Annotated in this window: 36 protein-coding genes and 2 tRNA genes (1 of these 38 only partly in view); 4 read left to right on the plus strand and 34 right to left on the minus strand. The window is 70.7% G+C overall.

Annotation, left to right across the window (positions count from 1 at the left end; all coding sequences use genetic code 11):
• From ACFXOA_RS02415 to ACFXOA_RS02480, 14 genes are all read right to left on the minus strand, one after another.
• On the minus strand, window positions 1-28 hold the 5' end (the start) of the coding sequence (locus ACFXOA_RS02415; protein ID WP_385021236.1) for a ComEC/Rec2 family competence protein. 2,516 nt of this gene lie to the left of the window's left edge; only the first 28 of its 2,544 coding nucleotides appear in the window; it begins with the start codon at window positions 26-28; its stop codon lies off the left edge, out of view.
• Window positions 25-837: a helix-hairpin-helix domain-containing protein gene (locus ACFXOA_RS02420; protein WP_385021239.1), complete on the minus strand. Its 813-nt coding sequence runs from the start codon at window positions 835-837 to the stop codon at window positions 25-27. Before ACFXOA_RS02420 ends, ACFXOA_RS02415 begins: the two co-directional genes overlap by 4 nt.
• 823 nt (window positions 838-1,660) lie before the next feature.
• Window positions 1,661-2,506: a DegV family protein gene (locus ACFXOA_RS02425; protein WP_385021242.1), complete on the minus strand. Its 846-nt coding sequence runs from the start codon at window positions 2,504-2,506 to the stop codon at window positions 1,661-1,663.
• A gap of 255 nt (window positions 2,507-2,761) precedes the next feature.
• On the minus strand, window positions 2,762-3,490 hold the full coding sequence (locus ACFXOA_RS02430; RefSeq protein ID WP_385021245.1) for a hypothetical protein: 729 nt from the start codon (window positions 3,488-3,490) through the stop codon (window positions 2,762-2,764).
• A gap of 188 nt (window positions 3,491-3,678) precedes the next feature.
• Window positions 3,679-6,552 carry a leucine--tRNA ligase gene (gene leuS, locus ACFXOA_RS02435; RefSeq protein ID WP_385021248.1) on the minus strand — a complete coding sequence of 958 codons (2,874 nt, stop codon included), beginning with the start codon at window positions 6,550-6,552 and terminating at the stop codon, window positions 3,679-3,681.
• 487 nt (window positions 6,553-7,039) lie between these two features.
• Window positions 7,040-7,112: transfer RNA gene (locus tag ACFXOA_RS02440), tRNA-Ala, on the minus strand.
• 147 nt (window positions 7,113-7,259) lie between these two features.
• Window positions 7,260-7,493: a hypothetical protein gene (locus ACFXOA_RS02445; protein ID WP_033305681.1), complete on the minus strand. Its 234-nt coding sequence runs from the start codon at window positions 7,491-7,493 to the stop codon at window positions 7,260-7,262.
• 415 nt (window positions 7,494-7,908) lie between these two features.
• A tRNA-Ala gene (locus ACFXOA_RS02450) sits at window positions 7,909-7,981 on the minus strand.
• 259 nt (window positions 7,982-8,240) lie between these two features.
• Window positions 8,241-8,894 (minus strand): histidine phosphatase family protein, encoded by a 654-nt coding sequence (locus tag ACFXOA_RS02455; protein WP_385021425.1) that lies wholly within the window; start codon window positions 8,892-8,894, stop codon window positions 8,241-8,243.
• Complete coding sequence (rsfS, locus tag ACFXOA_RS02460) at window positions 8,891-9,322, minus strand: ribosome silencing factor (protein WP_385021252.1); 432 nt, start codon at window positions 9,320-9,322, stop codon at window positions 8,891-8,893. Before rsfS ends, ACFXOA_RS02455 begins: the two co-directional genes overlap by 4 nt.
• A 61-nt stretch (window positions 9,323-9,383) precedes the next feature.
• Window positions 9,384-11,111 (minus strand): LCP family protein, encoded by a 1,728-nt coding sequence (locus ACFXOA_RS02465; RefSeq protein WP_385021255.1) that lies wholly within the window; start codon window positions 11,109-11,111, stop codon window positions 9,384-9,386.
• 19 nt (window positions 11,112-11,130) lie between these two features.
• Complete coding sequence (gene nadD, locus ACFXOA_RS02470) at window positions 11,131-11,748, minus strand: nicotinate-nucleotide adenylyltransferase (protein ID WP_385021258.1); 618 nt, start codon at window positions 11,746-11,748, stop codon at window positions 11,131-11,133.
• Window positions 11,749-11,786: 38 nt separating this feature from the next.
• Window positions 11,787-11,948, minus strand: coding sequence for a hypothetical protein (locus ACFXOA_RS02475; RefSeq protein WP_362549304.1), 162 nt, complete (start codon window positions 11,946-11,948; stop codon window positions 11,787-11,789).
• Window positions 11,949-12,033: 85 nt separating this feature from the next.
• Entirely contained in the window at window positions 12,034-12,186 is a 153-nt protein-coding gene (locus ACFXOA_RS02480) for a hypothetical protein (RefSeq protein ID WP_385021261.1), read from the minus strand.
• Between the two features lie 111 nt (window positions 12,187-12,297).
• On the opposite strand from ACFXOA_RS02480, the gene ACFXOA_RS02485 reads away from it, so the two are divergent.
• A complete protein-coding gene (locus ACFXOA_RS02485) occupies window positions 12,298-13,434 on the plus strand; it encodes a M48 family metallopeptidase (protein ID WP_385021264.1) in 1,137 nt (378 codons plus the stop codon).
• On the opposite strand, the gene ACFXOA_RS02490 is transcribed toward ACFXOA_RS02485, so the two are convergent.
• The 5 genes from ACFXOA_RS02490 to proB form a co-directional block, all read right to left on the minus strand.
• A complete protein-coding gene (locus tag ACFXOA_RS02490; protein WP_385021267.1) occupies window positions 13,370-14,491 on the minus strand; it encodes a hypothetical protein in 1,122 nt (373 codons plus the stop codon). The genes ACFXOA_RS02485 and ACFXOA_RS02490 overlap by 65 nt on opposite strands.
• Before the next feature lie 795 nt (window positions 14,492-15,286).
• The gene (locus ACFXOA_RS02495; RefSeq protein ID WP_385021270.1) at window positions 15,287-15,865 is read right to left on the minus strand and encodes a hypothetical protein; all 579 of its coding nucleotides are present in this window, start codon (window positions 15,863-15,865) and stop codon (window positions 15,287-15,289) included.
• 72 nt (window positions 15,866-15,937) lie between these two features.
• Window positions 15,938-17,221, minus strand: coding sequence for a glutamate-5-semialdehyde dehydrogenase (locus ACFXOA_RS02500; RefSeq protein ID WP_385021273.1), 1,284 nt, complete (start codon window positions 17,219-17,221; stop codon window positions 15,938-15,940).
• A gap of 322 nt (window positions 17,222-17,543) precedes the next feature.
• Window positions 17,544-18,029, minus strand: a complete 486-nt coding sequence (locus ACFXOA_RS02505; RefSeq protein ID WP_385021276.1) for a hypothetical protein — start codon at window positions 18,027-18,029, stop codon at window positions 17,544-17,546.
• 130 nt (window positions 18,030-18,159) lie between these two features.
• Entirely contained in the window at window positions 18,160-19,278 is a 1,119-nt protein-coding gene (proB, locus tag ACFXOA_RS02510) for a glutamate 5-kinase (protein ID WP_385021279.1), read from the minus strand.
• A gap of 292 nt (window positions 19,279-19,570) precedes the next feature.
• Here proB and ACFXOA_RS02515 point away from each other — a divergent pair, with 292 nt between their 5' ends.
• On the plus strand, window positions 19,571-20,998 hold the full coding sequence (locus ACFXOA_RS02515; RefSeq protein ID WP_385021282.1) for a polysaccharide pyruvyl transferase family protein: 1,428 nt from the start codon (window positions 19,571-19,573) through the stop codon (window positions 20,996-20,998).
• Window positions 20,999-21,092: 94 nt separating this feature from the next.
• Here the strand turns inward: ACFXOA_RS02515 and ACFXOA_RS02520 are convergent, their stop codons facing one another.
• From ACFXOA_RS02520 to rplU, 6 genes are all read right to left on the minus strand, one after another.
• Window positions 21,093-22,322, minus strand: a complete 1,230-nt coding sequence (locus ACFXOA_RS02520; RefSeq protein WP_385021285.1) for a glycosyltransferase family 2 protein — start codon at window positions 22,320-22,322, stop codon at window positions 21,093-21,095.
• Window positions 22,323-22,577: 255 nt separating this feature from the next.
• Entirely contained in the window at window positions 22,578-24,773 is a 2,196-nt protein-coding gene (locus ACFXOA_RS02525; protein ID WP_385021288.1) for a hypothetical protein, read from the minus strand.
• A gap of 137 nt (window positions 24,774-24,910) precedes the next feature.
• Window positions 24,911-26,410 (minus strand): SDR family NAD(P)-dependent oxidoreductase, encoded by a 1,500-nt coding sequence (locus ACFXOA_RS02530; RefSeq protein ID WP_385021291.1) that lies wholly within the window; start codon window positions 26,408-26,410, stop codon window positions 24,911-24,913.
• A gap of 304 nt (window positions 26,411-26,714) precedes the next feature.
• Window positions 26,715-28,151: a GTPase ObgE gene (gene obgE, locus ACFXOA_RS02535; protein WP_385021294.1), complete on the minus strand. Its 1,437-nt coding sequence runs from the start codon at window positions 28,149-28,151 to the stop codon at window positions 26,715-26,717.
• 141 nt (window positions 28,152-28,292) lie between these two features.
• Complete coding sequence (rpmA, locus tag ACFXOA_RS02540) at window positions 28,293-28,550, minus strand: 50S ribosomal protein L27 (RefSeq protein ID WP_014045902.1); 258 nt, start codon at window positions 28,548-28,550, stop codon at window positions 28,293-28,295.
• A gap of 14 nt (window positions 28,551-28,564) precedes the next feature.
• Window positions 28,565-28,885, minus strand: a complete 321-nt coding sequence (gene rplU / locus ACFXOA_RS02545; RefSeq protein ID WP_014045903.1) for a 50S ribosomal protein L21 — start codon at window positions 28,883-28,885, stop codon at window positions 28,565-28,567.
• 462 nt (window positions 28,886-29,347) lie between these two features.
• On the opposite strand from rplU, the gene ACFXOA_RS02550 reads away from it, so the two are divergent.
• Together ACFXOA_RS02550 and ACFXOA_RS02555 are read left to right on the plus strand one after the other, a co-directional pair.
• A complete protein-coding gene (locus ACFXOA_RS02550) occupies window positions 29,348-30,532 on the plus strand; it encodes an acyltransferase family protein (protein ID WP_385021299.1) in 1,185 nt (394 codons plus the stop codon).
• A 233-nt stretch (window positions 30,533-30,765) separates the two neighbouring features.
• Window positions 30,766-31,368, plus strand: coding sequence for an acyltransferase (locus tag ACFXOA_RS02555; protein ID WP_385021302.1), 603 nt, complete (start codon window positions 30,766-30,768; stop codon window positions 31,366-31,368).
• A 78-nt stretch (window positions 31,369-31,446) separates the two neighbouring features.
• On the opposite strand, the gene ACFXOA_RS02560 is transcribed toward ACFXOA_RS02555, so the two are convergent.
• The 9 genes from ACFXOA_RS02560 to ACFXOA_RS02600 form a co-directional block, all read right to left on the minus strand.
• Window positions 31,447-33,561: a glycosyltransferase family 1 protein gene (locus tag ACFXOA_RS02560; RefSeq protein ID WP_385021305.1), complete on the minus strand. Its 2,115-nt coding sequence runs from the start codon at window positions 33,559-33,561 to the stop codon at window positions 31,447-31,449.
• Window positions 33,558-34,937 (minus strand): glycosyltransferase, encoded by a 1,380-nt coding sequence (locus ACFXOA_RS02565; protein ID WP_385021307.1) that lies wholly within the window; start codon window positions 34,935-34,937, stop codon window positions 33,558-33,560. Before ACFXOA_RS02565 ends, ACFXOA_RS02560 begins: the two co-directional genes overlap by 4 nt.
• Before the next feature lie 67 nt (window positions 34,938-35,004).
• Window positions 35,005-35,985, minus strand: a complete 981-nt coding sequence (galE, locus tag ACFXOA_RS02570) for a UDP-glucose 4-epimerase GalE (protein WP_385021310.1) — start codon at window positions 35,983-35,985, stop codon at window positions 35,005-35,007.
• Between the two features lie 6 nt (window positions 35,986-35,991).
• Window positions 35,992-37,275: a nucleotide sugar dehydrogenase gene (locus tag ACFXOA_RS02575; RefSeq protein WP_385021313.1), complete on the minus strand. Its 1,284-nt coding sequence runs from the start codon at window positions 37,273-37,275 to the stop codon at window positions 35,992-35,994.
• A complete protein-coding gene (locus ACFXOA_RS02580) occupies window positions 37,272-38,897 on the minus strand; it encodes a glycosyltransferase family 2 protein (RefSeq protein ID WP_385021316.1) in 1,626 nt (541 codons plus the stop codon). Before ACFXOA_RS02580 ends, ACFXOA_RS02575 begins: the two co-directional genes overlap by 4 nt.
• The gene (locus ACFXOA_RS02585; RefSeq protein WP_385021320.1) at window positions 38,894-40,477 is read right to left on the minus strand and encodes a glycosyltransferase family 4 protein; all 1,584 of its coding nucleotides are present in this window, start codon (window positions 40,475-40,477) and stop codon (window positions 38,894-38,896) included. The genes ACFXOA_RS02580 and ACFXOA_RS02585 overlap by 4 nt, the downstream gene beginning before the upstream one ends.
• Window positions 40,467-41,489, minus strand: a complete 1,023-nt coding sequence (locus ACFXOA_RS02590) for a Gfo/Idh/MocA family protein (RefSeq protein WP_385021323.1) — start codon at window positions 41,487-41,489, stop codon at window positions 40,467-40,469. The genes ACFXOA_RS02585 and ACFXOA_RS02590 overlap by 11 nt, the downstream gene beginning before the upstream one ends.
• Window positions 41,486-42,604, minus strand: a complete 1,119-nt coding sequence (locus ACFXOA_RS02595; RefSeq protein ID WP_362668114.1) for a DegT/DnrJ/EryC1/StrS family aminotransferase — start codon at window positions 42,602-42,604, stop codon at window positions 41,486-41,488. Before ACFXOA_RS02595 ends, ACFXOA_RS02590 begins: the two co-directional genes overlap by 4 nt.
• 331 nt (window positions 42,605-42,935) lie before the next feature.
• A partial coding sequence (locus ACFXOA_RS02600) for a ribonuclease E/G (RefSeq protein WP_385021327.1) occupies window positions 42,936-46,884 on the minus strand: 3,949 nt, incomplete at its 5' end.

Below are 46,884 nucleotides of genomic sequence, written 5' to 3' on the forward strand. Positions count from 1 at the left end.
AATCCGCGTGTACATCAGGGGTGTTCATGGCCGGACCAGTGGCCTCAGGTCGGCGAACCTGCGGTCACCGATCCCGTCGACCTCGCGGAGCTCGTCGACCGATCGATAACCGCCGTGCTCCACGCGGTAGTCGATGATGTGCTGGGCGAGCACCGGACCCACTCCCGGCAGGGTCTCGAGCTGCTCCGCCGTCGCCGTACCCAGGCTGAGCGGCACCGTGGGCCCGGCCGCCGCTCCCGCCGGGGAACCACCGGACGCCGGCTGCCCGCCGCCCCCGGGGGACGCGGCGGCGGGCACGCCCACCGCGACCTGCTCGCCGTCCGTCAGCACACGCGCACGGTTGAGCATGCTGACGTCCGCACCCGCGCGGACCCCGCCCGCGGCCCGCAACGCGTCGGCGACCCGGGACCCGGCCGGAAGACGGCGCACACCCGGCCGACGCACCTTTCCGCTGACGTCCACGACGATCTGCCCGCCAGGGGGCGCAGCATTCCCCTGCCCCGCCACCGGCCCGGCCGGAAGTCCGTACTGCTGGGCGTTCGGGGCCCCTGGGCCACTCGGCTGGACCACCGCGGCCTCGGTGACCCGGTCCGGGGCACGGACGGCTTCGGGGCGGCCCGCCCAGAAATGGCTCGCCGCGAGCACCGCGGCTCCCACCAGGACCACGCCGAGGGCCGCGAGCGTCCGTGGTTCGAGACCGCACCGCAGCCGCACCCACGACGGCAGCCGGTCCCCCAAGGCCGAGATGGCCTCGTGCCACCACCGCGTACGCCAGGCACCGCCGTCGGGCTCACCGTCTCGCGGTGGGTGCCCCGGTCCGTCCGCCGGAGTGGCCACACCACCGGTCCCGATCCGAGCCCCGGTCCCGGTCTCAGGCCCGGTCCCTGTTCCGGTTTCGCTTCCGGCAGCAGCCTCAGTCGCGGTACCGCGATGCGTACGAGTGGTCTGCGCCCCTGCCGGAACCGCCGTGGACGCAGCCCATGCAGGCGCCGGACGGGCCGTCCGGGCCTCGATCGCCGGACTCGCGGGAACGCCCGTCCCGGTACCGGGCGCCGCCCCGGCCGTCGTGGCAGCGGTACCGACGCCCGCCGGCCGGTCACCGGCCATCAGCGCCTCCGCCCGGAGCCGCTGAGCCGCCGCGATCCCGGCAGTCGTGCCGCGCCCCTTCTCTCTCCCGCGCCTGTGCCGTGCGCGGGAGACCGCGCCCGGCGCGCTCCCGGCTGCGCCCAGCGGCCTGGCACCCGGCCCCCGGCGGGATCGGGCAGCACAGCCTGGGCTGCGCCGGGGCGCGCGATGCGAGACACCGTTCGCAGGCCCCGGTGGGGGTGGGTCCATGGCTGCGTGCGCGGGCGGCCCCGAAGGTCCGGCTCCGGGTGCGCCGGTCGGCCCGTAGCCGGGGGTACCGGCCGGCCGATGGGTCCGCGGGGGCGCGGCACCGCCTGTCGCACGCTGCAGGTCAGCCGGAGTTCCGCCCCGCCCGGCGACCACGAAGCCCGATGTGAAGGGTGTTCGGAAGGTCATGCCTCAGGACGCTAGACACATCCGCGTAAAGTTGTTGATCAGCGCCAATTTCTGTGGACAACGGGCCAGTTGTGGACAACCGCGCCACCCTGGGGAGTGAATTCCAGCATGGATCTCAACGTGAATCTCAGCGTGGATCTCAGCGCGGCGAGACAACCGCTCCCAGCAAGCCCGGCCCGGTGTGCGCCCCGATGACCGCGCCCACTTCGCTCACATGAAGCTCACCCAGTCCCGGGACTCTCCCCCGCAGTCGCTCGGCCAGCCTCTCGGCCCCGTCGGGGGCGGCCAGGTGATGGACCGCGATGTCCACCGCTCCGGTGCCCGCACGAGCGGCCGCGATCTCCTCTAGACGGGCGATCGCCTTGGAGGCCGTGCGCACCTTCTCCAGCATCTCGATCCGGCCGCCCTCGAGTTGGAGCAGCGGCTTCACCGCGAGAGCCGAACCCAGCAGTGCCTGAGCGGCACCGATGCGCCCTCCCCGGCGCAGGTAGTCCAGCGTGTCGACGTAGAAGAAGGCCGCGGTGCCCTTCGCGCGCGCCTCCGCAGCCGCGACCGCGTCGTCCAGGCCGCCGCCCGCCTCGGCGGCCTCGGCGGCCGAGAGCGCGCAGAAGCCCAGGGCCATGGCGACCATTCCCGTGTCGACCACCCGCACGGGGACGGGTGCGTCCTTCGCGGCGAGTGCCGCGGCGTCATAGGTGCCGGAGATCTCCGCCGACAGGTGGAGCGACACGATGGCGTCGGCACCTCCCTCGGCCACTGCCCTGTAGGCGGCCGCGAAGGCCTCCAGGCTGGGCCGTGAGGTGGTCACGGAACGGCGCTTCTGCAGGGCCAGCGCCAGCGACCGGGCCGAGATCTCCGTGCCCTCCTCCAGCGCCTGATCTCCCAGGACCACTGTCAGCGGCACCGCGGTGATGCCGTGCCGTTCCATCATCTGAGGCGGCAGGTAGGCCGTTGAATCGGTGACGATCGCGACATGGCGGGACATGAGCCGGAGGTTACCTGCCGGAGCGGGGGCACGGCAGCCCGGGATCGATCTTCTGATCATTTCCGGTCCATCAGGCGGCGCGAGCCGACCCACATCGACATACCCGCAGCATGTCCGGACATCCACGATCACATGCCCGCGCTGTCCCACCTGCCGGATCCGCCCGCGCCCGCCGCGCCACCGGCCCCGCCGAGCACACCCGCACAGGCCGAACCGAGGCTTAGTCCAGCCGGGCGGGGCGCCCCGCCGGTGCGGTCAGTTCGTCGTCTCCGGTCTGGCCGACTTCTGCCACGGATAGGGCGAGCGCAGTCGCGGGTCAGGAGAGGTCAGCGACGGCGGCTGCTCGGCGTCAGCGCCACTCCGGTCGTGTCCGGTCCGTCCGGTCTCTCCGGTCTGCCCACCGGGAGACGACGTCTCGCCACCGGGAGACGACGTCTCGTCGGTGGTCCAGTGGCGCAGGGCCCCCGCCTCCACGTCGATCTGCGCGTTGAGCGCTGCCAGATCGTCGTCGGCGAACTGCCTCGCACGGTCCCGCGCCGCCCAGCGCAGTGATTCCGCGGAGTGCGTGATCCGCTCCGTGCGCTCCTTGAGACCCGGCAGCAGAGTCGCCACCGTCGCCCGGTCCGGTTCGCGCTCCAGCCGCTTCAGATCGCTGTCGAGTTCGCGGGCGTGCGCGCTCAGCCGCTGGAAGAGACCCAGCGACTCCGAGAGTGAGGCGTCTTCCGCGGCTCCGGCGTCCAAGGCGTCCTGGGTGGCGCGCATCGAGGTGCGCAGTGCGAGCCTCAGCTGTGCGAGCTCCCCCGGAACGCCTGGCTGGCCGTAGCTCTTCGCCCGCAGAGTGGTGTCCTCCACCGACCGGCGGGCCTGCGTGATCGTCCGGTCCACGCCTCGCTTGGCCGCGCGCACCGTCTTCACCCCCGCGTACACCCCGAGTGCGATGAACGCGAGGAACAGCAGCGTCAGGATCAGGATCACGGCTTCCACGAACGCCCCTCGGTCGTCGGATCGGCGGCCGGTGTGCAGCCGCCCCTACTACCGTAAACGGAACGGGCAGGTTGGGGGTTCCGATGGAACCCCCAACCTGCCCGTAGGGGAAAGCCCTGGTTCAGGGGAGAGCCCTGGGCCGGTGGCAGGTCCCTGGGGCGCCTGCTCGGGACGCCCCGGGAGCCGCGTCAGGCCGGGACGATGTTGACGAGCTTCGGTGCCCGCACGATCACCTTGCGGATTCCGGCCCCGCCCAGCGAGGCGATGACGTTCTCGTCGGCCAGTGCCAGTGCCTCCAGCTCCTCGTCCGAGATCGACGGGGAGATCTCCAGACGCGCCCGGACCTTGCCCTTGACCTGAACCACGCAGGTCACGGTCTCGTCCACGACATAGGCCGGGTCGGCGACCGGGAAGTCCTGGTGGACCACGGACTCGGTGTGGCCCAGCCGGCGCCACAGCTCCTCCGCCACGTGCGGTGCCAGCGGCGCGATCAGCAGCACCAGCCGCTCGGCCACGGAACGCGGCAGCGGGCCGCCGGCCTTGGTCAGGTGGTTGTTCAGCTCGGTGACCTTGGCGATGGCAGTGTTGAAGCGCATGCCCGCCATGTCCTGGCCGACTCCTTCGATGGCCTTGTGCAGGGCCCTCAGGGTGTCCTCGCCCGGCTCGGCGTCCACGACGGTGACCTCACCGGTCTCCTCGTCGACGATGTTGCGCCACAGTCTCTGCAGCAGCCGGAACTGGCCGACCACCGCGCGGGTGTCCCAGGGGCGGGACACGTCCAGCGGCCCCATGGCCATCTCGTACAGGCGAAGGGTGTCCGCGCCGTACTCGCCGCAGATCTCGTCGGGCGTCACGGCGTTCTTGAGTGACTTGCCCATCTTGCCCAGGACCCGGCTTACCTTCTCGTCGCCGTGGTAGTACGCGCCGTCGCGCTCCTCGACCTCGGCCGCCGGGACCGCAATCCCGCGGCTGTCACGGTAGACGAAGGCCTGGATCATGCCCTGGTTGTACAGCTTGTGGAACGGCTCCGACGACGAGATGTGCCCCAGGTCGTGCAGCACCTTCGACCAGAAGCGGGCGTACAGCAGGTGCAGCACCGCGTGCTCGGCGCCTCCGACGTACAGGTCGACACCACCGGTGGGCTGACCCTCGCGCGGCCCCATCCAGTACTGCTCGATCGCCGGGTCGACCAGCTGCCGGTCGTTGCGCGGGTCCAGGTAACGCAGCTCGTACCAGCAGGAACCGGCCCAGTTGGGCATGGTGTTGGTCTCGCGGCGGTACTTCCGCGGGCCGGCGCCGTCCCCCAGGTCCAGGGTGACGTTCACCCAGTCGGCGTTCCGGGACAGCGGGGTCTCCGGCTGGGTGTCGGCGTCCTCCGGGTCGAAGGTGCGCGGCGAGTAGTCGTCGACCTCCGGCAGTTCCAGCGGCAGCATCGACTCGGGCAGCGCGTGGGCGATGCCCTCCTCGTCGTACACGATGGGGAAGGGCTCGCCCCAGTACCGCTGGCGGCTGAACAGCCAGTCACGCAGCCGGAAGTTGACGGTGCCCTCGCCGACGCCGCGCTCCTGCAGCCACTCGGTGATCCGCGCCTTGGCCTCGACGACGCCCAGGCCGTCCAGCGAGATCGCGTCGTTGGCGGAGTTGACCAGCTTCGCCTCGTACGAGGCGAACGCGTCCTCCCACTCCGACGGGTCCAGGCCGCGGCCGTCCGAGGGTTCGACGACGCAGCGCATCGGCAGCTCGAAGGCGCGCGCGAAGGCGAAGTCGCGCGCGTCGTGCGCCGGAACGGCCATGATCGCGCCGGTGCCGTAGCCCATCAGGACGTAGTCGGCGATGAAGACGGGGACCTTCTCCCCGCTGACGGGGTTGGTCGCGTAGGCGCCGGTGAAGACGCCGGTCTTGTCCTTGGCCTCCGCCTGGCGCTCCACGTCGGACTTGGCGGCTGCCTGCTTGCGGTACGCGGTGACCGCCTCGGCCGGGTTCGGGTGGCCACCGGTCCACACCGGGTGGGTACCCTCCGGCCAGGCGGCGGGAATGATCCGCTCGACCAGTTCGTGTTCGGGTGCCAGCACCATGTAGGTGGCCCCGAACAGCGTGTCCTGGCGGGTGGTGAAGACGGTGATGTCCCCGGCCCCGTCGACGGGGAAGTCGACGCGCGCACCCTCGGAACGGCCGATCCAGTTGCGCTGCTGCAGCTTGATCGCCTCGGGCCAGTCCAGCCCGTCCAGATCGTCCAGCAGCCGGTCCGCGTAAGCGGTGATACGCATGTTCCACTGGCGCAGCTTGGCCTTGAAGACGGGGAAGTTGCCGCGCTCTGAGCGACCGTCGGCCGTGACCTCCTCGTTGGCCAGCACGGTGCCCAGTCCGGGCGACCAGTTGACGGGGGCGTCCGAGGCGTACGCCAGGCGGTACTCCCCGAGCACGTCGGCGCGGTCCGCAGCGCTCAGGCCGCTCCACTCACGTCCGCCGGGCAGAGGACGCTCACCGCTCTCGAACTGGGCCACCAGCTCGGCGATCGGACGGGCACGGTCGGCTTCGGTGTCGTACCAGGAGTTGAAGATCTGCAGGAAGATCCACTGGGTCCACCGGTAGTAGTCCGAGTCGATCGTCGCGAAGGAGCGGCGCTTGTCGTGGCCCAGGCCCAGACGGCGCAGCTGGGCCTTCATGTTCTCCATGTTCGCCTCGGTGGAGGCGCGCGGGTGGGTGCCCGTCTGCACGGCGTACTGCTCGGCCGGCAGGCCGAAGGCGTCGAAGCCCAGGGTGTGCAGGACGTTGTGCCCGGTCATCCGCTGGTGGCGGGCGTAGACGTCGGTGGCGATGTAGCCCAGCGGGTGCCCGACGTGCAGACCCGCACCCGAGGGGTACGGGAACATGTCCATGATGAACCTCTTGGGGCGGGCGGCCGATTCGGTGCCGTCCGCCAGGTCACCGCTCGGGTTCGGGGCCTCGTAGGTCCCCTCGGCGTCCCAGAAGTCCTGCCAGCGTGCCTCGATGTCGGCGGCCATCGCTGCCGTGTAGCGGTGCGGCGCGGCCACCTCGGCCGCGGTGTTCGTCTCGCTCATGATCCTCAAAGCTCCATCGATCGTCATCTGCCGGCACCCACGTCCACGGACACACGTCCACGGAAACGAAAAATCCCCTCGCACAGGAGGGGACGCCGCGCCGAGTCCGACCAGGCATTCTCACCGGCCGGGAATGATCAGCGCGGCTCGCTAAGCAGAAGGCGTACGGCACGCATGGCGTCAGGGTACCGCACGGGCCCGGCGCACCGCCCGGCAGATGCGCCGCCAGAAACTCCCACAGCTCCCGCCGCCATGAGGCGCGGGGCGGGCCGCCCGCCACTCGCACCGCCCCGGCGGCCCGTTCGCTCGACCGCGCCCAGCGGGGGCCCGCCCGCACCCCGCGGATCCGGCAGGCCCCGCCGCACACCCGCCGGAAGCCGGTTCCGAGGGCCGGCAACGGCCGCGGCCGACCTCGTCGACGACCAGGGCCGGGTACGGGCACACGAAGAAGCGGGCCATCCGATCCGGATGACCCGCTTTCCCACTGTGGAGCTAAGGAGAATTGAACTCCTGACCTCCTGCATGCCATGCAGGCGCTCTACCAACTGAGCTATAGCCCCGTGCTGTTCGCCGCCCGGTTTCCCTGGCGACATCGAGAACATTACACGGTCTCCCCGGCCCATCAAAAATCGTTTCCAGCTCGAACCGTTTTGTCCGTTTCTCGCCGCCCTGACCAGCGGTTGCGGGTTGTGGACGACGACGCGGCGTCAGGCGGTGGCGAACGAGTAGAACCTCTTGAGGGTGCAGTGCTCCTCCAGGAGCCGGCCGTAGATCGGCTCCCCCTCGAGTTCCCGGTACGTCTCGATGGGATCGCCTTTTATGATCAGCGCCCGCGCGCATTCCTCGCACCAGTACTGGAACTCGGCGTTGACCGGATCCATGTCCCTGACGATGGGCGTACCGCTGCCGCACCAGTCGCACTTCCGCCTGTGTGCACCCATCCGGTCAGCTCCGCGGGTGGCCGCAGCCCACGCCGCAGGGGCGGGTTCCGGCGATGGGGCGGGCGCTGCGGGGGCGAGGAGATACGTCGGCACCAAGGGGCGGGCCCGGGGCCCTTACGCGGCTCGCAGGCATCGCGTTCCCTCCCGATCGGTCCGTCGCCCCCTCCGGCGCTCCGATTCTGCCATGAGCCCGCAAGAGGGTCAGCCCGATCAGCGCCCCACCACTGCCCGTCGTCCTGAACGGAGCGGGCGGGAAAGACCGGCGCACCTGCGAAGACGTCCCTGGTGGGCCTTGTCCGCCCTTGTTCCTGGCGGCCTGGGGCAGTTGGAGCGCGGACGGCGCGAGTCGGCGCGCAGGTGCAGCGCAGTGGCCGAAAAAAGATCCCGCCCCCTACTGGGGACGGGATCTTGACTGTGGAGCTAAGGAGAATTGAACTCCTGACCTCCTGCATGCCATGCAGGCGCTCTACCAACTGAGCTATAGCCCCGCTGTCCGCTTTTCCCGCGTTTCCGCGCTGCGAACAAGAAGAACTTTAGCCTGCGACGAGCCGGAAAGTGAAATCCGGCCCCTCAGCCGCCTTCCGAGCGGACCGCCGGGCGCGAGGAGCAGCCCGTCACACGCGACTCCCGGGCCGCCCGGTTCACCCCTCCCGCAGGAGTGCCGCCCGTGCGAGTCCGGTCCTCGGCCGTCACGATCGGACGCGAGCCCCAGGATCCGGACCCGGCGGCCTCGGTACGGGGCATCCCTCAGTCGTCGTCCCCGAGAACGGGTTCGGGGAGCGTCCCGGCGTTGTGTTCGAGGAGGCGCCAGCCGCGCGCTCCCTCGCCCAGCACGGACCAGCAGCAGTTGGAGAGGCCGCCGAGGCCTTCCCAGTGATGCGCCTCCAGTCCGAGCAGACGGCCGATGGTCGTACGGATGGTGCCACCGTGGCTCACGACGACGAGCGTGCCCGCGTCGGGCAGCTTGCCGGCGTGCTCCAGTACGACAGGGGCGGCGCGGTCCGCGACCTCGGTCTCCAGCTCGCCGCCTCCCCTGCGTACGGGCTCACCGCGTTTCCACGCGGCGTACTGCTCGCCGTACTGCCCGACGATCTCCTCGTGCGTGAGGCCCTGCCAGGCACCCGCGTACGTCTCGCGCAGCGCGGAGTCGTGGGAGACGGCGAGCCCGGTGACCGAGGCGAGCTCGGCGGCCGTGGCCGCTGCCCTCCGCAGGTCGGACGCCACGATGGCGTCCGGCTGCAGCGAGGCGAGCAGCCGGGCCGCGCGGCGAGCCTGGCCGACACCGGTCTCCGTGAGCTCGATGTCCGTGGAGCCCTGGAAGCGGCGCTCGAGATTCCACGCCGTCTGGCCGTGCCGCCAGAGGACGATCCTGCGGCCCCTGCCGCTGCTGCTGCCGTTCAGCTCAGGTCCCCTTCCGTGCCGCCGTTGAGCTGGGCGTGCTCCTCGGCCTTGCCCCGCGTCCTGACCGCGTCCTCGGGGAGGGCGATCTCGGGGCAGTCCTTCCACAGGCGCTCGAGCGCGTAGAACACGCGCTCCTCGCTGTGCTGGACGTGGATCACGATGTCGACGTAGTCGAGGAGGATCCAGCGGGCGTCCCGGTCGCCCTCACGGCGCACCGGCTTGGCGCCGAGCTCCTTCAGCAGCCGCTCCTCGATCTCGTCGACGATCGACTTGACCTGGCGGTCGTTGGGAGCCGAGGCCAGCAGGAAGGCGTCGGTGATCGACAGCACATCACTGACGTCGTAGGCGATGATGTCGTGCGCGAGCCGGTCGGCCGCCGCCTGGGCGGCGGTGCTGATGAGCTCGATGGAGCGGTCCGTGGCGGTCACATGCAGGCTTTCGTCGGCGGTCGGATTCGACCTCTAGGGTCTCACGGACCGCCGACAGCCCTTACGACGTCTGCTCGGGGATCTTGTAGTCCTGCCCGAGCGCGACGGAGATGTCGGCGTTCGCGGCCGGATCTCCCTTCCTGACGGCGCTCTCCGGCAGGCCGAGTGTCTTGGCGACCTCGACCGCCTTCGCCTTGTCCTCCGCGGTCGCGTAGACCACCTGGGACGAGGCTGCGGTCTCCGCCTTGCCGCTGTCGACGAAGGCGTAGCCGCCGTTGACGAGCTGGACCCTGGCGTACTCCGTGCCCTTGGTGTTCCCGGTCGCGTTCCTGATGCCGACGCGCACCGCCGCGCCCTGGTCGGGGGCCTTGACCCTGCCTCCCAGCACGTCCTTCACGACGTCCTCGGTGGCCTGGTCGGTGAGCGTCCCGTCGCTCTGCACCGGGAGCAGCTCCGTCTTGTAGTCCCCCACCTTGGCGTGCCCGGCGAGTTTCGCCAGCGAGGCGCCCAGGTCCTGCTCCGGGAGGGACGGGTCCAGGATCTGGGCGAGTGTCTCGATGGTGACGGTGGCGGCCTTCGGGTCCTCCGAGAGCTTGCGCAGCACGCCCCGCATGACCTGGCCGAAGCGCATCAGCTGCTTGGTCTGCGGTTCGCCGGTGGCCTGGTAGGTGGCGTAGGCGACGGCCATCGGGCCGCTCAGCGTCTGCGCCTCCCCCTTGTTCACGAGAGGCTCGGCACCCTTCTTGGTGTCGGGCACGGCCGTGTCCGTGTCGACTTCGATGTTCCCGACGAGCTCGACGAGGTTCTCGAGGTAGGGCGTGTCCAGCCGCCAGGTGCCGCTGATGCTGGTGCCGAGCAGCGCGTCGATCGACTCGCGCGTGCCGGCGGAGCCGTCGTCGTCGACCGACTTGCCGAGTGTGGTGGTGGATCCGTCGTCCGCGGCCACCGCCAGCGAGTTCGGCAGCAGGACGGTGGTGCCCTGCTTGGTGGTGACGTTGTCGACGAGCAGCGCCGTGGAGGTGCCGCCCTTCTTGGTGTCGTGCAGGTGGACGACGATCACGTCCCGCTTCTGTGCGCCCGCCGCGACGTCGCTCTGCCCGTCCTGGCCGGCGACCCCGGGGATCTTCCCGGCGAACCAGAGGTATCCCGCGCCGCCCACGACCACGAGAACCACGACGACTATGAGCGCGACCATCCGGTTGCGCCCGCGTCGGCGCGCCTCCTCGCGGCGCTCGCTGCGGCTCTCGGTGAACTTCAGCCAGTCGATGACATCTTCGGAGTCCTCGTCGGGCTCCTCGATGAACGAGAACTGCTCGGTGCGGTAGTCGCGGTCGGCACGCCGCTGACCGGGGACGGCCGGCTCCGCAGGAGGCTCGGTGTCGCGTCGCTGCTCAGGCACCGGAGGCGGTGGCGCGGCGGCGGGAGCGGCGGGGGCCTGGGGGGCGTTCCACTGCTGGGTGGAGCCGTCCGCCGGGGGCACTGCTCCCGTGTCCTGGCCGTAGGGGTCGTAGGCGCCGTGACCAGCGTCGTACCCGTACCCCTGTCGCTGGTCCTGCTGCGACTGGTAAGGGTCGTACTGCTGCTGCCCGTCGGCGTACGGGTCGTAGCCGTAACCCTGCTGGGCCTGGCGGGACTCGTAGGGCGTGTAGGACTGCTGGGGCTGCTGGGGCTCCTGCGCGTACGGGTCGTACTGCTGGCCCTGCTGCTGGTAGACCGGCTGCCCGTATGCGTCGTAGCCGATGATCTGAGGCTGCTGATACGGGTCGTACGGGTTCTGTCGGTCGTTCACAGGTGCCCCTTTCCGTGGCTCACTCGCCGCGGTACAGCTGGCGCTTGTCGATGTAGCGGACCACGCCGTCGGGCACGAGGTACCAGACGGGCTCGCCCTCGGCGACCCTGGCGCGGCAGTCCGTCGACGAGATCGCCAGGGCCGGCACCTCGACGAGGGAGACCCCGCCCTCGGGCAGCCCGTCGTCCGTCAGCACGTGGCCGGGCCGTGTCACACCGATGAAGTGGGAGAGCGAGAAGAGCTCCTCGGCGTCGCGCCACGTCAGGATCTGGGCCAGGGCGTCGGCGCCGGTGATGAAGAAGAGGTCCGCGTCACCGTGGGCCGCCCGAAGATCCCGCAGCGTGTCGATCGTGTACGTGGGACCGCCCCGGTCGATGTCACTGCGGCTGACCGAGAACTGCGGGTTGGACGCCGTGGCGATGACGGTCATCAGGTAGCGGTCCTCGGCAGGGGACACCTGCTTGTGGCTCTTCTGCCAGGGCTGCCCGGTCGGGACGAAGACGACCTCGTCGAGGTGGAAGTGAGCGGCCACCTCGCTGGCCGCCACCAGATGTCCGTGATGGATCGGGTCGAACGTCCCGCCCATCACGCCGAGTCGGCGCTTGGCGCGGCCGGTAGGCACTTCCTGCTCTCCCATGCGTGCAGACCCTACTGGTACAGCTGTTCGCCTCGGCCTCAGCGGTCCCTGTTGAACCGGGTGGTGATCCAGAGCAGGAGCAGCAGCGCGATGAACGCGCCACCACCGGTGACGTACGGGCTGAGGCTTTCGTGGTTACCACCCTGCTCGCCTTCGGAGGCGAGGGTGACCAGCTGGTGTGCGGTGCTCGAGAGGCTCATCTTCTGAGGGACCTATCCATCGGGAGTCGAAGAGGGAGACGTCGCGCACATCGTATGCGGGCGCCCTGGGCACGCTCACGCCGACTCAGTCGTTGTCGTCGTCGTTGCGGTATCCGCGCAGCAGGAACCAGGCGAGCAGGGCCGCTCCGACGAGGGAGACGAGCAGGACGATACGCAGGGTGTCGCCCGGCCCCTGGTCCTCGGACACGGTGGCGAGCAGGACGGCGGTGTGCGGCATTCAGGGCGCTCCTCAAAGTTATCCACAGCCCCCCGCATACCGTAGCGCCAGCACATACGCTGGCTTTTGCCAGGGGGACGAGCGACGTCTCGTACGAACAGGGGGCCATCCATGACCGATGCCGGCCACGAGAGCGTGCCGAGCAGACAGCGCAGGCGATTTCCCGGGATCTCCTCGCGTGCTTACGAGCATCCGGCGGACCGCTCGGCCTTGGTGGCCCTGCGGAGGCTGAGCGGCTTCGACACGGTGTTCAAGGCTCTGAGCGGCCTGCTGCCCGAGCGCAGCCTGCGTCTGCTCTTCCTGTCGGACTCCGTCCGGGTGAGCGATGCCCAGTTCACACATCTCAACGACATGCTGAGGGATGCCTGCTACATCCTGGACCTGCGGAAGGTCCCTCCGATGTACGTGAACCAGGATCCGCGGCCCAACGCCATGTGCATCGGGCTGGACGAGCCGATCATCGTCGTCACTACGGGGCTGGTGGAGCTGCTCGACGAGGAGGAGATGCGAGCAGTGGTGGGCCACGAGGTGGGCCATGCGCTGTCGGGCCACTCGGTGTACCGCACGATACTGCTCTTCCTCACCAACCTCGCTCTCAAGGTGGCGTGGATCCCGCTCGGGAACGTCGCGATCATGGCGATAGTGACGGCTCTGCGCGAGTGGTTCCGCAAGTCCGAGCTGTCCGCCGACCGGGCCGGCCTCCTGGTCGGCCAGGACCTGCGGGCCTCGATGCGCGGCCTGATGAAGATCGCCGGGGGCAATCACCTCCACGAGATGAACGTGGACGCCTTCCTCGCGCAGGCCGACGAGTACGAGAAGAGCGGCGATCTCCGTGACTCGGTGCTGAAGATCCTCAACGTGCTGCCTCGTACCCATCCGTTCACCACGGTCCGGGCGGCCGAGCTCAAGAAGTGGTCGGAGACCCGGGACTTCCAGCGCATCATGGACGGCCACTACCCCCGGCGCGACGAGGACAAGGACACGTCGGTGACGGACTCCTTCAGGGAGTCCGCGGCGCACTACGCCGACACGGTGCGCACCAGCAAGGATCCGTTGATGAAGCTGGTGGGTGACATCGCGGGCGGTGCGGGAGATCTCGGGGGCAAGCTCCGGGACAGGTTCACCGGTGGCGGCGGTTCGGGCAGCGGTGGCCCGTCCAGGGGCGGGGCGCGAGCCTCGGACACTACGGACGGGACCGAGGGGAACCGGTGGCGTTCGGACCCTGAGGAGCCGGGGTCGGGGAGCTGACCGCGAGAGCGCCGCAGAGCCCTGCCCTGGGCACCCCGGTGGCGTAGGGATCGGTACCGGCCGGCCCACGGCCGTCCGCCCGTTCCCCCGCCAGCAGTGGGCGCAGCACCGTTTCGGTCCCGGCCGAGCAGGACTGTGGGCCGGCCTGGACGTAGGCGGTCCGGACCTCCAGCCGGTGCAGCCGGATGTCCTCCCGGTCGAGCAGGAAGCGCAGCACCCGGCGCACGGTGAACAGCGATGCTCCGTCAGTCCGTCGGGGCCCTTCGGCAGCCGGCCTGAGTACGTAGGTGAAGGTGTGGTCGGACTCCACCTCCAGGGTGTCCGACCCCGCCTCTGCGTAGGAGAGCGTGCCGTTGACCCTGATGTCCGGGCTCGCCAGCTCCACCACGGCCGGGTCGAACCGCACGAGCCAGCCCGCGGCACTGTGCTCGCCGTCGTCGGCGGGTGCGGCCATGCTCCGGTCGAACTGTTCGGTCTGGTCCGGGTCGAGCAGCCTGCCGACGGGCCGGACGACACCACCGGTCAGGACGTCGGGGTCGAGCGAGGAGCTCACCAGGTAGTCCTTGACCGTGGCCAGGGCGATGGTCACCTGACCGTCCGAGAAGTTCTTCGTTCGCCGCACGGGCGGGAAGTTGATGCCCGAGGCACCGGTGCGGTGTCCAACGGCGGGACCGTCGGCGAGGAGTGTCCCGGGGGCCGCGGCCGGGACAGGTCCCCGGGGGGCGAGCGGGACGACGGTCGTCCGCAGCGGTTCGGCACGCCTGCCGACGGGGGCCGGGTAGGGGTTGCGGAAGCCCATGTAGACGGCGGCCGCGAAGGCCAGGGCGATCAGCAGGACGAGGGCGATGCCGGCCCTGGAGCGGTGCCGCCTGACGCTTCGGCCGCCGGGGAGGGAGCGTACGGCGCGCGCGTGATCGCCCATGCGCTCCACGGCGGAGAACTCCTGCAGCCTGGCAGCGCGCACAAACGATTCGTCGAAGACGAGTGAGCGGTACTCGTCCTCGCCGCCCGAGGGGTTCTCGGGCGGGCCTTCCGGCGGTTCTCCGCGGCCTGTCATGACTTCTCCCGTTCTCCGCGCCACCGGCGGGAGCTGGCGCTGGGATCCACCTCGGCCGTTCGGAGCCGGGCGGACCTGTCCGTCACGGGTTCGACATATGGGCGAGTGGCTGGCCCTCTTCCCGGGGACGGGGGCGGGAGGAGGGGTCAGACGGTCATACCTTCAGGTTCGGTCGATCGCCCTCAAGGTAAACGCCCCGCAGGTGGGAGCGCAGGTGGAGCGCCGCCGGGAGAGGGGCTCACCGCAGGCCGGCGTTCGGGAGTCCGGCAGCCCCGGCAGCGGCCGCCGGCGAGGACGGAAGCACCGGCAGGCCCGGCAGGACAGACCTCGGCCCGGCGGGGTCCAGCTCCCGCCGGCACACACGGGGAGGAGGCGGGATTCCGCCCGACGGGGCGTACGAGGCACGGGCAGGGCAGCAACGGAGGCACCACAGCCCACGCGGGCCCGGGAGAGCGGGCAGCCTCACTGATCACCGACGACCGGCTGTCCCCCCGCGGACGGCAGCGCGCCCCCGCCGGACGCGGCCGGACGCGGAGAGCGGGTATCCGATGAGACGTCACCGCGCCGGGGCTCCGGCGGAGCCCGGGACACGCCGCTCTCGCCGGACTCGCTGGCGACGGCCCGGCACAGTGCAGGGACGGCTCAGCACAGTGGCGGCGACGGCCCGGCACAGTGCGGGGACGGCCCAGCACAGTGGCGGCGACGGCCCAGCAGAGTGCGGGGACGACCCGGCACAGTGCGGGGACGGCTCAGCACAGTGGCGGCGACGGCCCAGCAGAGTGCCGGGGGGACGGCTCAGGGGGTGCGGGGGACGGCGGAGACCGCCGGACGGGAGGCCTCGGCAGGGGACGGACGCGCCGCACCGGGCTCGTCCACCCCGCTGGTCACCGGCGGCGGCACCTTGTCCTCGCGGTCGCCCGCCGCACCGCGGTAGACGGCGCTGAAGGCCAGTGCCACCATCCCGATCCCCATCAGCAGAGCCAGGATCCAGGCGACCGGCCGATGCCAGCGCGCGGCACCCCGGTACGGGCGCAGAGAGCCGCCGTGAGGGCCGTACGGGCCGTCCGGCGGACCGTCGGGATCGTAGAGGTCGTCGAAGGGTCTCTCGCGGGCGTACAGACCTTCCGGCACGTAGTCGTCGTAGAGGTCGTCGTCCAGCGCGCCGCCGCCCGAGCGCGCCTTGCTTGCCTCCGCCTCGGCACGGGCCTGCGCGGCAGCCAGGAGACGCTCGACGGCGGTGGGTTCGTGGATCTCGGCGGACCTGATGAAGTCCTCGTCGAACACCACGGAGGCGAAGTCCTCGTCCGCGCCCCCGCGGTCGTCGTCGGGCTCCCAGCCGTCCGGGAACGGCCTGCCCCCCACGTCGTCCGGCACGGCTTCAGCGTAGCCCCGGCGGGACCGTTTTGGGCAGAGAGCCCGCAAAGTGGCCCGTTCCCACCGGGGGCGTCAGCGCGTGTGGCCGTCCCCGGTCACGATGTACTTCGTGGACGTGAGTTCCGGCAGCCCCATGGGCCCGCGGGCGTGCAGCTTCTGCGTGGAGATCCCGATCTCCGCGCCGAACCCGAACTGGCCGCCGTCCGTGAACCGCGTGGACGCGTTCACCGCGACCGTCGTGGAATCCACCAACTGGGTGAACCGGCGGGCCACGGCCTGCGAGGTGGTGACGATCGCCTCGGTGTGGCCGGAGGACCAGAGCCGGATGTGCGCCACCGCGGCCTCCAGGGACTCCACGACCGCGGCTGCGATGTCGTACGAGAGGTACTCGGTCTCCCAGTCCTCGGCCGTCGCCGCCACGACGGTGGCCTTGGAACCCTCGGCGTACCCGAGCACCCGCTCGTCGCCGTGGACCGTCACCCCCGCCTCGGCCAGGGCGTCCAGGGCCAGGGGAAGGAACTCGTCGGCGATGTCCTTGTGCACCAGGAGGGTCTCCGCGGCGTTGCAGACACTCGGGCGCTGAGCCTTCGAGTTGACCAGGATGTCGACGGCCATGGCGAGGTCGGTCCGGGCGTCGACGTACACGTGGCAGTTGCCCGTGCCGGTCTCGATGACGGGCACCGTCGACTCCTCCACGACGGTGCGGATCAGAGAGGCGCCGCCCCGGGGGATCAGTACGTCGACCAGGCCGCGGGCCCGCATCAGCTCTCGGACCGAGTCGCGGTTCTCGCCGGGGACCAGCTGCACCGCGTCCGCAGGCAGACCGGAGCCGCCCACCGCGTCGCGGATCACCCGTACGAGCGCCGTGTTCGAGGCATACGCGGAGGAGGATCCGCGGAGCAGGACGGCGTTGCCCGACTTGAGGCAGAGGGCGGCGGCGTCGACCGTCACGTTGGGCCTGGCCTCGTAGATGATGCCGACCACCCCGAGAGGCACCCGCACCTGGCGCAGGTCGATCCCGTTGGGGAGGGTGGAGCCCCGGACCACTTCGCCGACGGGGTCGGGAAGTGCCGCCACGTCACGCGTGTCGGCGGCGATGGCCCGGATGCGTTCCGGTGTGAGCGTGAGCCGGTCGACGACCGACTCGCTGGTCCCCGCCGCGCGGGCCTTCGCGACGTCCTCGGCGTTGGCCTCGACGATCTCCCCGGTACGCACCTCCAGCGCGTCCGCGATCGCCAGCAGCGCGTCGTCCTTCGCCGCGCGCGGAAGTGGCGCGATGTCGTCGGCGGCGGCACGTGCCCGGTAGGCGGCCTGAGCGACCGGGGACATGTTGTCGTACGGCGAGAGCGTGGTCATCCCCGCAGAGTAGTGCGCGCACCACGGGCGTCCGGCACGCATCCCGTGATACGAGACGGTCGCCGGACACGAGACGGTCGCGGGCACGCTGGGCCGCCGTACACGCGACGGTCGCGGACACGCGGGGGCCGCCGGACACCGAACGGTCGCGGACACGAGACGGTCGCGGACACGCGGGGCCGCCGGACATCAAGCAGTCGCGGACACTCAAGGTTCGCCGGACACGGAACAGTCGCGGATCAAGGCGTTCGCTGGGGACACCGGACAGTCGCGGACACGCAGCGGCCGTACCTGCCCGCGGCCACCGGTACGGCCGGCTCGGTCAGTACGGGTGGACCCCGACCGGCGCCGCCGGTGGCGGCCCGTAGCCCTCGGCGACGCGCAGGTGGTACGTCTCCCGGTCGATGACTTCCAGGCCCACGATCTCCCACGGGGGCAGCTTCGCGCTGGTGCGGTGCTCGCCCCACAGCCTGAGCGCCACCGCCGCCGCGTCGTGGAGGTCCCGGGCCTCCTCCCAGTAGCGGATCTCGGCGTGGTCGTTGGCGTAGCGGCTGGTCAGCAGGAAGGGGTGGTCGTGCGCCAGTTGCTCCAGCCCGCGTCTGACCTCCTTCAGGGGCGTCTCACCGCCGGACACGCTGAGGGTGATGTGCCACAGCTTGGAGCGGGTCCGTTCCTCGTCCGTCACCACCGGTTCCTGATCGAGGGTCTGGTCGGCCGGTGTGCCGACGAAGTCGGCCCCCGCTCCGACGCTGGTCAGGGCGCGGCTGCCCGTTCCGCGGGGCGGCGCCCCCGGGCGCGCTCGTCTCACCGGCGGCCTCCTGTGAATGTGTGGCTGTACTGACCCCTCTGTGTCCCCGAGACAAAGTTGACCAGCCCGAAGCCCGGTGTGGGGTGGTTTTCGTGAAGGTCTCCGCCCTGGGGCGGGACTTTGAGCCGTTTCAGGGGGTACTCGGGGGCGTCAGGACGACGAGATCGTCCCTGTGTACGACTTCGCGCTCGTAGGCGGGTCCGAGTTCACGGGCGAGGTCGCGGGTGGAGCGGCCGAGCAGTTGGGGGATCTCCTTGGCGTCGAAGTTCACGAGCCCGCGGGCGACCGCCGTCCCCGACGGGTCCCGCAGCTCGACCGGGTCACCGGCGGAGAACTCGCCCTCGACCGCGGAGATCCCGGCGGGCAGCAGGGAGGTGCGGCGCTCGACGACCGCCCGCACCGCTCCGTCGTCGAGGGTGAGCGCGCCCTGCGGGGTCGAGGCGTGGGCGAGCCAGAGCAGCCGGTCCGCGGAGCGGCGCCCCGTCGGGTGGAAGTAGGTTCCGGTCTCACGCCCCGCGAGGGCGTCCGCCACATGGCTCGCCGAGGTGAGCACCACCGGGATACCTGCGGCGGTGGCGATCCGGGCCGCCTCGACCTTGGTGACCATGCCGCCGGTGCCGACCCCCGCCTTTCCCGCGCTGCCGATGCTCACGCCCTCCAGGTCGGCCGGTCCCGTGACCTCGGCGATGCGGGAGGTGCCCGGCACGCTCGGATCCCCGTCGTAGAGGCCGTCCACGTCGGACAGGAGGACGAGGAGGTCGGCGTGGACGAGGTGGGCGACGAGAGCGGCGAGCCGGTCGTTGTCGCCGAACCGGATCTCGTCGGTGGCGACGGTGTCGTTCTCGTTGACGACGGGGAGCGCGCCCATCTCCAGCAGCTGGTCCAGGGTGCTGTAGGCGTTGCGGTAGTGGGCTCGCCTGCTGGTGTCGTCGGACGTGAGGAGCACCTGTCCCACCCGTACGCCGTAGCGGGCGAAGGAGGCGGTGTAGCGCGCCACGAGCAGGCCCTGGCCGACACTCGCCGCGGCCTGCTGCCGTGCCAGGTCCTTGGGCCTGCGGACCAGACCGAGTGGGGCGAGGCCCGCCGCGATGGCGCCGCTGGAGACGAGGACGACCTCGCGCTCGCCGCCGCTCCTGACCTTGGCCAGCGCGTCGACCAGGGCGTCCACCCGGTCGGCGTCGAGCCCGCCGGCCGCCGTGGTGAGGGAGGAGGATCCGACCTTGACGACGATCCTGCGGGCCCCGGTCACGCCCGGCCTGCCCACCGCCCCGTCACCGGAGGCCGTGCCCGCCGCGCCCTCTGTTCCCTCTGCCGCGCCTCGAGATTCCCTTGCCCCTGACACGTACGCCCGTCCCCACATCACGTCGTCCTGCTCGGTCGCCTCAATCTACGCGAGGCGGGATGCGCGCACCGCGCCGTCTCAGCTGCTGTCGCGGCCGTCCTCTACACGGCGTGACGGCCGGAAAAGCGCGACCGACATACGCCCGAATGGAGTCATTTACGTAATCTCCACCAGGCGTTCATCGGGCTACCCTCTTTACGTGACAGATGAACCGGCCCGCCAGAAGCGCGTCCTCCTCCGATCAGGCAAGAGCCCTTTCGATGTGGCCTCGCTCGAACAGTCCCTCCACAGAGACGTCTTCGCGACCAACGCGGGCAACCTGATCTTCAGCGATGCGGCGCACAAGCTGCTGACGACCCCGCGGGCCGAGGTCTTCTCGAACGGCATCCGCACCGACCCGTCGGCGGCGGCCCGGATCAACGAGGAGTTCGACGTCTTCGTCGTGCCTCTGGCCAACGCGTTCCGCCCGACGTTCGAGCGGCCCCTGAAGCGGATGACCCAGCTGATCAAGAAGCTGCGCATCCCGGTGGTCGTCCTCGGGGTCGGCGCGCAGGCGGATCTCAGGTACAACGCGGACCGGCTGAAGCCGATGGAGCCGACGGTCAGGGAGTTCGTCTCCGCGGTGCTCGACCACAGCGCGTCGATCGGTGTGCGGGGTGAGTTCACCGAGCAGTACCTGAAGAACATGGGCTTCCGGGACGTCGAGGTGATCGGCTGCCCCTCGATGTTCATGCACGGCGAGACGTTCACCCTCCAGAAGAAGGCCGAGTCCCTGACCGCGGAGTCCAGGATCTCGGTGAACGGCTCGCACAGCGCGGTGCGCTCGCACGGCCTCGACGCGATCATCCGGCAGGCCCACGCCCGCTATCCGCACCTGCGGTTCGTCGGGCAGAACCTCCTGGAGGCCGAGCTGCTCCACTGGCGGGAGACGGCGAACCCGATCGGCGCGCAGACCTCCATGCCGACCCATCCGTCGCACCCGATGTACCAGGAGGGCAAGGTCCGCATCTACGTCGACCCGGCCACCTGGATCGAAGAGCTACGCGCGTTCGACTTCTCCTTCGGCTCCCGCATCCACGGCAACATCGCGGCGCTGCTGGCCGGTGTCCCGAGCACGGTGCTCTGCAGCGATTCGCGCACCCTGGAGCTCTGCCGCTACTTCGGCATCCCGCACCGCAAGATCTCCGAGACCCCGAAGAACATCGACCCGGCGGAGCTCTACGAGGCGGCCGACTTCAGTGAGCTGGTCAACGGCCACAAGGAGCGCTTCCTCCGCTTCACCGGCTTCATGGAGAAGAACGGTCTGGAGAACACCTTCCACCACGGTGACAGGGGCAAGGCGTTCGACGCCCAGCTCGCCAAGCTGGCCCTGCCGCCCGCCGTCCGCCCGTGGACGGGGACGGATCCGGACGAGATGAGCAGCCGGTTCAGCTTCATGAAGCACCGGATGGACGAGCTGGCCGAACAGAACGCGCTGCTGCTCAGCCAGCTCCAGAAGAAGGCCGGCCCGGTGAACATCAAGGTCCAGCCGGGCCAGGGAGCCGCCGCCCTGCCGTCCGCCTACCGGCGTGCTCGGCGCGTGGTGGGGCGCCCCGTCCGCAGACTGCTGCGCCCGGAGTCGAACTAGGGGCCTCTCGTCTGGATCATGCCGGGCTCGTGTGCCCTGGATGCGCCGGACGGCCCCTGGGTGACCTGCTGGTCGGGCGGCCCGCATATCCGAGTCAGGCCTTGTGGGCACGTCCCGGCACGTGCAGGGTGGCGGCACGGAGTGTCCTGCGCGCCTTGCCCTTCAGCCGGCGCATGAAGGCGGCGGGCGACTGGGGGCCGGGCACATCGATCCGCTTGCGCCCGATCCACTCGGTCATGGTCAGCTCGTACCCCGACCTGGGCAGCACCGAGCCTTCCTCGAAGTGCGGGTAGACCAGGTACGGACGGCCCCTGAGCCCCTTGCGCACGAGCCTGGGACGCTTCTTCTCCGCCATGAACCGCAGGATGTCCAGGAGCAGGTCGAGTCGGCCCTGCGAGATGCAGATCAGCCGGAGCCTCTCGTGCACCTTGAGACGCCGGGCCAGCCCGGGTGTCCAGTAGGCCGCCAGCAGCGGGGCGGCGAGCTCCATCTTCTTCGCCCGGACCTCGTCGGACTGGCGCAGCAGGGCGGGGCCGAACTGAGGCAGCAGGGTGATGACGAAGGGGCGGACCATCAGCATGTCCCGCCGGGGCCCCGGCGGGACATGCTCGGCGATGAGCGCCGTCAGCGCCCGGGCCGAGTCGAAGCGCAGCAGATAGCTTCCGCTCTTCGTCACGTGCTTGCCGTCGTCGCGTCCCACGAGGTAGTAGCAGGTGTAGTCGGCGACGACGGAGACGCCGTTGCCGCGCAGGTACGCCTCCATGGTGAAGAGCGCGTCCTCACCCGTCCGCAGTTCCTCGTCGAACCTCATCCCGAGCCGCTCGAGGAGTTCCCTGCGGAACAGTTTCTGCGCGCTCAGGGTGAACTTGATGTTGGAGGAGTACAGGTCCGCCCGTTCGACGGTCTCCTTCCACATCGACTTCGCCGCACCGCGGTTGACGCCGACGACCTTTCCCAGCACCACGTCGGTGCCGGCCCGGTCGCCCATCGCGACCATGCGCTCCAGGGCTTCCTCACCGAAGTAGTCGTCCGCGTCGAGGAAGAAGACGTAGCGGCCACGGGCGAGGCCGAGACCGACGTTGCGCGGGCCGCTCGGACCGCCGGAGTTCTCCTGCCGGACGACGCGCATGTCGATGGCGGTCCGGGCGGCGAACTCCTCCAGGTACTCCCCCGTGCCGTCGGTCGACCCGTCGTCCACGGCCACGATCTCCATCCGTCCGGCCGGGAGCGTCTGGGCTTCGACGGACTCCAGGCAGCGGATCAGATAGGGCATCGCCTCGTAGGCCCCGATGATGACGGTCACATCTGGTGCGGTGCTGTTCATCTCTCCCCGGTTCGCACATAACTCATCGATCAGGAGAAACGATAGAACGACGGCACGTGCCCCGCTCCATGCACGTACGCGCCGAACGGCCCGTACGTTCCCCTCCCTGAGGAGGAGACGGACGAGCCGTTCAGGAGGTTGCGTCGCCGGGCGGACAGCTTTCGAACAATTGGATGACAGCCGGATTACAGCCGTTCGTCACCTTCGCGCGCCGGGCCGCCGCCGTCGTTTCTCACAGCTCCGGGGACCCAGGGGTCAGCGGACGGCCGAGGGGCCGGTACCGATCTCGGCGTCGGACTCCGGTACCGCGGGCGTGTCCGGGTCGATCGCCGCATCGACGACGGCGGCGATCTCCGCCTCGCCGTCGCCCGCGCCACTGGTGGCCGACTCGGCGTCGGGCAGGGGGGCGGTGGGCTGCGGCCCGCCCAGACGCTGGGCGACCCCGGCGTTCCGGGCTTCGGCCTTCGCCGCGAGGGCGTGGACGGCCGCGTTGAACTGTTCCATGGACGTCGGCTCGTCCGGGCCCAGGAGGTAGGTCTTCAGCTCGTGCCGGGCCTCGGCCAGCGGGTCCGCCGCCGGGTCGGTCACCGACCGCAGCAGTTCGTCGATCTGCGCGGCGTCGTTGGACAGGATGACAGCCGCCCGTACGGCGGTGTTCTGACGCTTGAACTCCTCGGCGCCGATCTGCGCCGAGTCGGTCACCGCGTACGGCTTGCCGCTGGCGATGAAGTCGGACACCACGCTGGAGATGTCCGAGACCATGGCGTCGGACTGGTTGAAGCAGTCGTACAGCTTCGGCTGGGCGCCGCTCACCGTCTTGTGCTCCCACCAGCCGAAGGAGCGCCAGTAGGCGTCGTTCCACTCGGCGCGCAGGGTGGCGATCTCCGCCTGCCGGGCGGGGTCCGCCAGCGAGACCCTGGACTCCTCGGACTCATCGCCCCCGGCGCGGCCGGGCTGCGACAGGTCCGCCAGACGCGCCTTGATGCGGACGAGCTCCGCCTTGGCGGCGCCGTGTGCGGCGGAGGCGGACGAGGCTTCCTTCGCCCAGCGCGGGTCGGCTGCCCGGTCCTGCGCGGCCTTGGTGATCAGGGCCTTGATCCGGGCGTTGACCGCCTTGGCCTGGGCGCTGCGGATGCCGGTGAAGGGGTGCGGCTTGTAGATGACCCGGACGGGGTTGTCCGCGGCCAGCAGCCGGCGGACGATGTTCTCCCCGGCCAGCAGCAGTGAGGTGTTCCCGGGGTTGTCGTCCCAGCCCTCCCAGGTGGGGGCGTAGAGGACCGTCGGGATGGGGTTCCTGGTGGTGCCGGTCCAGCTCTCGATCGGCGCCAGCTGCGGCCGCCCCACCTCGACGATGTCCTCGTCCCGGATGCCGACGTCGGCCAGGGCGTACCGGTCCCGGCCCGCACGGCCGGCCGTCCACACCTCGTCGTACACCTTGGAGTACGGGTTGACGCTGGCGAGCTTGTCGCTGTCGCCGTGGCCGATGAAGACGTGCTTCATGGTCGGGACGCGCAGCATGTGGATGTTCTTGCCGACGTTGGCCGGATACAGGCACACACGGACGGTGGAGAGGTTCAGGTTCATGAGGTGGGTGCCGGCGGGCACGCAGATCACGGGTACGGACGTGTCCGCGAGCTGCGAGACCAGGTTCCGCTCACGCATGATGATCAGCGGCCGGCCCTCGACGGCGGCCATCGTGTCCAGCCACATGTTGCCCTGGTAGGCGGATTCGTTGGAACCCGAGAAGTAGAGCACCACGGTCGGCTGGTACTCGCCGAGCCATGTGTCCAGCGCCTTCAGCACGGCGGGGGCCGAGGGCGCCCTGCGGCTGCGGCGCAGGTACGGGACGAGCAGGGCGTTGTAGCCGACGGCCAGGACCAGCGTGATGCCCGCGCCCACGTACCCGATGACGTCCTCACCGGTGCCGGCGGCGAGGAGGACACCCACCACGGCCGGAAGGTCCAGGTGCAGCATCTTCTCGCTGGCGCGGTGCAGCAGCGCGCGCGGCGGGGCGTCGGGGATGCGGACGGCGTGCAGGTCCACGTTGCGGGTGACGATCGGCAGGCTGCGCCGCAGCCGGATCAGCGTGGTCAGGGCGCCGTGGGGTGCCTGCAGCCCGTAGAAGACGAGGAAGCAGGCGACGGCCGCGTAGAAGAGCGGCTCCTCGGCGAGGTCCAGCCGGGCCAGGAGAAGGATGACCATCAGCTGGCGGAGCAGGAAGCGGATGGGCAGTCCCGCCCGCACCTTTCCGAGCCGGTTGACCAGATAGCTGCCGCGCTGGTGCAGGTACCAGTCCGCGACGTACGTGACAGCCGTGGCCGCCGCGAAGAACCAGAGATCGGGGAGAAGGGCGGCGATCATGACGCAGGGATAGCCCAGCACCATCAGTATCGCTGCCGCCAGTTCTGACCTACTGCCCACACGGGCCAGGCGGATGGCTGTCGAAATCACGAAGAACCTGCTCCTGGGGGTGCCGGTTGTTTCACGTATAGAGGGAATTGTGAAGATGCGGCTTCACGCACTCGGGCCTCCGGATTCACCGAATCGGTGATCCCAGAGGCCCGTAAAAGTACATTTGTCAAGAATTATTACACATCTTCTTGACGGTCCAGGACCGAGGCCAGCGCCTGCTCGAATCCCGATGCCTCGGTGACGTCCGCGGTCGGGTCCTGCTGGCGTACGTCGATGACGTGTCCGGTCATCGCGGACAGGAGCACGTCGAGGGAGGTACGCGCCACGGCCTCGGAGGAGAGCAGCGAGCCCTCCGGCTCCTGGCCGAACGCCTTGGTCCGCATGGGCGTCGCCGTGCGCTCCGGGTTCACGCAGTTGACCCTGATGCCCTCGCCCGCCCACTCGTCGGCCAGTGCCTGGGTGAGGTTCACCATGGCGGCCTTGGTGGAGGAGTAGAGGCTGTACTCGGCGCGGCCGCGGGTGTAGCTGCTGGATGTGTAGAGGAGCAGCTGCCCCTGCGTCTCGGCCAGGTACTTGTACGAGGCCCGGGCGATCTGCACGGGGGCCAGGTAGTTGACGTTGAGCGCTTCCTGGATCGTCGAGTTGTCCGTCTCCGCGAGCTTGCCGATACGCAGCACACCCGCGGTGTTGATCACGTAGTCGACGCGGCCGGTCTCGGCGTAGGCCTTGGAGAGCGCCTCGTCGATGTGCTCGGGGTTCTCGACGTGGGTGCCGGTGGTGGAGCGGCCCAGCGCGTAGACACTGGCGCCGTACTGCTCGGCCAGCGTGGCGATGTCGGCACCGATGCCGTACGACCCGCCGAAGACGACCAGCGTCTTGCCCGAGAGCAGCTCCCGGTAGGCGGCCTCGTCGGCCTGGCGCGGGGCGGCGGTGGAGGCCAGCTGGAAGAGCTTGTCGGTGATGAAGACGTCGACCGGCTGGGTCACCTTCATGTTGTACTCGTCGCCCGCGACCACGTAGATCGGCACGTCGGGGAGGTACCGAAGGACGACCGAGCAGTCGTCGGTGGCCTGGAAATTCGGGTCGCCGGCCGCGACTTCGTACGCCTTGCGGATCGTGGAGAGCTTGAACGCCTGGGGGGTCTGCCCACGGCGCAGCCTGGAGCGGTCGGGGACGTCGGTGATGAACTCGCCGTCCTCGCCGTGCGTCCGGGTCACGATGATCGTGTCGGCGGACGGGATCGCCACGTCGACCGCCTGGTAGCGGTCGAGGGCGTCGACACAGTCCTTGATGACTCGCTGTGACAGGAGCGGACGGACCGCGTCGTGGAAGAGGACGTTGCGGTCCTCACCCTCCGCGAGCCCTTCGCCGAGGGCGGCGATGGCGCGCTCGGTCGTCTCGTTCCGGGTGTTGCCACCCTCGATGATCTTGATGACCTTGGTCAGCCCGGCCTTGGCGACGATCTTCTCGACGTCGGGCACGAAGCCCGGCGCCATCAGCACGATGACGTCGTCGATGCCCTCGGCGTTCTCGAAGATGGTCAGCGTGTGCTCGATGACTGCCTTACCGGCGATCTTCAGCAGCTGCTTGGGGATCGACAGACCCACACGCTGGCCGGTTCCACCGGCGAGCACGACCGCTGTGGTCCGGGGCTTGGCTTCATGCGGCACAGACACAGACGACCTACCTTGTGACGACAGGGGGGAACAGTGTGATGGTCGCACTCTCCGTGACCGTCTCGCAAGGCGGACGTTTACCGGCGCTTGCCTGTGGGAAACCCGCAGTTCACCGCCTGGCCAGGGGTGTTGCCTCCTCCGAGGCATGTACCCGGAGTGACAGACTCCACAGACGTCTTACGCGATTCCCACAAGGCCGACCCGCACCGCACCGCCCCTGACCTGGACATTTCCTCCGGTCCGGCCGTCTCCCCGCAGCGCGGGGGACGGCCGGACCCAGCCGGTCACGTGTCCGGGGCGCAGCCTAGAAGGGGTCGAACTCGTCGTACTCGCGCTGCGCGGCGTCCCGCTCGGACTCGCGCTCGCGGCGGCGCTGGGCCGCGGGGCGCGGGGCCTCCATACGGTGGTCCTCACCACGGCGGCCCAGCATCTCGGCACCGGCGGCCATCGTCGGCTCCCAGTCGAAGACGACGGCGTTCTCCTCGGGGCCGATGGCCACGCCGTCACCGGCCTGGGCGCCGGCCTTGCGGAGCTCGTCCTCGACACCGAGGCGGTTCAGGCGGTCGGCGAGGTAGCCGACGGCCTCGTCGTTGTTGAAGTCGGTCTGACGGATCCAGCGCTCGGGCTTCTCGCCGCGGACCCGGTAGATGCCGTCCTCCTCGACCGTCACCGTGAATCCGGCGTCGTCGACGGCCTTGGGCCGGATGACGACCCTGGTCGACTCCTCCTTCGGCTTGCTGGCGCGAGCCTCGGCGATGATCCCGGCGAGGGCGTAGCTGAGGTCGTTGAGGCCCTTGTGCGCGATGGCGGAGACCTCGAAGACGCGGTAGCCGCGGGCCTCCAGGTCCGGGCGGATCATGTCCGCGAGGTCCTGGCCGTCGGGGATGTCCACCTTGTTGAGGGCGACGATGCGCGGGCGGTCCTCGAGCCCGCCGTACATCCGCAGCTCCTCCTCGATCATGTCGAGGTCGGAGAGGGGGTCGCGGTCCGACTCCAGCGTGGCGGTGTCCAGGACGTGCACGAGCACGGAGCAGCGCTCCACGTGCCGGAGGAACTCCAGGCCGAGGCCCTTGCCCTGGCTGGCTCCCGGGATGAGTCCGGGGACGTCCGCGATGGTGTAGACGGTGGAGCCCGCGGTGACGACCCCCAGGTTGGGCACCAGGGTCGTGAACGGGTAGTCCGCGATCTTCGGCTTGGCCGCCGAGAGCACGGAGATCAGCGAGGACTTGCCGGCGCTCGGGTAACCGACGAGCGCGACGTCGGCGACGGTCTTGAGCTCCAGGACGATGTCCCGGCTCTCCCCCGGCTCGCCGAGCAGCGCGAAGCCGGGCGCCTTGCGGCGGGCCGAGGCCAGTGCCGCGTTGCCGAGGCCGCCCCGGCCGCCCTGGCCCGCCACGAAGGTGGTGCCCTGACCGACCATGTCGGCGAGGACGTTGCCCGCCTTGTCCAGGACGACGGTGCCGTCCGGCACGGGCAGGACCAGGTCCTGCCCGTCCTTGCCCGAGCGGTTGTCGCCGGCCCCGGGCTGGCCGTTCGTGGCCTTGCGGTGGGGGTGGTGGTGGTACTCGAGCAGAGTGGTCACGGACTGCTCGACGACGAGGATGACGTCGCCGCCGCGTCCGCCGTTGCCTCCGTCGGGGCCGCCGAGCGGCTTGAACTTCTCACGGTGCACGGAGGCCACGCCGTGGCCTCCGTTACCCGCGGCGGCATGCAGCTCGACGCGGTCCACGAAGGTGGTCATGGTGGGGGCCTCCAGGTACTGCGGAAAAATACGGAATTGTCTCTAGACGTAACGCGCCGAGGGCGGACCCGCTTCCCCGGTCGCCCGGGAAAGCTGAGATCCGCCCTCGGAAGGTGCTGAGTCGTTCAGCCGTTGCCTGGATCAGGCAGCGACGGGAACGATGTTCACGACCTTGCGGCCACGGTGGGTACCGAACTCCACCGCACCGGCGGTCAGCGCGAACAGCGTGTCGTCGCCGCCACGGCCGACGCCCGTGCCCGGGTGGAAGTGGGTGCCACGCTGGCGGACCAGGATCTCACCGGCGTTGACGGCCTGACCGCCGAAGCGCTTCACGCCGAGCCGCTGAGCATTGGAATCGCGCCCGTTCCGAGTGGACGATGCGCCCTTCTTGTGTGCCATGTCTCCTCAGTCCCTTACTTCGCAGCCGCGGGGATACCGGTGACCTTGATCGCCGTGTACTGCTGGCGGTGACCCTGGCGGCGGCGGTAACCCGTCTTGTTCTTGTAGCGAAGGATGTCGATCTTCGCGCCCTTGTGGTGGTCCACGACCTCGGCCTGGACCTTGATGCCGTCCAGCACCCACGGGTCGCTGGTCACGGCATCGCCGTCGACAACGAGCAGGGTCGAGAGCTCGACCGTGTCGCCAACCTTGGCGGTGGAAATCTTGTCAACCTCAACGATGTCGCCGACAGCAACCTTGTGCTGGCGACCACCGCTGCGCACGATGGCGTACACGCGGATCTCTCTCTCACTCGGAACGGATCCCCTGATGCCAGCCGCCCGCGCGGGCCGGGGCCCACGACAGTCCGGAAGGATGAGCGGCCTCCCCCGGGGACGGATCACCGGGAGGGATGTGCTCAGGGGGTAGGCGCACAGAAACACGCCGAGGGTCAAGGCTACGGGGCGGGACGCGGGGGGTCAAACCGGGTCCCGCCGGGCCGCTGACGTCCGACCGGCCGCGCGGTGGTGGTAGAACTCGTGCCTGACTCCCGAGAACGCGGACCCGCAGGACGGCGGGACCAGCGGTCCAGGGGCGGGCGGTCCCGCCCGTCCCGGTGTTGGCGGCGCGAACGACGGGGAACGTACTCTGCTCCCTGTCCCGGCCCGCGGCCGGCGCACATCCGTCCCGTGGACACGAACGTCCCACCGTGGGCACGCCGTTACGGGCGGCGCCCCGTACCCGAAGATGGTGACCAGATGCCGGCCGGTTCGATATCCGCATCCGCACGGGAGACGCGTGACCGGCTCCCGTCACTGACCGGCCTGCGCTTCTGGGCAGCGCTGGTCGTCGTCCTCTACCACCTGTCGAGGCAGACGGGAAAGCTTCCCTGGATCAGTGATGCGGCCTGGTACGGGCGCAGCGGCGTGACGTTCTTCTTCGTCCTGTCCGGCTTCGTGCTGGCCTGGACGTACGACGGCAGAGCCGTACCGGCCCGTGTCTTCTTCTGGCGGCGCTTCGCCAGGATCTGGCCGCTCATGGCCGTGTCCGTGGTCGTCTCCACGGTCGTGTGGCACCTGCTGGGCACCCCCGTCTCCCTCAAGGGCGCCGCGGCCACGCTCGGTCTCGTCAACACCTGGGTGCCCGTCCAGGAGTACATCAAGGGCGGCAACCCGGCGGCCTGGTCCCTGAGCGACGAGGCCTGGTTCTACCTGATCTTCCCCGCGCTGCTGGCCCTGCCCCTGCTGCGGTCGGCCCGTGGACGGGTCTGGTGCGTGGTCTTCCTCTGCGCCGCGACGGTCGCCGTGTGGCTGAGCGGTTCGTTCTTCACCGATTCCTCGGTCAGGAGCTGGGCCATCGACTACTTCCCGCCGACCCGCACCCTCCAGTTCGTGCTCGGTGTGGTCGCCGGCCTGGCGCTGAAGCGCGGCTGGCGGCCTCCGGTGGGGCTGCCCGTGGCCATCGCCCTCACCGCCGCCGCCCACATCGCTCTGGTGCCGTGGTCGCGTGCGGTCCCTGACAGCCTCTGGTACAGCCCGTACAGCGCCTCCCAACTGCTCACCGCGCCGCTGTTCGCCCTGCTCGTCGCGGCGGCGGCCACCGCCGACCTCGAAGGGCGCAGAACCGGTCTGGGCGGTCCGTGGATGATCCGGCTCGGACACTGGTCCTTCGCCTGGTACCTCTTCCACGAGATCGTGATCCGGGTCTTCCTCGGGCACCTGGGCCGGCCGGACTCGCAGGCCGGTGTCCTGATGGTCTGGCTGGCCGTACTGGCGATCAGCCTGACCGTCGCGGCGATGGCCTACCAGTGGGTGGAACATCCCATGGAACGTCTCCTGCGCCGCCTCGGACCCGGCGGTGGCGCCGGGGCCCCACGCGCCTCCACCGGGACCGCTCCCGACGCGTCCCCCGCGCGCACCACCCGGGCTCCCTCCGGGAGCTAGGGGTTTTCGTCCGGATCAGGCCGGATCAGGCCGGATCAGGGAGAGGGTCCTGGTGCCGCGCATCGCAAGACCCCCTCACCAGCACCTGCGGGGCACGCCGTCCGGCCTGCGGCGCCTGTCCGCCGCACCGGCGCGGGGCCGCCCCGTGTGCCACGGTCGAAGAGCTGGTGCGGACCGCCGCCGCGCGGCTCCGTATGCTCTCGGCAAGTCCTCGCTCCGGAAGGTAATGACACGTGAACTACAGAGTCCAGCCCACCGCCCAGGTCGACGAGAGCGCCACGATCGGCGACGGCAGCAGCGTCTGGGAGCTGGCACAGATCCGCGAGGGCGCCAGGCTCGGCGAGGGCTGCGTGGTGGGCCGCGGTGCGTACGTGGGCACCGGCGTGCGGATCGGTGACAACGTCAAGCTGCAGAACTACGCCCTGGTGTACGAGCCCGCCGAGCTGGGCGACGGGGTCTTCGTGGGTCCGGCCGTGGTCCTCACCAACGACCACAACCCGCGGTCCGTGGACCCCGAGGGCAAGCAGAAGCGCGGCGGCGACTGGGAGGCCGTGGGCGTGAAGGTCGCCGAGGGCGCTTCCCTCGGCGCACGGTCCGTGTGCGTCGCCCCCGTGCGCGTCGGCCGCTGGGCCATGGTCGCGGCGGGCGCCGTGGTGACCAAGGACGTCCCGGACTTCGCGCTGGTCGTGGGCGTACCGGCCCGCCGGATCGGCTGGGTCGGCCGCAGCGGCGTCAAGCTCGTGGAGCGGGCCGGCGAGCCGGGCGTCTGGGAGTGCCCGCAGACGGGCGCACTGCACGACGAGCGGGACGGCGTCCTGACGGAGCGCCAGGCCTGATGCACTGCTGACGTCCCGGACCCGGCCTCAGTGCGACGAGGCCCGGGCCCGGGACGTCCGTGTGCCGCTGGTCCGCGATCAGCGGCCGAAGAACAGCCGGTCGAAGTCCAGTCGGACGACCGGCCAGTCCCACCTGGTCAGCGCGTGTTCCGAGGCCAGCTTCCCGGCGTTGCGCCAGCTCTCCTCGGACGCGGTGACCGCGCGCACCCGCTCGGCCGCCTCGGCAGGCGTCTCCACCACCCAGTCGGCCGGGTACAGGGTCCTGGGCCCGTGCTCCCTCCCCGCGAAGAACGGCCAGTCGCGGACCACGGGGACGGCGCCGCTGGCGGCCCCTTCCATGAGCCCGACGTGGCAGCCCTCGCGCACCGAGCTGCTGAGGATGACGCCGACGTCCTCCAGCGCTCCGGCGACGTCGTCGGTCGGCCCGAGCTGCACGACCGCTCCCTCCGCCAGGAGCGGCTTGAGGACCTTGTCCAGCTTCCGCGTGTACGCCTTGATGGCGTTGCTCAGCTTGGCCACCTCACCGCCGATGAGGATCAGACGGTAGCGCTCGTCCTGTTCGCGGAGCTGCTTGAGGACGTCCAGGGCCCACAGCGGGTCCTTCGCGATCTGGCCGATGCCGACCAGCCCGAGGTTGAACCGGGTCGACGGGCTCTTCGCACGCCGGAAGCCGGTGAGGTCCATGCCGTTGTCGATGACGTGCGTGCGCGGCGCGTGCTCCCCGCTCAGTCCCGGGATGGTGGCCACGGCGAGGTCGCGCATGTGGTCGGCGACGAAGACCATGTCGTCCACGCGTGAGAAGTCCGTCATGCGGGGCCAGTACGAGAAGGACTCGAAGCTGTGCAGCCGGACGATGATCCTCGTGTCGCCGGGGTCGACCGCGGTGAACAGGGCCGCGGGGTCCTTGCACCAGTCCACGAACACGGTGTCGGCCCAGTCGAGATACGGCCTCAGCTGCTGCTCCGCACTGTGCCCGAAGAGCGGGTCGTCGCCGAGCCGGTAGCCGATGTTCCGTTGCACGGCACCGTTGAGCCGCTTCATGGCCGGGTGTTCGGCCATGTCGAGGAACCGCAGTTCGACGTCCGGATGGGCCTCGTAGTGCGACCTTATGAGGTGCAGGAAGTTCGCGTTGGCGGTGGTGGCTACGAGCAGCCGCAGCGGGCGGTCCTTCGGAGGCTCGGCGGCCGGGGAGATTCGGCCCCTCGGCGCGACCACGGCGCGTGCCGCGACCGACTCCCTGAACGGGGCGGTGAACCCGACCGGGTCCTCGGCCAGGGGGCTGGTGACCTGGTCGACGTGGGCGACGCGGTGGAAGGCCAGCTTCATGGCTTCGAGAAGCACCTTGGACGCCTCGGTCAGCTCGCCGGACGCGTAGTGCCCGTCCGCCACCGCCAGCTGCGCCCCGACGACCTCAGCGAGGTTGTCGGGGGTACGGCCGCTCGTGAGGACCCTGGTCGCCACCCCGTGCAGCAGACGTGCCCTGACGGCCGGGTCGGAGACCTTTCCGGCGGCCGCGCGGGCGGTGACGACCGCACCGGACTGGCGCCCGGACCGCCACATGCCTTCGACGACCTGCTCCGTGGCCGCCTGACGCAGCGTGTCGGGCACACCCGGCGCGGAGACGGCGGCCCGCCAGGCCCGGGCTCCGATCCGGCTCCGCAGGGCGAGCGGCCCGGTGGCCGTGCGCAGCAGGTCCGACGGGAGGCCGCGCAGCCGGCGCCGCAGCCCGTCGGTGGCCGCGGCGACCGGCGTCGGCGCGTGCTCGGACACGGTGGCCCCACCCTGCTCCCGCAGCCGTTCCACGGCCCTGAGGCCGGGGCCGAGTCCGTAGTGGACCTCCGGGGTCCGCCGGGACTGGGCCACGCGCCAGGCGCTGTAGACCGCTCGCTCGTCGAGAGCCACGACCACACCGGCCCGGCGGACGACCGCGCGGGCGGCACGATCCTGCTCGATGTGGAACCAGAGCCGCTCGGCAGCGCTCATCGTGTCCGTCTTGCGCCGCGCCTGCTCGCCGGCCCCGGCGCGGGGGGACACCCTGTGCAGCGTGGTCCAGCCCTGGACCGCCTCCATGTCGGCGGCCTTGAAGCTGCCGACCAGGTGGACCCGGGCGCCGCACTCCAGGTACTTCGCGAGCGCTGTCTCCAACACGGCCGGGCGCGGGTTCGCACTCGTGATCATCACTACGTCGGTCATGCCCCGGCACCTCCGGAAAGAACGGACTGCTGTTCGAGTGCCGCGGCGGAGAGACGCTGCACGGCGGTCGCCATCAGGAGGTCACGGGCGTAGGCACTGCCGTGGGCACGGGCGGCGGCCCGCTGTTCCGGGGTGGCCTCCACCACCATGCGGGCGGCATCGCAGAAGGCGTCGGCGAGCCGGTCCTCGTCCAGCCCACGGGGGCCGGTCCACAGGGGGTTCCCGTCCAGCAGGCGTGAGGCGTCGTGGTCCGCCGCGTGCATGGAGACGATCGGCAGCCCGGACGCCATGCACTCGTAGACCTTGCCCGACGTCATGAACGGGCCACCGATGATGATCAGTACCAGGGCGTCCCACGCGGCGTACACGTCGGCGACCTCGGCCTTGGGCACCGGTCCGCCGACGACCACACCGTCGTCGGCCGCGCTCCGCAGCACGTCGATGTGGCGGTTGGCCTCCCGGTTGGCTCCGGCACCTATGTGGCCGCGTACCTCGAACCGGGCGTCCGCGAGCAGCGGCTCCCGCGAGCGCGCGGTCCGCCAGGCCGCGATGACCGACTCCAGCAGCGGCACGGAGAAGCTGACCGTACCGAGGTGGCCGAAGACAAGGCCCCGTCCGTCGTCGGCCCCGCTCTTGGGCGGCGGAACGCTGTCCCGGTCGTAGCCGTTGCGCACGACGTGGACGCGGTCGGCGTGCTCGGGGTAGCGGGCGCGGTAGTGCTCGGCGATCCGGTCGTTGACCACCCAGAGGGAGAGGGCGTGCTCCAGCACGTCCTCCTCCCAGCGCCCTGCCTCGGAGTCCTTGGGAAACGCCTCGACGCCGTCGATGACGTCCACGGACCAGCCGTCACGGAAGTCCACCGCGTAGGGGACCTGGTGCTCCTCCCACAGGCGCCGGACGGCGGCCAGCTGGACGTACGGCACACAGCTGGCCAGCACGAGATCGGCCGGCCGCTCACGGTGCAGCCGGAGCGCGGCCTCCTCCAGGGTCTCCCGCCATCCGCCGAAGACCGGTTCGGGGAAGCTCTTGAGGGCTTCCTGCCGGAGGGCCTGGACCCAGGGTCCCGGCCGAAGGGCGCGCTCCTCCGAGTACAGACGGATGTCCGTCTCCAGGTCCGCGCGGGCCAGCGGCAGCTCCACCACCTTGACGTGCTGGTCCACCGACTCCGAGAGCGTGTGGTCCACTCCGGAGTCCCGGAGCCAGGACTCCTCCGCGATCGTCACCACCGTGACGTCCCATCCCACCGCCGCGAACTGGTTCGCGGTCTCCCGCATCCGGTACGCGGAGCTCTTCGCAGCGGGGGGGAACCCGATCGCGAAGTACAGCAGGTGCGGACGCGGTCCACTGCGCTCGTTCTTGCCTGGCACTTCTGTCATTCCTGTTCTGCTGAGGATCGGGTGGGGCGTACGGCACCTCGCGGAGCCGGTTCCGACGGGCTTGCCCTCATGCCGGTACCGGCAGCCCGTGCCTGAGGCACCAACCCGCCCAGGCGGATTCGACCATGGCCCGCACGTCGTGCCGGGCCGACCAGTCCAGTTCCCGGCGGATGGCGTCCGCGGAGGCCACCACCCGGGCCGGGTCGCCGGGCCTGCGGGCCTCGGTGACCGGGGCGAGACCGGTGCGGCCGGTGACATCGAGGATGACGTCGATCATCTCGGTGACCGAGGCCCCCTTGCCCGTGCCGACGTTCAGGACCAGCCGGGCTGCCGGGTCCCGCTCCAGACGGCGGGCGGCCTCGACGTGCGCCGACGCGATGTCCTCGACGTGGATGTAGTCGCGGACGCAGGTGCCGTCCGGCGTCGGGTAGTCGTCGCCGAAGACACGTGGCGCCTCGTTGCCGGTGAGCCGTTCGAACACCATCGGGACCAGGTTGAACACGCCCTCGTCCGCGAGCTCCGCCGAAGCTGCGCCCGCCACGTTGAAGTAGCGCAACGACGCGGTCGCCATGCCGTGGGCGCTGCCGGCCGCGGCGACCATCCGCTCACCGGCCAGCTTCGTCTCGCCGTACGGGCTCAGCGGCCGGCACGGGGTCTCCTCCGTGACCAGGTCGACGTCGGGCATCCCGTAGACGGACGCCGACGAGGAGAAGAGGAAGCGCGGGACACCCGCGGCGGCGGCCGCGTCCAGCAGGACGCGCAGTCCCTCGACGTTCTCACGGTAGTAGTGGAGCGGACGTGCGACGGACTCCGCGACCTGCTTCTTGCCGGCGAGGTGCACGATGCCCGTCACCGCGTACTCGGCCAGCACACGTTCGAGCAGGCCCCCGTCGAGGACCGAGCCGACCACCAGCGGCACGTCCTGCGGCAGCCGCTCGGCCCTGCCCGTGCTGAGGTCGTCGAGAACGACGACGGACTCGCGTCCGGCCATCTCCCGGACCACGTGGGATCCGATGTAGCCGGCTCCGCCGGTGATCAGCCAGGTCATGACGGATCAGCCGCCGATGACGACTCGGCGCACACCGGCCCAGTTGGCCGGGTCGGTCGTACGGCGCCCGTCGACCAGCACCCGCACGTCCGGGAGGTCGGAGGCGGCCAGCTCGCGGTACTCGGCGTGGTCCGCCTGGAGGATCGCGGCGGTGACGGCCTGGCCCTCGTGCGGCACGAGTCCGTGCGCGGCCAACTCCTCCGCCGTGTACATGGGGTCCGAGACGAACGGCACGGCGCCCCGCGCCTTGAGGGCCTGCACGACTCCGAAGACGCCCGAGAAGGCCGTCTCCTTCACGCCACCGCGGTAGGCCGCGCCCAGCACCAGGACACCGGCGCCGTCCAGGTCGCCGTAGGCGGCGGCCAGCAGGTCGACGGAGTACTCGGGCATCGCTGCGTTCGCCTCACGGGCGGAGCGCACGACGGTGGCCTCGGGGTCGTTCCACAGGTACATCCGCGGGTAGATCGGGATGCAGTGCCCGCCGACCGCGATGCCCGGCTGGTGGATGTGGCTGTACGGCTGGCTGTTGCAGGCCTCGATGACCTTCTTGACGTCGATGCCGTTCTTGTCGGCGAACCGGGCGAACTGGTTGGCCAGGCCGATGTTGACGTCGCGGTAGGTGGTCTCGGCGAGCTTGGCGAGCTCGGAGGCCTCGGCGGTACCGAGGTCCCAGACGCCGTTGGGGCGCGGCAGGTCGTCGCGGTCGTCGAAGTCGAGCACGGCCTCGTAGAACTCCACACCGCGCTGCGAGGACGCCTCGTCGATGCCTCCGACCAGCTTGGGGTAGCGGCGCAGGTCGGCGAAGACACGGCCGGTCAGGACACGCTCAGGGGAGAAGACGAGGTGGAAGTCGCGTCCCGGGGTGAGGCCCGAACCCTCGGCGAGCATCGGGGCCCAGCGGGTGCGCGTGGTGCCCACCGGCAGGGTCGTCTCGTAGCTGACGAGAGTGCCCGGCTTCAGGCCGGCCGCGATGGCCTTCGTCGCCGCGTCCATCCAGCCGAAGTCCGGGGTGCCCTCGGCGTCCACGAACAGCGGCACGACGACCACGACGGCGTCGGACGCCGCGACCGCGGCCGTGGTGTCCGTCGTCGCGGAGAGCAGACCCGCGCCCACGGTCTCCTTGAGCTTGACGTCCAGGTCGTGCTCGCCGGGGAACGGCTCGGTAGCCGCGTTGACCAGCTCGACGACCTTCTCATTGACATCCGCGCCGACGACCTTGTGGCCCTTGGCGGCGAACTGCACGGCGAGCGGAAGGCCGATCTTGCCGAGCGCGACTACACAGATGTTCATCGGGTTACTTTCCTCTTCAGCCTGGACAGCAGGTGGCGCAGCCGCTTGCCCGCACCAGGAGCGATCTCCCACAGGGGAGCCGTCGTGATCACGAGCCGGCCCTTGGGGTTCCGGTTCGCCGCCACCCGGTACGGGACGGCCTGCCGCCAGCGGCGCGCCAGGGGCAGCGGCATGCCGCCGGTCTTCAACGGGATTTCGTACGTCGAGCCTGCCACGTCCACGTACACGCGGACGCCCAGCTTGGCCTTCACGGCCTGGATGGGGATCCGGGCACGCACCGTCGTCGCCCGGCCGTCGTCGGCCACCTGGCGGCCGGCCTCTCCCGCCGGGGGAGGGATCTCGTGGCCGGCAGGGAGACGGCGGGCGCCCGGCTTGTCCGCCGACTTCGGCATGGCGCCCGTGGCCAGACGTACGGTCAGGGACCCCGTGTCGCCCAGGACTCCGACCCGCGCCGTGAGGGCGAGGGACAGGTCGTCGCCGGCCTGGTTCCATTCGGCGGCCACGAGCTCGGTCCCCTGCGCCAGCCGCCCGGGAACCGCTTCGCCGACCAGTTCGTAGACCCGGTCGGGCAGGGTGCCGTCCCGGAATCCGGGGTACATGGCGAAGGCCCGGCCGTCCTCGAGGTGGAAGGGCGGAGCGCCGTGCTCCGCCTCTTCGGCGAGGGCACGGACGAGTACGTCGACGGCACCGGCCTGCGCCAGGCAGATGCGTACACGGCGCTTGACGTCCAGGGAGTCCCTGAGCTCGTCGGTGAGGTACTCGTCCGCGAGCGCGGCGACGCCCTCGCAGACCTCCTGCCGGGTCGCGGCGTCCAGGTCGAGGAAGTCGTCCTGGACGAGTTTGGCCAGCTCCCAGGTGAAGTGCCGTTCGAGGAGCGCGTCCCGGTCGGGTCCGGCCGGCACCAGCGAGGCGGCGTGCTTCATGATCGCGCCGGTGCAGCGCAGCCTGGCGAGGTGGTTGGCCCGGTACGTGATGTTGCTGGCGTCGCCGCGCTTCACCGCGTAGTAGAAGGTGTAGTCGGAGAGCACCGAGATCTTGCGGGCCCGGACGCACGCCTCGATGGTGAAGGGCTGGTCGCTGCCGACCGGGAGGTCCTCCGGGAAGCGCAGCCCGTGCTTCTCGATCAGGTCACGGCGGAACAGCTTGGTGTTCGCCAGAGTGAAGGGCAGGCTCGACCGGAAGAGGCTGACGTCCGGGTCGTTCTTCTTGTACAGCTTCTGGTGTACGTACCGGCCGTTGGTCCCGACCATCTTGCCGACGACCACGTCGGAATCGTGCTCGTCCGCGTAGGCCACCATCCGCTCCAGGGCTTCCTCGCCCAGGTAGTCGTCGGAGCCTATGAAGTACACGAACCGGCCCGTGGCCACGTCCAGGGCCCTGTTGCTGGGGGCCGCGGGGCCACCCGAATTGGCCTGGTGGATGACCTTGACCGTACCGGGGTACCGCTCGGCGAAGCGGTCGAGCTCGGCGCCGCTCTCGTCCGTCGACCCGTCGTCGACCGCGACGACCTCGAGGCGGTCGATGCCGATGCTCTGACCGACGAGGGAGTTCAGGCACTCCGTCAGATAGGGCATCGTGTTGTAGACAGCGACGACCACACTGACGTCGGGACTTCCGGTCATGCCACCCCCCTGACGGTCCGAACGGCGTCCTTGCCGGGGGCACCGTCCCCGAGTGTGCGTACGTACACCGCGTCGAGCACCTCCGCCTGCGCCTCCCAGGTCCACTCCTGGAGCAGCCCCTCGGAGTTGTAGGCGTCACGGTACTTCTCGGGGTCGGCGAGCACGACCTTCACGGCACGGACGTAGTCCGACACGTCCTCGGCGGTGAACACCTCGCCCTGTCCGGTCCTCGTGGCCATCTCGCCCATGGTCTTGACGTCGCTGACGACGAGCGGGAGGCGTGCGTGCGAGTACTCGAAGAACTTGGTGATCAGTGCGATCTCGTGATTCGGCCAGTGATGGATCGGGATGACACCGATATCGGCCGAGGAGAGATAGGGCACGACCTGGTAGTGCGGCACGTACGGCACGATGTGCAGCCTGTCCGCCACGCCCAGTTCCTCGGCACGGGCCGTCAGCTGCCTCATGAGTTCCGACGTCTCCCGGAGCACCACGAACGCGACGTGCACACCGGGCAGTTGCGGCATCGACTCGACCATGATGTCGAGACCGCGCTGCACGGCTGCGGATCCGCTGTACACGGTGAGCGGGACGTCCGGACCGATTCCGCAGAGTTCACGCAGGTCGGGAACGGGCTCGGCGGCCTCCTCGGGGGAGATCTCCGCGTAGGGCGCGTTCAGCACCACGTCCGGCTTCGACTTCAGCCCGTGCCGCTCGGCCAGCATGTCGGCGAGCGTCTCGGAGACCGTCACCACCGAATCGGCGTACTGCGAGAACTCCCTCTCGTACGCGCACTGCGCGACGTGCCACCGGGGGTGCGCGTGCCACGGCTTGATGCCCGGCAGGTACTCGTGGGCGTCCCAGACGAGTTTCACGTCGCGGCCCCGGGCCGACGCCCGCAGCTTGGCGCGCGCGCCCACGCCGAGCATCCTGAAGTCGTTGGCGTGGATCAGGTCCGGCTCGAGGGAGTCGATGACCTTGCCGTAGGCCAGTTCCATGTCCCACAGCGCCGGGTCGAGCCGGCGCCAGGACCGGTCCCCCATGGTGCGCTGCCAGAACGCGGTCGTGAACCGGTCGAGAGGTGACGTCATGTCCTTGCGGCGCTGTTCCAGGGCCGCCGTACGACCGGCTCGCACGCCCACCCACTTGCTCATCGCCTTGGAGAGCAGACGGGGCGGCAGCAGCCGGAGCCTGCCCACGGCCGACTTCCTGCGCCCCGCTTCGATGAGCTGGATGTTCAGCTCGGTGCGCCAGGCCTTCATCCGCTGCTTGCGGTAGGCGGCCAGCGGGCCGGGCTTGTAGGCGAGCGGCGACCTCAGAACGGCACGGCGGTACTCGTGGCGCCTGCGGTGCAGGGGGGACGGGACGTACAGCAGACGCACCTCGGCATCGCCGATCTGCCAGCTCTGCTGCTTCTTGGTCGGTGACTTGCCCAGGAGCACGACGTCCCAGCCGGCCGCGGCCGCCGAACGCGCCTCCTTCTGGACACGCGAGTCACCGTTCACGCCGTTGTCGACGAGCATGACGATCTTCCCGCGGGATGCGCGCCGTGCCCCCTCCACCGAACTCTCAACCGCCATGATGAGCGGACTCTCCTGTCTCGAGATCAACCGTCCGACCGCTCCGGGCCGATTCCAGAACCGAAGCCGCCACCTCGACGGTACGCAACCCCTGCCGCAATGTGCAGATATCGGCCGACTCGCCCAGCACCGCGTCCCTGAAGAGCTCGTGCTCGACGAGCAGCGGCTCGCGCTTCGGGATGGCGTAGCGGATCATGTCGCCCTCGGAGACACCGCGGAACGCCCGCAGCGCCTCCCACTCGGTGGTGACGGCGGCGTTGGAGTGGAAGGTGAGGTCGGCGGTCAGGGTGTCGGCGATGTAGCAGCCGCGCTCGCCGGTGACGGAGGTGAACCGCTCCTTGAGCGGGCTCAGCCAGTTGACCAGGTGGTTGACCATGGTGCCGTCGGAGAGCTTGCCCACGGCGGAGACCATGTCCTCGTGCGGGCGCCCCGACTTGGAGACCGTGTGGGCGGCGATCGAGGCGTACGTCCGGCCGGTCACCCAGCCCGTCAGGTCGATGTCGTGCGTGGCGAGGTCCTTGACCACACCGACGTCCGCGATGCGGTGCGGGAAGGGCCCCTGACGGCGGGTGACGACCTGGAACACCTCGCCGAGCTCACCGGCCTCCAGACGGCTGCGCAGAGAACGCAGCGCCGGGTTGCAGCGCTCGATGTGGCCGACGCCGGCCACCAGCCCGCGCGACTCGAAGGCGTCGACGAGGCGTCGGGCGCCTTCGACGGTGTCCGCGAGCGGCTTCTCGATCAGGGCGCAGACGCCCGCGTCTGCGAGCTGGAGGCCGACCTCCTCGTGGAGGGCGGTCGGGCAGGCCACGACCGCGTAGTCGACGCCGAGCGCGATGAGTTCCTCGACGGTGGACAGGACGGGGGCGCCCTGCGCCCAGCCGTTCTTGTCGCCCATCGGGTCGACGACGCCGACGAGGTCCACGCCCTCGAGTCCGGCCAGGACACGGGCGTGGTTGCGCCCCATGGAGCCGAGGCCGATGAGTCCGGCCCTCAGTACGGCGGCGCTCACAGGCTCTCCCCCAGTGCGTTCACGGCGTTGACGATGCGCTCGAGGTCGCCCTCGCCGAGCGACGGATGGACGGGGAGCGAGACGACCTCGGCGGCCGCCCGCTCGGTCTCGGGCAGGTCCCAGTTCCGGCCGGCCTTCTGGTCCGGCTCCCAGTACGGCTTGAGCCGGTGGATCGGGGTCGGGTAGTAGACGGCGTTGCCGATCCCGGCCTCGGTGAGCTTCGCCATCGCGGCCTCGCGGTCGCCCCGCACCCGGATCGTGTACTGGTGGTAGACGTGACGGGCGCCCTCGGCGACCGGCGGCGTCGTGACGTTCGGGGCGGTGATGTGCGCGTCGAGGTACGCGGCGTTGGCGCGGCGCTGCTCGGTCCAGCCGCCGACCTTGGAGAGCTGGACGCGGCCGACGGCTGCGGCCACGTCGGTCATGCGCATGTTGGCGCCGACGATCTCGTTGGCGTAGCGCTGCTCCATGCCCTGGTTGCGCAGGAGGCGCAGGGTGCGGGCGAGTTCGGCGTCCGCCGTCGTGACCATGCCGCCCTCGAGGGCGTGCATGTTCTTCGTCGGGTAGAAGCTGAACGTCCCGCCCTCGCCGAAGGCTCCGACGGGCGTGCCGTTCAGTGCGGCGGCGTGGGCCTGGCAGGCGTCCTCGACGACGGCGAGTTTGTGCTTCCGGGCGATGGGCATGAGCTTGTCCATGGCGGCCGGGTGACCGTAGAGGTGTACCGGCATGATCGCGGCGGTACGCGGCGTGACGGCCGCCTCGACGGCGGCGGGGTCCAGCCCGTAGCTGCCGGGCTCGATGTCGGCGAACACCACGTCGGCGCCCACAAGCCGGACGGCGTTGGCGGAGGCCGCGAAGGAGAAGGACGGGACGATCACCTCGTCGCCCGGGCCGATGCCCAGGGCGAGCAGAAGCATGTGCAGTGCGGAGGTACCGGAGTTGACGGCGACGCAGTGACGGCCGTCGACCAGCTCGGAGAAGCCCTCCTCGAAGGCGGCCACCTCCGGGCCCTGCACGACGCGACCGCTGCGCAGCACACGTACGGCGGCCTCGATCTCCTCTTCACCGATCACCGGGCGGGCAGCAGGGATGGGCTGCTCGTTGATGCTCGTCATGGACGTCCTCCTTGAACACCGCAAGAGCTCTTCACAGGCAGAGATCTGAGGTGCGGGACGTCTCGCCGAGGCCGCGCGCCACCCCACCGGCAATTAGCCGACGCCCTACCGAGGAAACAGGACCCGGCCGAACCCGGACCAGGTCGGTAACTGTCCGTGATTCCCTCGCGGGAACTTCACATTCAGCGACCGCCGTCACATTATCAGGGATTTCTTAGGTCATTTCAGGCCCGTTAACCGGCCCCTGCATCAGTTCAGAAACAAAGCACGTGTCCCGCCCCGAAAGCTCCGGGGCGGGACACGAATCGATGAACAACCGATTACGGAATGCTCATTCGGCGGCCGGACCGGCCTCTGCCGACGAGGCCGAACTCGTCACCGAACGCGACGACTTCTCGGCTGCGACGGTCTTCTTCGCCGCTGCCTTCTTGGTCGTCGTCTTCTTCGCCGCGGTCTTCTTGGCGGCGGTCTTCTTCGCCGCCGTCTTCTTGGTCGCCGCCTTCTTGGCGGTGGCCTTCTTCGCGGTCTTCCGTGCCGCGGCCTTCTTGGCCGGTGCCTCCGCCTCATCGGCGGCGTCCGCCTCGGGCGCGTCGTCGGACGGGGTGTCCGCCACGACCACGGCAGCCGCCTCCTCGGCTCCGGCGGGCGATCCGGCCGGAGCGGTGACCTTGCGGGTCACCCGGCGACGGGCGCGCGGCGGGGCCGCGGGCGCCGGCTCCTCGGCCACCGTGACCTCGGCCTCGGCCGGTGCCGGGGCGGCGGGCGCCTCCACGACCGGGTCCTCGGCCGCGACGGGCTCCGCCGCGGGCTCGGCGGGCCGGACCGGCGGCGCCACGTCGGCCGCCTTGGGCGAACCCGCCGGGGCGGTCGCCTTCCGGGTCGCCCTCCGGCGTGCACGTGCCGGAGGTGCGGCATCGGCCTCGGGGGCGGCGGACGCCTCCGCCCCGGTCTCGGCGGGCTGCTCCGCGGCCTGCGGCTCGGCCTGCGCCGGGGACGCGGGCGCGGGCTCCTCCGCCACCGGCGCGGGCGCGCCGGCCGGAGCCGTGGCCTTACGGGTCGCACGGCGGCGTCCACGGCCGCGCGAGGCCGCTGCCTCGGCCTCGGCCGGGCTGCTGTAGAGCTCCTCGTCGGCGACGAACTCCGGCTCGGGCAGCGCGACCGGCGCGGCGACCTCGGCGGCCACCTCGGCCTCGGTCTCGGCCTCGTGCTGCTCGGCCTGCTCGTGGTCGTGAGCGTGCTCGTGGTCGTGGTCGTGTCCGGCACCACCACGGCCGCGCTTCTTCGAGCGCTTGCCGCCACCACCGGCGGAGGTGGGCTGCTCCATGTGGACGATCACGCCACGACCGTTGCAGTGGACGCAGGTCTCGGAGAAGGACTCCAGCAGACCCTGGCCCACCCGCTTGCGGGTCATCTGGACCAGACCCAGGGACGTGACCTCGGCGACCTGGTGCTTCGTACGGTCCCGGCCCAGGCACTCCAGCAGGCGCCTCAGGACCAGGTCCCGGTTGGACTCGAGCACCATGTCGATGAAGTCGACGACCACGATGCCGCCGAGGTCGCGCAGCCGCAGCTGGCGCACGATCTCCTCGGCCGCCTCCAGGTTGTTCTTGGTGACGGTCTCCTCGAGGTTCCCGCCCTGGCCCGTGAACTTCCCGGTGTTGACGTCGACGACGACCATCGCCTCGGTCTTGTCGATCACCAGCGAACCACCGCTCGGCAGGTAGACCTTGCGGTCCAGTGCCTTCATCAGCTGCTCGTCGATGCGGTACGTCGCGAAGACGTCGACCTCGGAGGTCCACCGCGACAGCCGGTCCGCCAGGTCCGGGGCGACGTGCGAGACATAGCCGTGGATGGTCTCCCAGGCGTCGTCACCGCTGACGATGACCTTGGAGAAGTCCTCGTTGAAGATGTCCCGGACGACCCGGACGGTCATGTCCGGCTCGCCGTAGAGCAGGGTCGGCGCGTTGGAGCTGCTGGTGCTCTTCGCCTTCTTCTGGATGTCCTCCCACTGCTGCTGCAGCCGCTCGACGTCACGGCGCAGCTCGTCCTCGCTCGCACCCTCGGCGGCGGTGCGCACGATGACGCCCGCGTCCTCGGGAACGATCTTCTTGAGGATGCTCTTCAGCCGGGCGCGCTCGGTGTCGGGCAGCTTGCGGCTGATGCCGGTCATCGAGCCCTCGGGCACGTAGACCAGGTACCGGCCGGGCAGCGAGACCTGACTGGTCAGACGGGCGCCCTTGTGGCCGATCGGGTCCTTCGTCACCTGGACGAGGACGGACTGGCCGGACTTCAGCGCGGTCTCGATACGGCGCGGCCCGTGGGCCATGCCGAGCGCCTCGAAGTTGACCTCACCGGCGTACAGCACCGCGTTGCGGCCCTTGCCGATGTCGACGAAGGCGGCCTCCATGGACGGCAGGACGTTCTGCACCTTGCCCAGGTAGACGTTGCCGACGTAACTGGTGGCCTGCTCCTTGTTGACGTAGTGCTCGACGAGCACGTTGTCCTCGAGGACGCCGATCTGGGTGCGCTCGCCGCTCTGGCGGACGACCATGACGCGCTCGACAGCCTCGCGGCGGGCCAGGAACTCCGCCTCGGTGATGATCGGCACACGGCGGCGGCCCTGCTCGCGTCCCTCACGGCGACGCTGCTTCTTGGCCTCCATCCGGGTCGAGCCCTTGATGGACTGGACCTCGTCGAAGCCGGTGCCGGGCTCGCGCTCGGCCTCCTTCTTGCGCGGCTCACGGACCTTGACGACCGTCCGCTCGGGGTCGTCGGCACCCGCGCCGGTGTCCTCACCCGAGGAGTCCCCGCTACGGCGCCGACGGCGACGGCGACGGCGGCTGCTGCTGGACCCGGAGGAGGACTCGTGCTCCTCCTCGTCCTCTTCCTCCTGCGCGTGCTGCTCGTCCTCGCCGCGGTCCGGGGAAGCCTCGTCCTGCTGCTCGGTGTCGTCCGCGTCGCCGGCCTCGCCACGGCGACGGCGACGGCCGCCACGGCGGCGGCGGCGCGAGGGCCGGTCCCCGTACTCCTCCGACTCGTCGCCCTCGTGCTCGGCGTCCGTCTCCGGTTCGGCCTCCTCCTCGGCGGCGGGCGCCGGGGCGGCCTGCTCGGCGGGGAGGGTGACGGGGGTCGCGGCCGGTTCGGTCTCGACCGCCTCACCCCGGCGACGGCGGCGGCGGCGCGAACCGCCCTGCGACGCCTCCGCGGGAGCGGCCTCGGCGGCCTGCTCGGCGGCGGGCGTGCGCTGGGCCCTCTCCTCGCGCTCCTCGCTCTCTTCGTACGCCGGTGCGGCGCCCGCGGCGGCGGCCGCGGCAGCGGCGGTCTCCGGGGTCTGGAACATCGGCTCGGCGAAGACCGGCGCCTGGAACACCGCCACGGCGGGACGGGCCGCGCGACGCCCCTTACGGGCGGGCTCCTCCGTCCTGCCGGTGAATTCGGGGCTGCCCGCGCCGGCGGTGGCGCGACGGCGCTGACGGCCGCGCGGCGCGGCCTCCTCGACCTGTTCGGTCTCGGTGGCCAGTTCCTCGGCGACGGCCGCGGGAAGGCTCTCGGCCTGCTCGGCCGCGGCCTCGGCGACGTCCTCGACGGACTGAGGGCTGCCGGCCGGGGCGCTCGCCTTGCGGGAGGCGCGGCGGCGGGTACGGGCGGGCGGCGCGGCCTCGGCGGCGGGAGCCTCGTCGGCCTCCGGAGCCGGTACCGGCTCGGCCGCGGACTCCGCGACGACGGCCGGGGCGGCACCGCCGTCCGCCGCTGCCTGCGGCGCACCGGCGGGCGCGGACGCGCGGCGCCTGGTCCGCCCACGGGGCGCGGCGGCGGGCTCCTCGGCGGGGGCGGCCTCCACGACGGCCTCAGGGGCCTTCACGGGCTCGGCCGGGGTGTCCTGGGCAGCGGGCTCAGCCGTCTGCGGGGCGCCGGCGGGAGAGGTCGCCTTGCGCACCGCACGGCGACGGCCACGAGGGGCCTCCGCCACGGGCGGCTCCTCGGTCTCCTCCTCGACGGCCTCCGGCGCGGTCTCGGCGACCGCCTCCACGACCTCGGCGGCCTGCGGCGCACCCGCCGGAGCGGTCGCCTTGCGGACAGCCCGACGACGCGGACGCGCCGGAGGAGCGGCCTCGGCCGCCGGCTCCGGGGTCACCGCGGGCGCGGCCGTCTCGGCCTGCGCGGTCTCGGCGACCTCCTCCACCACCTCGGCGGCCTGCGGCGCACCCGCCGGAGCGGTCGCCTTGCGGACAGCCCGACGACGCGGACGCGCCGGAGGAGCGGCCTCGGCCGCCGGCTCC

Source organism: Streptomyces sp. NPDC059166, assembly GCF_042755185.1.
Classification (GTDB): Bacteria; Actinomycetota; Actinomycetes; order Streptomycetales; family Streptomycetaceae; genus Streptomyces.

What these genes read in the sequence shown, in the direction of transcription:
- ACFXOA_RS02425 (WP_385021242.1), bottom strand. Translation starts at nt 2,506, where the DNA reads ATGTCCCGCCATGTCGCGATCGTCACCGATTCAACGGCCTACCTGCCG.
- leuS (WP_385021248.1), bottom strand. Translation starts at nt 6,552, where the DNA reads ATGAGCGAGACGAACACCGCGGCCGAGGTGGCCGCGCCGCACCGCTAC.
- ACFXOA_RS02445 (WP_033305681.1), bottom strand. Translation starts at nt 7,493, where the DNA reads ATGGGTGCACACAGGCGGAAGTGCGACTGGTGCGGCAGCGGTACGCCC.
- nadD (WP_385021258.1), bottom strand. Translation starts at nt 11,748, where the DNA reads ATGGGAGAGCAGGAAGTGCCTACCGGCCGCGCCAAGCGCCGACTCGGC.
- ACFXOA_RS02475 (WP_362549304.1), bottom strand. Translation starts at nt 11,948, where the DNA reads ATGAGCCTCTCGAGCACCGCACACCAGCTGGTCACCCTCGCCTCCGAA.
- ACFXOA_RS02480 (WP_385021261.1), bottom strand. Translation starts at nt 12,186, where the DNA reads ATGCCGCACACCGCCGTCCTGCTCGCCACCGTGTCCGAGGACCAGGGG.
- ACFXOA_RS02485 (WP_385021264.1), top strand. Translation starts at nt 12,298, where the DNA reads ATGACCGATGCCGGCCACGAGAGCGTGCCGAGCAGACAGCGCAGGCGA.
- ACFXOA_RS02490 (WP_385021267.1), bottom strand. Translation starts at nt 14,491, where the DNA reads ATGACAGGCCGCGGAGAACCGCCGGAAGGCCCGCCCGAGAACCCCTCG.
- ACFXOA_RS02500 (WP_385021273.1), bottom strand. Translation starts at nt 17,221, where the DNA reads ATGACCACGCTCTCGCCGTACGACAACATGTCCCCGGTCGCTCAGGCC.
- ACFXOA_RS02520 (WP_385021285.1), bottom strand. Translation starts at nt 22,322, where the DNA reads ATGAACAGCACCGCACCAGATGTGACCGTCATCATCGGGGCCTACGAG.
- obgE (WP_385021294.1), bottom strand. Translation starts at nt 28,151, where the DNA reads ATGACCACCTTCGTGGACCGCGTCGAGCTGCATGCCGCCGCGGGTAAC.
- rpmA (WP_014045902.1), bottom strand. Translation starts at nt 28,550, where the DNA reads ATGGCACACAAGAAGGGCGCATCGTCCACTCGGAACGGGCGCGATTCC.
- ACFXOA_RS02550 (WP_385021299.1), top strand. Translation starts at nt 29,348, where the DNA reads ATGCCGGCCGGTTCGATATCCGCATCCGCACGGGAGACGCGTGACCGG.
- ACFXOA_RS02560 (WP_385021305.1), bottom strand. Translation starts at nt 33,561, where the DNA reads ATGACCGACGTAGTGATGATCACGAGTGCGAACCCGCGCCCGGCCGTG.
- ACFXOA_RS02565 (WP_385021307.1), bottom strand. Translation starts at nt 34,937, where the DNA reads ATGACAGAAGTGCCAGGCAAGAACGAGCGCAGTGGACCGCGTCCGCAC.
- galE (WP_385021310.1), bottom strand. Translation starts at nt 35,985, where the DNA reads ATGACCTGGCTGATCACCGGCGGAGCCGGCTACATCGGATCCCACGTG.
- ACFXOA_RS02575 (WP_385021313.1), bottom strand. Translation starts at nt 37,275, where the DNA reads ATGAACATCTGTGTAGTCGCGCTCGGCAAGATCGGCCTTCCGCTCGCC.
- ACFXOA_RS02580 (WP_385021316.1), bottom strand. Translation starts at nt 38,897, where the DNA reads ATGACCGGAAGTCCCGACGTCAGTGTGGTCGTCGCTGTCTACAACACG.
- ACFXOA_RS02585 (WP_385021320.1), bottom strand. Translation starts at nt 40,477, where the DNA reads ATGGCGGTTGAGAGTTCGGTGGAGGGGGCACGGCGCGCATCCCGCGGG.
- ACFXOA_RS02595 (WP_362668114.1), bottom strand. Translation starts at nt 42,604, where the DNA reads ATGACGAGCATCAACGAGCAGCCCATCCCTGCTGCCCGCCCGGTGATC.